Here is a 42887-nt window from a genome sequence, read left to right as displayed (position 1 = left end):
TGATTCATGATGTCGATCCTCCCGGCTTATGCACGATCTGCCACGCGCTCGCCGAGCAGACCGCTCGGACGGAACACTAGCACCACAATCAGCACGACAAACGCAAAGACGTCCTGATAGTTACTCCCGAAGACGCCACCGGTCAAATCGCCGATGTAGCCCGCGCCCAACGCTTCGATCAGGCCGAGCAGCACGCCGCCGACCATGGCGCCCTGCAAGTTGCCGATACCACCCAGCACCGCAGCGGTGAACGCTTTCATGCCGGGAATGAAGCCCATGTAGAAGTGCGCGTTGCCGTAGTTCGAGGCCATCATCACGCCCGCGAGGGCGGCGAGTGCGCCACCGAGGGCGAACGTCGCGGAGATCACGAAGTTCGGGTTCACGCCCATGAGACCGGCGACGTTGCGGTTTTCCGCCGTCGCACGCATCGCACGCCCCAACTTGGTGCGGTTCACGAGCTGGGTCAGACCGAACATGACGAGGAACGCCACGACCACGATCACAATACCGGTGCCGTTTGTAACCGCGCCGGGATGATCGCCGCGCGGCGGAATGACGTTCATGGCGTCGGTCGGCAGCAGTTGCGGGAACGAGAGGGGGTTACGCGACCAGATCAGCATGGCGATCGTCTGCAGCAGCAGGGAGACGCCGATGGCGGTGATCAGAGGGGCCAGGCGCGGCGCATTACGCAACGGCCGGTAGGCCACACGCTCGATCACGAAGTTGGCTATCGCACACACGGGCATACACACGAGCGTGGCAATGGCCAGCATGAGCGCCGGGTTCATGTCCGGCGCGATCTTCAGAAGCAGGTTGATGGTGGACAACGCGACCATCGCGCCGATCATCATCACATCGGCGTGGGCAAAGTTGATGATGCCCAGAATGCCGTAGACCATCGTATAGCCCAGTGCAATGATCGCGTAGACGCTGCCAAGCACGAGGCCGTTCAAGATTTGTTGGATAAAAATATCCATGAAGCTAACTCCTTGTCCCGGAAACGGGCTCTCGACACGCTTGCCCGATAGGGCGCGCGAGGGGGCCGAGAGAACTGCGGGTTATGAGGCGTAATCCTGTGTCAGGAGAAGAGCCGTGCCCGTCATGCAGGCACGGCCTCTTTCCGCAGATAGTGATACGGCACCGAACGGGTAGGCAGCGGTGCCGTTTCATGGCGCGAGCGCCCGGGACTTACATCTTCACCACGTCAAGCACGCTCTTCTTCTTATCCTTGTAGTTGTAGAGCGTGATCACCGGCTCCTTCATATCGCCCTTGCTGTCGAAGGCGATGTGGCCGATGACACCCTTGTAGTCCGTGGCCGGCATAGCCGCCAGGATCTTGGCCGGGTCTGTCGAGTTGGCACGCTTCATCGCGTCGACGATCACGTTCACAGCGTCATACGTGAACGGGGCGTAGATCTGGATCGGCTGCTTGAAGCGGTCTTCGTAACGCTTCGAGAAGTCCGCACCGCCTTCCATCTTCGACAGCGCCATACCCGCTTCCGAGCAGACGATGTTGTCGATGGCGTCGCCCGCGAGTTCGGCCACCTTGTCGGTACACACGCCGTCACCGGCCAGCACCTTGGCGCCAATACCCAGTTCCTTCGATTGCTTGGCGAACGGGCCACCGGTGGCATCCATACCGCCGTACATGATGATGTCCGGCTTCTCACCCTTGATCTTGGTCAGAATGGCGCGGAAGTCCGTGGCCTTGTCATTGGTCGCGTCGTGCGAGAGCACCTTCAGGCCGTTGGCCTTGGCGGTCTTCTCGAACTCATCAGCCAGACCCTTGCCGTATGCCGTGGCGTCGTCGACGATGGCGACCGACTTGGCGTTAAGCGACTTGGTCGCGTAGTTAGCCAGTGCCGGACCCTGTTGCGCGTCGGTAGCGACCACGCGATAGGTCGTCTTGAAGCCCTGCAGCGTGTAAGCCGGGTTGGTCGCCGACGGCGAGATCTGCACGATGCCCGCATCGCTGTAGATCTTCGACGCCGGAATTGTCGTGCCCGAATTCAAGTGGCCCACCACGGCGACAACCTTCTCGTCGACGAGCTTCTGAGCAACCTGCGTTGCGGTCTTCGGATCGGCGGCGTCGTCTTCCGCTACCAGCTCAAGCTTGACCGGCTTGCCATCGATGGTCAGACCCGCTTTGTTAGCCTCTTCAATGGCCAGGCGTGCACCATTTTCGTTATCTTTGCCCAAGTGAGCAATTTGGCCCGTCAACGGTGCAACGTGACCGATCTTAATGACAACCGCATCGCCGCCCCCGCTGGCGGCAGTCGTCGCGGCAGGTGCAGAAGCGGCACCCGAATCGGCCTGCTTTTCTTCCTTCTGGCCGCAAGCCGCCAGCAGCGTCACTGCGGCGACTACGGGCAGTACCTTCGCGAACTTGAGTTGCATGTGATTATCTCCAGATTGTCGGCGATTTAATAACGCCAAATCGATGTTTCGTATGCGAAACGCGCGCATTGTAACTCCATTCTTTGCGGCTGCGACGCCCGTAGCCACAGGGTTTTCCATAATGGAGGACTAAGGTTTTATACCGACTTGTGCAACCCTATCTTTTCAAAAGCGCAACCCCGAATTTGTGAATGACTTTACGCGCCCGCGCGCGACTCCCCGGGCGGCCTTATGGTGCAACCGGTGCACCATTCAAGGGCCCGGATGCCATATCAATCTAATAAGCAATTAGCATGCCCATTTGATTTGGAGGGTTCTTTCTAATTAAGCAAGCATATAAATAATTAGATTCTGGAAATCCGGACACCCTTGATGTTCTTTAATTCTATATTCGTTGAATTATCAATAACGTCATTCGGTTTTGGCTGACGAGACGTTAAAACTTCCAAATTCCGACGTGCGGCGGTTTTGCGAAATTTGAGGTGACGATGCGAGAACGCCGCAACGAGTTTTGGCGGTGGATGGCGGGCGGATGGACGAACGACGCTCGGCAACGTCAGGTGGCCTGATGCGACCGATAACGGCTGGGGAGCGGGAAATGGCGTGGGGGTGGGAGAGCCCGCGCGCGGGACAGGCGTAAAAAAAACGGGGCCGTGAGGTACGGCACCCGGTTGATCGACCATGCGGTGTGAGCGCCGGTCGTGATTCTTGCTGCTGGGTATGGTCAGTGCGCCGCGGGCGCGGCAAGCCAGCCCGGCGTGCTGCTTAGCTCGCCATTTGGGTCAAGCCCTTGGGCAGCGGGAACGCGATGTTCTCTTCCACGCCGTCGAGCACCCTGACCTGATTGACACCCAATTCGCGCAGACGCGACACGATCGACTGCGCCAGCACCTCGGGTGCCGATGCGCCAGCCGTCACACCGATGCGGCGCTTGCCGTCGAACCACTCCGGCTTGAGCTGATCAGGTGAATCCACCATATAGGCCGGCACGCCCATCTTCTCGGCCACTTCACGCAGACGGTTCGAATTGGAACTGTTCGGGCTGCCGACGACCACGACCACGTCGCACTGCGGCGCCATGAACTTCACGGCGTCCTGACGGTTCTGCGTGGCGTAGCAGATGTCCTGCTTCTTCGGCTCGGTAATCAGCGGGAAGCGCTTCTTGAGTGCGTTGATGACTTCGGCGGCGTCGTCGACCGACAACGTCGTCTGCGTCACAAAAGCCAGCTTGCTTTCGTCCGCCACTTGCAGCGCAAGCACGTCTTCGATCGTCTCGACGAGGAACATGCCCTCGCCCGACTGGCCCATCGTGCCTTCCACTTCGGGGTGCCCCTTGTGGCCGATCATGATGATTTCGAGACCTTGTCCGCGCATCTTGGCGACTTCGACGTGAACCTTCGTCACGAGCGGGCAAGTCGCATCGAAAATGCGCAGGCCGCGCGATTCCGCCTCCGCACGCACCGCTTGCGAGACACCGTGCGCGCTGAAGATCAGCGTGTTGCCCGAAGGCACATCGGACAATTCTTCGATGAAGATCGCCCCCTTCTTGCGAAGGTTCTCGACGACATATACGTTGTGCACGATTTCGTGACGCACGTAGATGGGTGCGCCGTACATCGCCAGGGCGCGCTCGACAATCTCGATCGCGCGGTCGACACCCGCGCAAAAGCCGCGCGGCTGAGCCAGCAGGATTTCTGCATCCGACAGCGTCGGTGCTACGACTTGGGTGGCGCTCATTTCGATTCCTACAGAATGCCGATAATCTGGACTTCGAACACGATCGGCTGACCAGCCAGCGGATGGTTGAAGTCAAACAATGCCCAGCCTTCGCCCAGTTCGCGCAGGATGCCCGCATAGCGGCCACCGCTCGGCGCGTTGAACTCGACCAGATCGCCAACGCTATATTCTTCCCCGAAGTTGCTGTTCTCCTGCAACGTCTTCATCGAGACGCGTTGCAGCAGATCCGGATTGCGCGGGCCAAAGGCCTGCTCCGGTGCCAACTCGATGCGGCGTCGCTCCCCCACTGTCATGCCCAGCATCGCCTGCTCCAGCGTCGGCGCCATCTGGCCGCCGCCCAGCTGCATCGTTGCAGGGGTGCCTTCGAAAGTGTTGACAATGTCCGCGCCGTCGGGCGCGCCAATCCGGTAGTGGAGCGTCAGATAGGAATTGTCTTGAACCACGGGGGTTGCAACAGAACTCATGGGGGTCTCACAGCAAGGTCAAGCTATTATTGTAAGCGACGACGCGTTGCGCGTCCGGCTCCCCATCAAAGCCGCCCCGAAATTTTCCCGTGGCGGCTTTCCGGTTTGTCTTTCCCCTGTCATTCGTGACACCCGCGATCATGCGCGTGGCCGTGTCCGATCATCGGTCCCCGATCCTGGAGTCGTCATGTCCATCGCCCACTGGCCGGTCGCTGAGCGCCCCCGTGAAAAAATGCTGGCCCACGGGCCGAATGCTCTGTCCGACGCCGAATTGCTCGCCATCCTGCTGCGCACCGGTTCGCAAGGCCGCAACGCCGTCGAACTCGGGCGCGAGCTGCTGACCCACACCGGCTCGCTTGCCCGCCTGCTTGCCACCCCGTTCGAGACGCTGCGTCAGATACCGGGGCTTGGTCAGGCGAAATCGCTTCAATTTCAGGCGGCCCTCGAAGTCGCGCGCCGCATGTTGCGCGAGGGGATGCAAACGGGCTGCCTGCTCGATTCGCCCACCCGCGTACGCGACTATCTGCGGCTCACATTGCAGGATATGTCTCGCGAGCGCTTCGTCTGCCTGTTTCTGGATGCAGCACACCGGCTGGTAGGCACGCGCATCATGTTTGAGGGCACACTCACCCAGACATGCGCCTACCCAAGGGAAATCGTGCGTGCAGCGCTGGACCTTCATGCGGCTGCCATCATCGTGGCCCACAATCACCCGTCAGGCATCCCGACGCCAAGTGCGGCCGATATTGCGCTCACGCGTCAGCTGGGCGATGCGCTGGCCCTGCTGGAGATCCGTCTGCTCGATCATTTCATCGTGGCGGGAGACACCACCTACTCAATGGCCGAGGGCGGTGAACTGTGATGGGAACAACACCCTGCACATAAATTTGGCAACCGGGTCGCATTCGGGCCCGGCTTACGCTATACTCCGTCCCTTCCCCGAATCTCCGACAGACGTTTCCCGCCAGGGACTCACGTCCTACATCGACTAAAGCGATTGATTTGTCTGGGATTTTTGTGGTATTATCGCGGTCTGTCTTTTCGACTCACCTTTTTTTACACAGAATTCTGGGTTAGGAGTGCTTCATGGCACGCGTATGTCAAGTGACCGGGAAAGCGCCGATGGTCGGCAACAACGTTTCCCACGCCAATAACAAAACCAAGCGTCGTTTCCTCCCGAACTTGCAAAATCGCCGGTTCTGGGTTGAGAGCGAAAACCGCTTTGTTCGTCTGCGTCTTTCGAACGCCGGCTTGCGCCTGATCGATAAGGTCGGCATCGATGTCGTTCTCGCGGACCTGCGTTCGCGTAACGCCATCTAAGTTTAGGAGCTCATCATGGCAAAAGGCGCTCGCGACAAGATCAAACTGGAATCGACCGCAGGTACGGGTCATTTCTACACGACCACCAAGAACAAGCGTACCCATCCGGAAAAGATGGCTATCAGCAAGTTCGACCCGGTGGCTCGTAAGCACGTCGAATACAAAGAAACCAAGATCAAATAAGATCAACAGGTTTCATCGCAGTAGCTTGCTACTGCGTTCGATACCCCGCCTCTGGCGGGGTATTTTCGTTTGGGCGTCCCGAAAATTGCACCGCTACGCTATGCGTAGTCTTTCAAGTCGCAATTTCCCCGATGTGCGCATAGGGTCATGTGCCACGCGCGTATTGACTCGCTATACTGGATCCTCTCCCATTACGAGGATCGCGCCAGTGTCGTCGCGTCGATCCCAGACACCGCGCGTATCATGAATTTCGATGTCGTCATCGTCGGCAGCGGGCTCGCCGGCCAGTCCGTCGCCCTGCATCTGGCCAATACCTGCCGCGTGGCGCTCGTCGCCAAACGTCCGATGCCCGAAGGTGCGAGCGACTGGGCACAGGGTGGCATCGCCGCCGTACTGGATTCAACCGACAGCGTCGACGAGCATGTCTCCGATACGCTGATCGCTGGCGCAGGACTCTGCGACGAAGCAGCCACGCGATTCATCGTCGAACACAGCCGCGGAGCCGTCGAATGGCTCATCGAACAGGGCGTACCTTTTACCCGTGACTCCGAGGCCGAACTCGGCTTTCACCTGACGCGCGAAGGCGGACATAGCCACCGACGCATCATCCACGCCGCCGACGCCACCGGGCATGCCGTCATCGCGACGCTCACCGAGCGCGTGCGCGAACATCCGAACATCACCCTCTTCGAGAACCACTTCGCCGTCGATCTGATCACCTCCGATCGCGCCGACGACGCGCCCACAGTCGGCCGTCACTGTCAGGGGTTGTACGTTCAGGATCTCGGCACCGGCGAGGTGCATGCTATTACGGCCCGGCATACGGTGCTGGCCACCGGCGGCGCGGGCAAGGTCTATCTCTACACAACGAACCCCGATACCGCGACCGGCGACGGCATTGCCATGGCGTCGCGCGCGGGGTGCCGCATTGCGAACATGGAGTTCATCCAGTTCCACCCGACGTGCCTCTATCATCCTTACGCCAAGTCGTTTCTGATCACGGAAGCGGTGCGCGGCGAAGGTGGCCGCCTGGTGCTGCCCGACGGTACCCGCTTCATGCTGCAACACGATCCGCGCGCCGAACTCGCGCCACGCGACATCGTGGCCCGCGCCATCGACTTCGAGATGAAAAAGCACGGTCTCGACTGCGTGTATCTCGACATCAGCCACCAAAGTCCCGAGTTCCTGCGCGAGCATTTCCCGACGATTCTGGCCCGCTGCGCAGAGCTGGGCATCGACATCACGAAGCAGCCGATTCCGGTAGTACCCGCAGCGCACTACACCTGCGGCGGGGTTGTGACCGATATGCGCGGCCGCACCGATCTGCCGGGGCTTTACGCCGTCGGCGAAGCGACATACACGGGCCTGCACGGCGCGAACCGGCTTGCCAGCAACTCCCTGCTGGAGTGCATTGTGCTGGGGAAGGCGGCGGCAGAAGATATCCAACGGGACGAAGCCACGTATCCGCCCACCATCGACGCGCCCGCGTGGGACGAAAGCCGCGTCTCGGATGCGGACGAAGAAGTCGTCGTCGCCCATAATTGGGACGAGCTGCGCCGCATGATGTGGAACTACGTCGGCATCGTGCGCACGACCAAGCGACTGGAGCGTGCGCAGCATCGCATTGCCCTGCTGCGCGAAGAGATCGCCGAGTACTACGCGAATTTCCGCGTCAGCCGGGATTTGCTTGAGTTGCGAAATCTGGTCGACGTCGCGTCGCTGATCGTCGACAGCGCGTTGTCGCGTCGCGAAAGCCGGGGGCTGCACTTCTCGCGCGACTTCCCCGATACGCTGCCGAAGGCGCTGCCGACAGTGATTTCGCCACCGCTGCCGCGCCGCAAGCGGTAAGCCGGGCGCTCGCGAGCAAGCAAACAGAAAGGCCGCAGGGTAAAACCTGCGGCCTTTCGTTTGCCACGCTATTTCAGCGCGGCGAATCGAATCGCGACGTTTACCCCACCGTCTCCAGAATCCGCATGGAGAAGTCGGTCGCGCGGACATCCTTCGTCAGCCCACCGATGGAAATACGGTCGACGCCCGTCTCCGCAATCGCACGCACCGTTTCAAGATTGATGCCGCCCGACGCTTCCAGCACAGCACGTCCATCCGAGATACGCGCCGCTTCGCGCATCATTTCCAACGTGAAGTTATCGAGCAGGATCGACGTTGCGCCGCATTCGAGCGCCGTCGCCAATTCTTCCAGCGACTCCACTTCGATCTGGACGGACGCTCCGTCAGCCAGACGATCGGCGTTTGCCAGCACCTGACGAATACCGCCAGCGGCCGCGATGTGATTCTCTTTGATGAGAATGCCGTCGTAGAGCGCGAGACGTTGATTCGCCCCACCCCCGACGAGCACCGCAAACTTCTGTGCGAGACGCAGGCCGGGCAACGTCTTGCGCGTATCGAGGACGCGTGCCTTGGTACCTTCCACGATATCCGCATACCGGCGCACGGAGGTCGCAACGCCAGAGAGCATCTGAAGGAAATTCATCGATGTGCGCTCACCCGTGAGCAACGCGCGCGCCGGGCCCTGGATATCGCACACCACCGAATCGGGTGCCATGCGCTCGCCTTCGCGGTAGTGCCACTGCACGCGTACGGACGGGTCCACGCCCTGCATGCAGCGCTCGAACCAGCGCACACCGCAGAGCACGGCCGACTCGCGCACGATGATGCGTGCATGCGCCATTTCGTCCTGCGGCACCAGCAGGCCCGTCAGGTCGCCGCTGCCGATGTCTTCCTCCAGCGCGTCACGCACATTGCGTGTCATCGCCGCTTCGATCGGCTCACCGAAAATGGCGAACTCAGGAGAGAGCGCCTCGGCAGTGCTCAGCGTTTTCGATTGCGTCATTATGCGGGGCCTACACCGGAAAAGAGTGCGCCGTCGCGCGCGAAATCACCGCTTGCGCGCACGTTCTGTTTGCGCGCTTCAGCGAACGTCAACATACGGTCGATACAGGTGTGGGCGCGACGGCCGATCTCCGGATCGACGTGAATCTCGTTCGCCCCGGTCTCAAGCACGTCGGCCAGATTTTGCAGGCTGTTCATCGCCATCCACGGGCAATGCGCACAGCTCTTGCACGTGGCGCTGTTGCCCGCCGTCGGCGCTTCGATAAAGCGCTTGCCCGGCGCTGCGGCACGCATCTTGTGCAGAATGCCGTTGTCGGTGGCCACGATGAACTCGGTGGCATCCATCGTCTGCGCCGCCGTGATCATCTGCGACGTCGAACCGACCACGTCCGCCAGCTCAACGACCGCCGCAGGCGACTCCGGGTGCACCAGCACCTTGGCATTCGGGTATTCACGGCGCAGCAGCTCAAGTTCGGTGCCCTTGAACTCGTCGTGCACGAGACAAGCGCCCTGCCAGAGCAACATGTCGGCACCCGTCTGCTTCTGGACGTAGCTGCCCAGATGGCGGTCCGGTGCCCAGAGAATCTTCTTACCCTGCGCGTGCAGATGCGCCACGATTTCGAGGCCGATGGACGACGTCACCATCCAGTCGGCACGCGCCTTCACGGCTGCACTCGTGTTCGCGTAGACGACGACCGTGCGATCCGGATGCGCATCGCAAAATGCGGCGAACTCGTCTGCCGGGCAGCCCAGATCGAGCGAACAGGTCGCGTCGAGATCGGGCATCAAAATGCGCTTTTCGGGACTCAGAATCTTCGACGTCTCGCCCATGAAACGCACGCCAGCCACCACGAGTGTCTTGGCAGCGTGATTCCGGCCGAAACGTGCCATTTCGAGCGAATCGGCCACGCAGCCGCCGGTCTCTTCGGCGAGATCCTGAAGGTCGGAATCGACGTAATAGTGCGCCACCAACACGGCGTCCCGCTCGACGAGCAAACGCTTAATCTTGGCCTTGAGCGCCGCGCGTTCCTCCTGCGACGGCGCCTCCGGGACACGTGCCCAGGCGTGGGCTACGCACGTGGCGCCACTCGATGCGGGGCGCTCGAATTCTACGGATTTAAGTGAGGCATTCATTTTCGCGTGGCCCGAGGGGGACCTGGAATGACAAAACCCCGCCGTGGCGGGGTTTCGATTATGCGTCAAAAACAGATTTCTGGCTGAACCCGTTCACGCGTAGCGGCGCAGACGCGTCGCGAATTCCTGCAATGCGTGAATGCCGCTCTGCTCGGCGCGATGGCACCAGTTCTGCAACTGACCCAGCAGCTGCTCGCGCGAAGCGTTCGAACGGTCCCAGATACCGGCCAGTTCGCGACGCAGTTCGTAGTACGTCTTCACGGCGTTGCTGTGCGCGAAGATCTCGCCCAGTTGCTGCTTCTGCGGCTCTTGCAGCGATGCTTCGTCGTGATGCAGCCACTTGCGCGCACCGCGGAACAACTGATATTCGCCATGCTGACGCTTGTCCTTGAAGCGCGCCAGCTCTTCGCCGTAGGCACGCTGGAAAGTCTTCGCGTAACGCGCCATCACTTCATAGCGGTTCGAAAGCACGGCCTGCAAGGTATCGTCGTCGCATGCCGCCTTGATCTTTGCGAGCTTCGGCGTCGGCGCAACCTTCTTCACCTTGGCCAGGCCCACAAACGACAGGGTACGGATGTACAGCCAGCCGATGTCGAATTCGTACCACTTGTTCGACAGCTTGGCCGACGTGGCGTACGTGTGGTGGTTGTTGTGCAGCTCTTCGCCGCCAATGATGATGCCCCACGGCAGCAGGTTCGTCGACGCGTCGGCGCAATTGAAGTTGCGATAGCCCCAGTAGTGGCCCAGACCGTTGATCACACCGGCGGCCCAGAACGGGATCCACACCATCTGCACAGCCCACACGGTCAGACCGAGGGCACCGAACAGTGCGATGTTGATGATCATCATCATGCTGATACCCAGAATCGGGTAACGCTTGTAGATGTTGTTCTCGATCCAGTCGTTCGGCGTGCCGTGGCTGAACTTGCGCAGCGTTTCTTCGTTCTTCGCTTCAGCGCGATAGAGTTCGGCACCTTCGGCCAGCACCTTCCACAGGCCGCGCGTTTGCGGGCTGTGCGGGTCTTCCGGCGTTTCGCACTTGGCGTGGTGCTTGCGGTGAATAGCAGCCCACTCGCTCGTGATCATGCCCGTGGTCATCCACAGCCAGAAACGGAAGAAATGGGCGACGATCGGATGCACGTCGAGCGCGCGGTGCGCCTGGCAACGATGCAGATAGATGGTCACACCGGCGATCGTCACATGGGTGACGGCCAACGTGTAGAAGAAGATCTTCCAGCCGCTCCAGTCGAGCAGGCCGGTCGAGAGAAATCCAAGGAGACTGTCCAGCAAAATATCACTCCAAACTAATCAATACGGTAGCCATCACGGCAAAGCATCGAAATGTGCCGTGTCTTGTCTTGTCGGGCCGATGCGGCCGATGTGGACATAGGCCGTCGCGTCAGGTCTCGTTCTTGCGCTCGCTTGACGCTTCGATTCGCTGGAGGACGGCAAGTTGCGGATGCCGGTGCGATATGGGCGGAAAACGTGCCAGTGAACGTCTGGTTTTATGGTTTGGGACGTATTTTACCCGACGGACCGTTGCCCGTGTGTCGCCTCGCAGCCACGCAATTTGTCGCAGGTCAACCCATCGGCTTAGGGAAAAAAGTCTATCGGGCCGTCTTTCCGTCGTCATCCGCCTGTGGCAAGAGCGTTTGCGGCGTCGCATTGGCCGAATTCGGCAATTCGCGCGCGCCGTCCGGTGAAACGGTGCCGTCGACCGGCAGATGGGGGGCTTGCGCAGGAATCCCGTCCGCCCAGTCGTTCAGGATACGTATTTCGCGCTGTGCATACGGAATTTCAATACCGTGTTCACGAAATGTGCGCCAAATCCGCAAATTGATGGTGGAACGTATCCCCCCGCTGCCTTGCGCCGGATCCTGGACCCAAAATCCCATTTCCAGATCCATCCCATCGGCACCAAAGTTCAGCAACAGCGCCGAGGGTGGCGGATCCGTCAGCACGCGGGGAATGTCTTCGGCCGCCTTTAGCATGAGCGACATCGCCAGTTCGACATCGGCGCTATAGGCCACCTGCACGTTGACTTTGGCGCGGCCACGGGTCTCGGTGAACGAATGGTTCTGCACGACGTTCGTCACCAGTTGCTCGTTCGGCACCAGCGCTTCGACACCGTCCAGGCCGCGCACGACCGAGTACCGCGTGTTGATTTGCGAGACGGTGCCGTGATACGTCGACACGGTAATCAGGTCGCCGATGCGCACGGAGCGGTCCAGCAGAATGATGAAGCCCGACACGAGGTTCGAGGCGATCTTCTGCAAGCCGAAACCCAACCCCACACCAAGCGCACCGCCGAACACGCCCAGCACGGTGATGTCGATGCCGACGAACGACAACGTCGCGAGCACGGCGATCAGTGTCAGCAGGCCCTTGACCACGCGTGAGAGCACCACCTTCAGGTTGCCGTCGAGCGTGGTCGTGCGCATGATCCGGTCTTCGATCAGCGAGCCGACCCACATCGCCAGCACCAGCGTCACGCCGATCCAGAGCAGGCCGGACAGCATCGAGAGCAGCGTCAGATGGCTTGAGCCGACAGCGAACTTCACGCTGGCAAGCCACTTGAGAATGTCGTCGTGCACGCCCAGCACGTAGGCGAGCATCGAGAACCAGGCGAGCGTCGTGAACACCCGCTCGAACACCTTGAGCAGGCCCGAGGCATGGGGCGACGAAGCAAACAGCCTCCGGGCGAAGTAGAACGCGAGATAGATGAGCGCGGTGCCGAACAGCGGGACTTCCGCGAGCATCAGCAGCGAGACATGCGTGTATTCCTGAAGCACCACGCGCGTGAGCGCCACGCACATCCAGCCGAACATCGGGAAGAACGAGCGGCGCAGGCTCGACGAGCCCGCGCGGCGTGCAGGTGCGACGCGCTCGAAATGGCGGTCGAGGCGTCCGATCATCCAGCGACGCAACACGAGGGCGACGGCGAGCGCGCCCACAAGTGCGACGATCTGCCAGATGATCTGCGGATCGCCGAAGTCGCGAACGACATCGCGCACCAACCTCGCGAAAGCCGGACTTTCCTGCATCGCCATATCCTTCTATCTGTTCTTGTTATTCGTCGATACTAGCTGACGACACGACTGAGGCCTTGGCAGCCGGACGACGCTCGAACACGGCGGCGAAAAAGCCGTCGGTCGCGTTGCGGTGCGGCAGCAGTTCGAGGTACTTGCCCGTGTCGAGTCCGATTTTCTGCGCCGCCAGCAATTCGTTCGCAGGCAACAGCACGAAGTCCGGATGCGCGGCGAGGAACGCCTCGGCAATCGCGCTGTTCTCCTCGGTCAGCACACTGCATGTCGCGTATACGAGGCGTCCGCCCGGCTTCACGAGGCGCGCGGCGCTCGCGAGGATGGACGTCTGCTTTTGCGTGAGTTCTTCGACCGACTGCGGCGACTGACGCCACTTCAGGTCTGGATTGCGACGCAGCGTGCCGAGCCCGCTGCACGGCGCGTCGACCAGCACGCGGTCGATCTTACCCGCCAGACGCTTGATCTTGCTGTCGTTCTCGCTGTCGATCATCACCGGATAGACGTTCGACAGGCCGCTGCGCGCCAGACGCGGCTTGAGCTTGGCCAGACGCTTCTCCGACACGTCGAATGCATACAGACGCCCGGTCGAGCGCATGGCCGCGCCGATGGCGAGCGTCTTGCCGCCAGCGCCTGCACAGAAGTCAACGATCATCTCACCCCGACGCGGTGCGACCAGTTGGCACAGCAACTGGCTGCCTTCGTCCTGGACTTCGATGGCACCGGACATGAATAGCGGGTGCTTCTGCAACGCCGGCTTGCCCGCCAGACGAATGCCGTTGGGTGCCATCGGCGTCGGCTCGGCCGAGAACCCGCTTTCACGCAGCCCAGCGAGCACGTCGTCGCGGTTCGCCTTGATCAGGTTTACGCGGCAATCGAGCGGCGCAGGCTGGTTCAGTGCAGCGGCAAGCGCTTCCAGTTCGGTGGCGTCGAAACGCGCGGCCAGACGGTCGTACAGCCACGCCGGCAAGTTAGTACGCACTCGCGGCGCGAGGCTGGCCGGATCGATCTGACCGACGTGTTCAAGCCACGTGGCTTCTTCTGGCGTCGCGACCAGTTCGACCGACGCGATGCCCCGAGTGAAGGCCAGTCCGAGCAGCGCCAGTCGGCGCTCCTGCGAGCCCGTGCCGCTCACGGCGTGCTGACCGAATTCGAGCTTGCGGCGCAGAATGGCAAAGACCGTCTCCGCCAGCACACCACGCTCGCGGTGACCCAGCTTGTCGTTGGCGCGGAAGTACGTGCTGACCAGCGTGTCGGCCGGGCCGGTGAACGTCAGCACGCTGCCGAGCAGGCGTTGCGTGTGTTCGAACAGCGCCGGGGGCAGACGCTCGCCACGCATGCCGGTGCCGCCGACCGGGGCGTCCGGACGGCGCTCGTAGCGCGAGCGGTCGTACTTGTCGGGACGGACGTAGCGCTCCTGGCGCTCGCCATTACCACCATTGCCGCCCTTGGACGACTGACGGTTATCGGAGGAACGGCCGCCGGAGCGGTGACCGGATTGATTGGCGCCATCGCGGCGCTGGGTCGGGCGGGTGCTCATGCGTCCTCACCAAAAAGCCATTGCGAATCTTGTGAATCGGAAGTGCCGTCAGCACGCGGGGTCAGCGTCACGCGCCCCTGCGCAATGACCAGACGGTCTTCCACGAACCAGCGCACGGCGCGCGGGTAAATGATGTGCTCCAGGGGCAGAATGCGCTCTGCGAGTGTCTCGGGCGTGTCGCCGTCGCGCACGGGCAAGGCGGTTTGCAGCACGTACGGACCGTGGTCCAGCTCGGCCGTCACGAAATGCACCGTTGCCCCGACGATCTTGCAGCCGGCTTCCAGTGCGCGGGCGTGCGTTTGCAGCCCCGGGAATGCAGGCAACAGCGACGGATGGATGTTGATGAGGCGTCCGGCGTAGCGGCCAGTGAATTCCGGCGTGAGAATACGCATGAACCCGGCAAGCACGACCAGATCGGGCTGGTGGCGGTCGATCTCGGCGGCCAGTTCGGCGTCGAAATCTTCGCGGGTCTTGCCGCGGCTCGGCACCACGGCCGTGGGGATGCCGTTTTCCTGGGCAAATGTCAGGCCTTCGGCGTCGGGACGATTAGCGATGATGGCGGCCACGCGGGCCGGCCAGCCTTCTGCGGTACAGGCCCGGACGATGGCCTGCATGTTGCTGCCTCGTCCGGAAATCAGGATGACAATGTTCTTCATCGCCGGATTTTATCATTGGCGCGGCGCACCAGACAGCGCGATCCGCGCCGCGATGGCCCCGAAGCGTTTATAATTCAACGTTCTGCGGCGCCGCAATGTCGGTTCGAGCGTCCTGTGTCGACCGGTTGTCCCCGGGCGCGACAGGCCGCCAGACCCTCCCGGCCACGCCGCGCGGCTATTTCATCACTCAACGTCCTGTAGACGCTTCCTTATCGTGCGAGTCTTCCGGGGTCTACCCAACGCGCAAAGCAAAGCGCCCTGCGTGCTGACGATCGGCAATTTCGACGGCGTGCATCTGGGCCACCAGGCACTGCTCGCGCGCGTGCGCGCGGCGGCGGCTGCGCGCGGCTTGCCGGTGTGCGTGATGACGTTCGAGCCGCATCCCCGCGAATACTTCATGCCCGACCGGGCGCCTGCCCGCATCTCCAATCTACGCGACAAGTTCGAAGCGCTGCGCTCGCACGGCGTCGACCGTCTCGTGGTGGAGCACTTCAACGCCCATTTCGCCGGCCAGTCGCCCGAAGACTTCGTGCGCAACATCATCGTCGACGGCCTGCACACGCGCTGGCTGCTGGTGGGCGACGATTTCCGCTTCGGCGCGAAGCGCGCGGGCGACATCGAATATTTGCGCGACGCCGGCCGTCGCTTCGACTTCGTCGTCGAGCAGATGCCGACCATCGCACACGACGGTGTGCGCATTTCCAGCTCGGAAGTGCGTGCGGCGCTCGCCGACGGCAACTTCGAGCGCGCCCACGCGCTGCTCGGCCGTCCGTACGCGATCACCGGTCACGTCGTGCACGGCATGAAGCTCGGCCGCAAGCTGGGCTTCCCGACGCTCAATCTGCGCATCGCGCACAAGCACCCGGCCCTCACGGGCATCTTCGTCGTTCAGGTGCACGGTCTGGCGGACAAACCGCTGCCCGCCGTGGCGAGCCTGGGCCTGCGCCCGACCGTGGACGATTCCGGTCGCGTGCTGCTCGAAGTGCATCTGCTCGACTTCGTGGGCGATTGCTACGGCAAGCTGGTGCGCGTGGAATTTTTGCAGAAACTGCGTGACGAAGCGAAATTCGACGGATTGGCCGAGCTCGAAGCTGCCATCGCGCAGGACACGCGCGAGGCCCGCGCCTATTTCGCCCATGCGCTCGACGCCAATGGTCCGAGTGCAAGACGCGACTTCGCCACCTCGGCGACCGACCGAATTAGTTGATCTTCGCCCGCGTGCGCCGGCGCCCAGCGCCTCGCGCGCGGCCCGCAGCCGTCTCTGGCACCTGCCCGGACGCCGCCCTTCACGGCCCACAAGGTCGATAAGGCCCCGGCAACGCCTCCGGCGCAAGCGCCCCACAACCGATACCCAAAATTCGATAGCGTTGCATCCATGAGCGAAAAGAAAGCCCCGAGCAAATACCCCGTCAACCTGCTGGACACGCCGTTCCCGATGCGTGGCGACCTGCCCAGGCGCGAGCCGCTGTGGGTCAAGCAATGGCAGGAAAAGAAGATCTACGACAAGATCCGCAAAGCCAGCAAAGGCCGTCCGAAGTTCATCCTGCACGACGGCCCGCCGTATGCCAACGGCGACATCCACATCGGTCACGCGGTCAACAAGATCCTCAAGGACATGATCGTCAAGGCGCGTAGCCTCGCGGGCTTCGACGCCGCCTACGTGCCGGGCTGGGACTGCCACGGCATGCCCATCGAAATCCAGATCGAAAAGCAGTTCGGCAAGCACCTGCCGGTGCGCGAAGTGCAGGAAAAGGCGCGCGCCTACGCTGGGGTGCAGATCGAGCGCCAGAAGGCCGACTTCGAGCGTCTGGGCGTGCTCGGCGACTGGGACAATCCGTACAAGACCATGAACTTCGCGAATGAAGCCGGTGAGCTTCGTGCGCTCGCGCAGATCCTGAAGAACGGCTATGTGTATCGTGGTCTGAAGCCGGTGAACTGGTGCTTCGACTGCGGCTCGGCGCTGGCCGAAGCGGAAGTCGAGTACAAGGACAAGACCGATCTGGCCATCGACGTGGGCTTCGCCTTCGCCGAACCGGAAAAGGTCGCCAAGGCCTTCGGTCTGCCGAAGCTGCCGCGCGAAGACGGGTTCATCGTCATCTGGACGACGACCCCGTGGACCATCCCGTCGAACCAGGCGCTCAACGTCCATCCGGAAGTCGAGTACGCTCTCGTTTCGACCGAGCGCGGCCTGCTGATCCTGGCGACCGATCGCGTCGAAGACTGCCTGAAGACGTACGGCCTGCACGGCGAGATCGTCGCGCGCACCAAAGGTGAAGCGCTCTCGCTGATCCGCTTCCGTCACCCGCTCGCCACCGCCGACGCTGGTTACGACCGCACCTCGCCGGTCTACCTCGGCGACTATGTGACGACAGATACCGGTACCGGTATCGTCCACTCGGCCCCCGCCTACGGTGTGGAAGACTTTGTGTCGTGCAAGGCGCACGACATGCCGGATTCGGAAATCCGCATGCCGGTGCTGGGCGATGGTCGTTATCAGGACAGCCTGCCGCTGTTCGGCGGCCAGTCGATCTGGGACGCCAACCCGCAGATCGTCGACACGCTGCGCGATGCGGGCACGCTGTTCCATTCGTTCAAGTACACGCACAGCTACATGCACTGCTGGCGTCACAAGTCGCCGATCATCTATCGCGCGACGAACCAGTGGTTTGCAGGCATGGACGTGAAGCCGGTCGACGGCGCACCGGGCAACGGCCAGACGCTGCGCGAGATCGCGCTCGCCGGTATCGAAGCGACGGAGTTCTTCCCGTCGTGGGGTAAGCAACGCCTGCACAACATGATCGCGCACCGCCCGGACTGGACGCTTTCGCGTCAGCGCCAATGGGGCGTGCCGATGGCGTTCTTCGTCCACAAGGAAACCGGCGCCCTGCACCCGCGCACGCCCGAGCTGCTCGAAGCCGTGGCCAAGCGCGTGGAAACAGAAGGCATCGAAGCCTGGCAAACGCTCGACCCGGTCGAGCTGCTCGGTGACGAGGCCAAGGATTACGTGAAGAATCGCGACACGCTCGACGTGTGGTTCGACTCGGGCACAACGCATTGGCACGTACTGCGCGGATCGCATGCGCATGAGTTGGGCTTCCCGGCCGATCTGTATCTGGAAGGCTCGGACCAGCATCGCGGCTGGTTCCATTCGTCGCTGCTGACTGCGTCGATGCTCGACGGCCGTCCGCCCTACAAGGCACTGCTCACGCACGGCTTCACCGTCGACGGCCAGGGCCGCAAGATGTCGAAGTCGATCGGCAACACCATCGTGCCGCAGGAAGTTGCCGACAAGCTTGGCGCGGAAATCATCCGACTGTGGGTGGCCTCGACCGACTACTCGGGCGAGTTGTCTATCTCGGACGAGATCCTCAAGCGCGTGACGGAAGGCTATCGCCGCATCCGCAACACGCTGCGCTTCCTGCTCGCGAACCTGGCCGACTACGACCACGCGAAGCACGCCATGTCGGCGGATCAGTGGCTGGAAATCGACCGTTACGCCGTGGCGTTGTCGCAATCGCTGCAAACCGAAGTGCTCGGCCATTACGACCGTTACGAGTTCCACCCGGTCGTGTCCAAGCTCCAGACGTTCTGCTCCGAAGACCTCGGCGGCTTCTACCTCGACATCCTCAAGGATCGTCTGTATACGAGCGCGCCGGACGCCCCGGCACGCCGCGCCGCGCAGAACGCGCTGTATCACATCACGCATGGCCTGCTGAAGCTGATGGCGCCGTTCCTGTCGTTCACGGCGGAAGAAGCGTGGCAGGTGTTCCAGCCGGGCAACGACACGATTTTCACGGAGACGTACTACGCCTATCCGGAAGTCGCGGAAGGTACGCGTTTGCTCGAGAAGTGGCATCTGCTGCGCACGGTGCGCGGCGACGTCACCAAGGCGCTGGAAGAAGCGCGCGCCGCCGAGCAGATCGGCTCGTCGCTGCAAGCTGAAGTGGACGTGCGCGTCTCGGGTCGCAAGTACGACGTGCTGGCCAGCCTCGGCGACGACCTGCGTTTCGTGCTGATCACGTCGGCCGCGAAGGTCTCGCAAGTCGCATCGGAAGGCGAGGAAGGCGTGGTCGTCACGCCGTCGACGCATCAGAAATGCGAGCGCTGCTGGCACTATCGCGAAGACGTGGGCGCAGACCCCGCTCACCCGACCCTTTGCGGACGTTGCGTGTCGAATCTGTTCGGCAGCGGCGAACACCGGAGCGCGGCATAATGGCAAGCAAAGCAGGCGCCCGTACGGGCGCGAAGCGTGGTGGTGGCAGCAATGCCCGTAGCGGCGCGTCCCTCGGACTGGCACCGTGGCTGGGCATCGCGGTCATTGCGATCCTGATCGATCAGGTCACCAAACTCACGATTCTGAAGACGTTTCAGTACGGCGAATTCCGTCCGCTGACCTCGTTCTTCAACCTCGTGCTGGTGTACAACAAGGGAGCAGCGTTCAACTTCCTGGCGGCCGCCGGGGGCTGGCAACGCTGGTTCTTCACGCTGCTCGGCATCGTGGCCGCGACGGTCATCGTGGTGTTGCTCAAGCGTCATAACGGTCAGAAGATGTTCTGCCTGTCGCTGTCGCTGATTCTCGGTGGCGCGCTGGGCAACGTGATCGATCGGGTGGTCTACGGCCATGTGATCGACTTTCTGGACTTTCACGTCGGCGGCTGGCACTGGCCGGCGTTCAACGTGGCCGACTCGGCCATTTGCGTGGGCGCGGTGCTGCTGGTGATCGACGAGTTGCGACGCGTGCGGCGCGGCAAGTAGCGCAGCAGAACGGGGCCGCAGCGATCTGCGGCATGATGCGTCCACGGCGTGCAGCCGGTGTGACGGATCGGTAAGCAGCAAACACCGTCGCGGCGCCCTGGAGGCGCCGCGCGGCACTTTGGAGGAGGCATTTCCTATGGAACGTGGTGAACTGGCTGGCAAGACCATCGTGCTCGGCCTGACGGGCGGCATCGCCTGCTACAAGTCAGCAGAACTCACGCGGCTGCTCATCAAGGCCGGTGCCACGGTGCAGGTCGTGATGACCGAAGCCGCCACGCAATTCATCACCCCGCTCACGATGCAGGCGCTCTCGGGCCGCCCGGTGTTTACCAGTCAATGGGACAACCGCATCGATAACAACATGGCGCACATCGACCTCTCGCGTGAGGCCGACGTCATTCTCATCGCCCCCGCCTCCACCGACTTCCTCGCCAAGCTCGCGCACGGCATGGCCGACGATCTGCTCTCCACGTTGTGTGTGGCGCGCGATTGCCCGTTGCTGGTAGCCCCCGCGATGAACCGTCAGATGTGGGCCAACCCGGCCACGCAACGCAACGCGGCAACGCTTCGCGGCGACGGCATCGCGATTCTCGGCCCGGGCAGCGGCGATCAGGCCTGCGGCGAAATCGGCGATGGGCGCATGCTCGAACCGGAAGACCTGTACGAAGCACTCGCTGGCTTTTTCCAGCCGAAGCGGCTCGCGGGACGTCGCGTACTCATCACCGCAGGCCCGACCTTCGAGCCGATCGATCCGGTGCGCGGACTCACGAATCGCTCCAGTGGCAAGATGGGGTTCGCCCTCGCGCGCGCCGCCGCGCAGGCGGGTGCGGATGTGCATCTCGTGGCCGGACCGACTTCGCTGGCGACGCCCTATGGCGTAACGCGCAGCAACGTCCAGACGGCGCAACAAATGTATGACGCCGTGATGGCCGACGTTTCGCGTAACGACATCTTCATTGCGGTGGCCGCCGTGGCCGACTGGCGCGTGCGCGACGTGGCGCACGACAAGATCAAGAAGACGGGGGATGCCGACGTCCCGACACTCGAATTCGTCCAGAACCCTGACATTCTCGCCGCGGTGGCGCAATTGCCGAAGCCGCCGTTTTGTGTGGGCTTTGCGGCCGAGTCGGGCGATCTCGAAAAGCACGGTGCGCAGAAGCGTCAGCGCAAACAGGTGCCATTGCTTGTGGGCAATCTCGGCCCGGCCACGTTCGGGCAAGATGACAACGAAGTCATTCTGTTCGACGAAGCGGGGCAGAAGCGCCTGCCGCGCGCCGACAAGCAAGCGCTTGCTCGCAGCCTGATCGTCGAAATCGCCGCACGGCTGCCGTCGCCGCAGTAACCCCCGTCCCCAATACCCCTACAGCCAGTCCGTCTGTCATTGTCGTTGTCCGGCGACGCTGACAGACTGGCAGGCGCGGCGGCAACCAGCAGCAACCAGCGGCAACCGGCGACGACATTTCGCGCCCCACGACCTGCCGCCATCAGTACCCGGGCCTTCGGGCCATCGCAGACGATAACCACCAGATGACGCAACCTCCTACCTCCACGCGGCCACGCGTCAGTGTCTACGGGACACTGAGCATGCTCGCCGCGATCATGTTCTTCGGCTTCATGACCATCGGCATGCCGTTGCCCGTGCTGCCGGTGTACGTCCACGAAACGCTGGGCTTCGGCTCGTTCGTTGTCGGGGTGACGATCGGTATCCAGTCGGTCGTCACGCTCCTGCTGCGCTCTTACGCCGGTCGCACCGTCGACACGCGCGGCCCGCGCAATGCTGTGCTGACCGGCCTGTGCGGCTGCGCGGCAGCCGGTGTGCTGTACCTCGTCGCCTCGATAGTGCCGAACCCCTCACTGGCGCTGGGTGTGCTGCTGGCGGGACGCGTCGTGCTCGGCTTCGGCGAAAGCCTGCTGCTCACGGGCGGCATGTCGTGGGGTATCGGCCTGCTCGGTGCAACACATGCGAGCAAGGCGATTTCGTGGCAAGGCGTGTCGATGTACACCGCGCTCGCCGTGGGTGCGCCGTTTGGCGCGTATTTGCTGCAAGCGTCGGGCTTCACCGTAGTTTCGCTGGTCAACATCGGCCTGCCAGCCGTGGCGTTCGCCATTGCGCTGCGTCTGCCTGCCGCGGCTCCGGTCGGTGGGACCCGTCTGTCGTTCTTCAAGGTGGTCGGGCTGGTGTGGCGTCCGGGTCTCGCGATGACGCTCGGCAGCATCGGGTATGCCGTCATTGCTGCCTTCATTACGCTGTTCTACGCGAGCCACGGCTGGTCGGGCGCAGCGTTCGCACTCACGCTCTACAGCGGCACATTCATCGCGATGCGGATTCTGCTCTCGCACGCAGTCGATCGTTTCGGCGGACGCCGTGTCGCCATGTGCTCGCTCGTCTTCAGCGCCATCGGTCAGTTCTTGCTGTGGGGCGCGGTGAATCCGCATATGGCGCTCGCGGGCGCAGCACTCACGGGGATGGGCTTCTCGCTGGTGTTTCCGGCACTCGGTGTGGAGGCATTGCGTTCGGTACCGCCGCAGAATCGTGGTGCGGCGCTGGCCGCGTACTCGGCGTTCTTCGATCTCGCGCTCGGCCTGATCGGACCGATGGCCGGTCTCGTCGCCAACTTCTTCGGCTACGCCTCGATCTTCCTATGCGGTGCCGTTGGCGGCATCGTCGCCATTCTGATGATTGCGCGCCTGCCGCATGCAGGCCCCGGTGCCGCCCCGGTGGATTCGTCCGCCGGCAGCGGTCACTGATCGGGAGCGACCCACTCATGACGCAACCCGCTGCACGTATCAAACTGTCGGTGCTCGATCAGACACCGGTCATCCACGGCCACAGCGTCGCCGACGCCATCGCCGCCACCGTCGAACTGGCGCAAGCCGCCGACGATCTCGGCTACACGCGCTACTGGTGCGCTGAGCACCACGGACTGCGCGGCGTGGCCAACCCCGCGCCGGAAGTCATGATCGCCCGGCTGGCGAGCGTGACGAAGCGACTGCGCGTGGGCTCGGGTGGCGTGATGCTGCCCTACTACAGCCCATTTAAGCTGGCCGAGCAATTTCTGATGCTCGAAGCGCTGTTTCCGAATCGCATCGACCTCGGGGTGGGACGCGCGCCGGGTGGCGACATGCGCACTGCACGTGCCGTCGCCAAGGGGCCGTACGACGCAGGCGAGCACTTCCCGCAACAAGTCGCCGAACTGGCGGGACTCTTCGGCGACACGCTGGCCGACGATCACCCGTACCGTGGCGTGCTCCTGCAACCGGCCGTGCAAACGCGCCCCGAATTGTGGGTACTCGGGTCCAGCGAGTTCGGCGGATTGCTCGCCGCACAACTCGGCCTGCGCTACTGCTTCGCGCACTTCATCAATGCGCATTACGGCCATCGCGTGACGCAAGCCTATCGCGAGCGCTTCACGCCGGGCCAGCTCGACAAGCCCTACTGCTCGGTCGCGCTGTTCATCATCTGCGCGGATACGGATGCGCAAGCCGAGGCGCTGGAAGCGGGCGTGGATTTGCGTCGCGTGCAGATGGCGTACGGCATGAACGAACCCATCCCGAGCCTCGATCAGGGCGCGCAGGCCAAGTTGCAATATCGGGAACGAGAACTGTCCGTGATCGCCCGGGAGAAGCCGCGTAGTATCATCGGCACCCCGGAGCGCGTGACCGAGCGCGTGCTGGAATTGCAAGAGCAGTTCGAAGCCGACGAGATCACCGTGCTGACGGTTGCTGGCAGCTATCGCGCCCGCCTGCGTTCGCATGAGCTGCTGGCGCAGGCGTTTTCGCTGCGTGCCGATGACTGATCGGATCTGACGATTTGCGCCATTCTCGCCCGAAAAATTTTTGATTCACTCGCACTAATTCACCGCCATACGCCATGAAACTCGACGTCAAGATCCTCGACGAACGCCTGCGCACGCAGTTGCCCGCCTATGCCACGCCGGGCAGCGCCGGCCTCGATTTGCGTGCGTGCCTCGACGCACCCATGACCATCGCCCCGGGGCAGACCGTGCTCGTGCCGACGGGTCTGGCCGTCCATCTGGCCGATCCGGGCTACGCCGCCCTGATTCTGCCGCGCTCCGGTCTCGGCCATAAGCACGGCATCGTGCTAGGCAATCTGGTCGGCCTGATCGACTCGGACTACCAGGGGCAGTTGATGGTCTCGACTTGGAATCGCGGCAATGAGCCGTTTGTGCTGAACCCGTTCGAGCGCCTGGCACAACTTGTGATCGTGCCGGTCGTGCAAGCAGAGTTCAATATCGTCGACGAATTCCCGGAAAGCGATCGCGGCGCTGGCGGCTTCGGCAGTACCGGCAAGCAGTAAGGACGGCTGTAGCTCGCCCGCACATCATGCAGTGGACGGACAAAAGAAAAGCGCCGCATTTCGCGGCGCTTTTTCTTTGCGACAGCGTCGAGTCGATTACTCGACTTCGGCAGCTTCCGGCTGAGCCTTGGTGTTGCCGTCTTCCGGGAAGGAGAGCTGCACCTGATCGTTCTCGTCGAGATCGACGGTCACACGGCCTCCGCTGGTCAGACGCCCGAACAGCAGCTCGTCCGCCAGCGCACGACGGATCGTGTCCTGAATCAGACGCTGCATCGGCCGCGCGCCCATGAGCGGATCAAAGCCCTTCTTCGACAGATACGCGCGCAGCTTATCGGTGAAGACAACCTCGACCTTCTTCTCGTGCAACTGATCTTCCAGCTGAATGAGGAACTTGTCGACAACGCGCAGGATGATCTGCTCGTCGAGCGGCTTGAAGCTGATGATCGAGTCGAGACGGTTGCGGAACTCCGGCGTGAACATACGCTTGATGTCGGCCATCTCGTCACCGGCCTGACGCTCGTTCGTGAAGCCGATGCTCGCACGATTGATCGTTTCGGCCCCCGCGTTCGTCGTCATGATGATGATGACGTTGCGGAAGTCGGCCTTGCGGCCGTTGTTGTCCGTCAGCGTGCCGTGGTCCATGACCTGAAGCAGCACGTTAAAGATATCCGGATGCGCCTTCTCGATTTCGTCGAGCAACAGCACGCAATGCGGCTTCTTCGTGATGGCTTCCGTCAGCAAACCACCTTGATCGAAGCCCACGTATCCCGGCGGCGCGCCAATCAGACGGCTCACCGCGTGGCGTTCCATGTACTCCGACATGTCGAAGCGGATCAGCTCGATGCCCAGCGTGAACGCGAGTTGCTTGGCAACTTCGGTCTTGCCGACACCTGTCGGGCCCGAGAACAGAAACGCGCCGATCGGCTTGTCCGTCTTGCCCAGCCCGGCGCGCGACATCTTGATCGCAGCGGACAGCGCATCGATCGCCGGGTCTTGCCCGAACACCACGCTCTTCAGATCGCGATCGAGCGTCTGGAGCTTGCCGCGGTCGTCTGCCGACACGCTTTGGGCCGGAATGCGCGCAATCTTCGAGACGATTTCCTCGATCTCACCCTTGCCGATGGTCTTCTTCTGCTTCGACTTCGGTAGGATCCGCTGCGCAGCGCCTGCTTCGTCGATCACGTCGATGGCCTTGTCCGGCAAGTGACGGTCGGTAATGAACTTGGCCGACAATTCAGCCGCAGCCGACAGTGCGCTCGACGAATACTTCACGCCGTGGTGCTCTTCGAAACGCGACTTCAGGCCGCGCAGAATCTGCACCGTCTGCTCGACGGTCGGCTCGTTCACGTCGATCTTCTGGAAACGACGCGACAGCGCAGCGTCCTTTTCGAAGATGCCGCGATACTCGGTAAAGGTCGTCGCACCAATGCACTTCAGTTGGCCCGAAGAGAGCGCCGGCTTGAGCAGGTTCGAAGCGTCGAGCGTGCCGCCCGACGCAGCACCTGCGCCGATCAGCGTGTGAATTTCGTCGATGAACAGGATCGCGTTGTTGCGCTCCTTGAGTTCCTTGAGCACCGCCTTCAGACGTTGCTCGAAGTCGCCGCGATACTTGGTCCCGGCGAGCAGCGCGCCCATGTCCAGCGAGTAGACGGTGGCGTCCTGCAGAATCTCGGGCACTTCGCCACGCGTGACGCGCCAGGCGAGGCCTTCGGCAATCGCCGTCTTGCCCACACCGGCTTCACCCACGAGCAGCGGATTGTTCTTGCGACGGCGGCACAGCACCTGCACCACGCGCTCGACTTCCGATTCCCGGCCGATGAGCGGATCGATCTTGCCGTCGCGCGCCATCTGGTTCAGGTTCTGGGTGTACTGAGCGAGCGGGCTTTCCTTGGCGTTGGCGCCCTCTTCCCCTTCGGCACTGCCTTCGCCAGCCTTGGCCGACTCGCCGGACGCGCCGGTCTTGGTAATGCCGTGAGAGATAAAGTTGACGACGTCCAGACGCGTCACCCCCTGCTGTTGCAGGTAGTAGACCGCGTGGGAGTCCTTCTCACCGAAAATGGCGACCAGCACATTCGCGCCCGTGACTTCCTTCTTGCCGTTGGAAGTGGACTGAACGTGCATGATGGCGCGTTGAATCACGCGCTGAAAACCGAGCGTGGGCTGTGTGTCGACCTCGTCGCTGCCCGGCACCGTCGGCGTGTTATCTGCGATGAAGTTGCGCAGGTTCTGTCGCAAATCGTCGAGATTGGCCGCGCAGGCGCGCAAAACTTCGGCTGCAGTCGGGTTATCCAACAGGGCGAGCAACAGGTGCTCGACCGTGATGAATTCGTGTCGTGCCTGGCGCGCTTCCATAAACGCCATGTGCAGGCTGACTTCCAATTCCTGGGCAATCATGCTTCCTCCATCACGCACTGCAGCGGGTGCCCGGACTGCCTTGCATGGCTAACAACTTGCTCAACTTTGGTCGCCGCGACGTCGCGCGTAAAGACCCCACAAACTCCCCTGCCCTCGCGGTGAACCTTGAGCATGATCTGCGTGGCAGATTCCCGGTCCTTATTAAAATATTCCTGAATGACCATCACCACGAACTCCATCGGGGTGAAATCGTCGTTCAACAGTACCACCTTGTACATGGACGGCGGCTTGAGCTGTTGCTCTTGCCGCTCCTGTACGGTGTCGTCATGCGTTGTCGGTAAGGTTGCCATACGTGGATTCTAAACAACTCTCGGGTGCAGGAAGCCATCGGAGCCCCAATGCCGCCTGCCGTCCGGTCGTCCACCGGCATGCCAACACTCGTCGATCAGCGCGTGCGTTGTCCAGCAAGGCGCTGCAGCCCCGACCACCGGGGGTGCCACACCCATATGAGTCAGCTTAACCCAAATTTCAAGGGCGTGTCTCCGCACGCCTTATACCCTCCAAGATATAAGGGTAAAACCTGATCGAACGTAACTTCTATCGTTCAAAAAGGGCTTGACACTGTTGGTAGTTAGCGAAAACAATCGAACTGGCGCTTTTCCTCTATAAGTGGTTTAAAAGAAAAGATGCCTGGGTGAGCCTAAGAAGCCGCCGCCAGCCGGCGGGTTTTTCAGATGTGCTCGTTGTTGCGGTGATATGTAGTAGTCGTAATTGTTTAGGGGAAGTTTGTATGGCAACCGGTACGGTCAAATGGTTTAACGATGCCAAGGGTTTTGGTTTCATCACGCCGGATGAAGGTGGCGAAGATCTGTTCGCTCACTTCTCGGCGATCCAGATGAATGGATTCAAGACCCTGAAGGAAGGTCAGAAGGTACAGTTCGAGGTCGTCCAAGGCCCGAAGGGCAAGCAGGCTTCGAACATCACGGCTCCGAACTAAGCCAGGCAGTTCGCAGCATTAGAAACCCGGCTTCGGCCGGGTTTTTTATTGCGCCGCAACAATGCATGCGAAACGTTCACATATTTTGGATCCGTTTTTGCATGCAAATCGCGCGCAACTTTCCGCTCAATCGACGAATCTTTACGGTATTTAACTGCGTTTAATCCCTTATAAAACTATATTCATCGCAACATTCCACTCCGTTATTAAAATACTCCTTACCGATCTCGAATTGCGGAAATCAATTACGCAATTACCTGAATTGACTAAGTAATCCTACGCAGTCGTCTGCGCCTCCGATGCACAGAAATGACGCACGTTAAGTGTCGGAAACAAATAATCTTTTAACGAATTCCAAAGCGCCGCTTGCGACGAAAGGACTGTTCATCCGGTGCACCACCCGACACATCGTTGAGTTTTTCGAATCGACCGGTTCGTTTCGTTCGTAGATCTGCCTGAGGCAGGCCAACACCTTCCAATGCCCACCGATCAAGGCGATACCCGTCCCACAAATGCCACGGGCCGCCCGGTAGGCGGCCCGTTTGGACACTTTCCCCTAAAGTCGGCCCCCGAAGCGACCGGATACCGGGAACGTCACCCCAGATCGACGTAGACCTTTCCGGCCTCGATGCGAATCGGGTAGGTTCTGAGCGCTTCGGTCAGCGGCGCGCACTTGGCGGCTCCGGTACGCACGTCGAATTTTCCCTGATGCAACGGGCACTCGATCTCATGTCCTTCGAGGAACCCGTCGCACAATCTTGCATTGCCGTGCGTGCATACGTTGTCCGTGGCGAACACGTCGCCGTCCACGCCATACAGCGCGATGTCCCGTCCGCCGACGACCACGCCGACGACATCGTCCTCGGGAATCGCGTCGCGCGATGCCGCCTCAATCCAGTTGCCGCTCATGATGTCCTCGTGTCAGATCGGGTAAATCAGCGAGTTGGGAATCATCTCGCTGTCGAAAATGCATTGCCGCGACGCAAACTTCCAGCCGTCGTCCGTGCGCTTCACGATGTCCAGATACCGCCCAACCGACAGGATGTCCGTGAGCTGGTCGGGCTTTGTGCGGAACACGGCATAGTTCGCCTCGACGTGCAGCGTGTCGACGTCCTGCGCACGAATCGAGGGCAGCCCGATCACGTGACGCTGGTAGTACGGGTCGTGAAACAGCGTGTCGCGAATGCCGTAGATGCGGTCGCGCAGCATGCCTTTGCTCTCGAAGGAGAGCGTGGCGAGCGGCAGGCCCATGTCGAAGTTCTCGCGCGGCTGAATGCGATAGATGCACTCATCCAGAAAGAACTCGGGCCACGCATCCCACTGCTGCGCATCGAGCGCCGCCGCGTAGGCCGCATTGAGTTCGACCACGGCCTGAAACGTTGCAAAATCCACCATCGAATCGTCTCCCCAGATACCGTTCAGACGCCCATCACGCGACGCCAGTAGGCGTACATGCCGCGAATCAGCGTTTCCGTAACCATATGCTCGGTGTTTTCCACGCCCGTGCCGCCCAACTCCGCCAGCACCCGGTGCCATGGCTTTTGCGTGAACCCCTCCTGCGAGCATTCGACGGCCTCGCCGTCGTCGGCAGAGACAAACCCCGCCGGGCCGAACAGATTGGCCTGACGCAGACGCCGTTGGGTCATTTCCTCGGTGTCGTCTTCGAATCCAAAGTGCGTCCACACAAAGTCGAACGCATTGTGGCCGCGCGGCTGGATATGCCGCGTGGACACCGAATTGACCTGTTGCTGAAGAATGACGCTGGGGAACAATGTCATGAGAACCGCCGTCGGCCCCTTCCACCAGTCTTCCTGCACGATGTCGAGAAAGCGCATGTCGTTGAGCGCCATCGACTCCTTGAAGCTCGACACCCCTGACGTCACCTCGCCGCCCCCACCCTGTCCGCGCGTGGAAACCATCGCCGCGTGACGTCCATGCGCGTCCATCACCAGCCGCGACTTGTTGTCGGCGCGCCAGAGGCCGAAGGTGACGAACCACGTATGCAGCAACCCCGGGTGATACGGATCCTTGATGTTCTCCTGCATCAGCTTCCAGTTACCCGGAATGCGTTGCTTGTTGTAGCCGAGAATTTTGAGCTTGCGTCCGTCGAACAGCCGGTCGAAGTACGCGCAGATGTCCGGCCCCAGGAAGTCCTCCAGCGATTCGACATCGTGATCGAACGACGCGAAGATCACACCGCCGCGCGTGGCAACCTTCAGTTTTGTGAGTCCGTGATCCTCCGGCCGGAAATCCTTCGGCATGCCGCCGTTGACCTTGCCGTCCTGCTTCACTCCGCGCCGGAACGGCACGCCTTGCAGATTGCCCTTCAGGTCGTAGTTCCACTGGTGGTACGGGCAGTGGAAATCGGTGCGGTTACCGCGCTTCTCCCGGCAGAACTTCATGCCTCGGTGCGCACATACGTTTTCAACCACATTGATCTCACCGCCCGCGTCGCGCGTCACGATGACGGAGCGCTCGCCGATCACCGTGCGCTTGAAGTCGCCCGGATTCGGCACTTCGGCTTCCAGTCCGACGTAGTTCCAGTGATGACGGTAGAAGCACTGCTCCAATTCTTGTCGGTGCAGTTGCTCGTCCGTGTAGACACGAAACGGGATGCGGCTGGAGCCCTCTGCGGGCCAGATATCCGAGATCGCCGACGTGTGCCCGGCGGCATCATGATCGGCACAGGGCGCCGGATCGCATCCGGTCTGGGGTGTTGTCGTCACGTTTGTCTCCTGAGAAATGCGGGGAATGCAGAGAAGCGGTGAAAGCAGAAATCACGCGGCCTTTGCGTAAAACGCGTCGGCGTAGATGTGGGCGCTAGCGATGCCACGCTGGCGAAGCAGGCGCGTCGCCGCGTCGACCATCGGCGGGGCACCGCACAGATAGGCGCGCCAGCCGACAAGGGATTCCGGGGCAGCAAAATCGGCGGCAAGCGCGTCGGTCACGTGGCCGGTGCGGTATTGCGGCGCGGCGCTCACGTGCGCGTCGGACGCAGATGAGGCCGCCACCGTCGTCACGACATGCAGCCGAATGCCGTCGTGACGCGCCGCGAGTTCCCGCAACCACGCGAGCCCATACACATCCTCGGCAGAACGCGCGCCGACATAGATCTCGATGGGATTGGTCATGCCGCTGGCCAACGCGCCCCGCACGATCGACAACACGGGTGCAAGACCGGTGCCGCCCGCGACGCAGAGCATCGGGCCGTCGTGACGCGTACGCAAATACGACGTACCCAGCGGGCCGGACACGCGCACCGCGTCGCCCACCTTCAATTGCTCGTCGACGTAACCGGTGACAGCGCCGCCGGGCACACGGCGGATGTGGAATTCGAGCGTGTCGTCGGCATCGAGCCCAGCCATCGAATACGGACGGATGTGCGCCGGTGTGAATTGCAGCGTGGCGTATTGCCCCGGCGAGAAGCTGAGCGGTTTGGATGGCTTGAGCACTAGTCGCTTGATGTCGTGCGTCAGCGACTCGATGGCCAGCACCGTCGCCTTGAGAATTTTCGCGGGATGCACCACGACTTCGTCCATCGCGGGCAACTCGATTTCGCAATCGCCGTGGAGGGTCGACTGGCAGGCGAGTACGTAGCGCTCGTCTGAATGCCCTTCGTCATGGTGACGGTACTCAACGCCCTCCGCCTCACGCACATCCCCCGACACCACACGGCACCGACATGTCCCGCAACGGCCGGACAGGCAGCTGTACGACACCGGAATGTTGTGATCGGTCAGGACTTTGAGAAGGTTGTCGCCCGAGGCGACGTCAAGTCGCTCGCCGAGCGGTTGCACGTGAACTTGCATGGGGATTTGTCTCCGTTCTGACGGTGCCTTCCGGGCACCGCTGATGGCGTTAAAACGCCGTTTGCAAGAAGCATCGCGCAACGATCGATATAAACCAATAGAATCTCGTTTATATGCCCTATAAATTTCAGTGATTTTGCTGACGTCAGCGCCTCGCGTCGAGAAGACGCTCCTGGACTCGCTATGGACTTGCATGCCGTCGATCTGAACCTGCTGGTGGTTTTCCAGCACCTCTACAACGCACGACGTGTGTCCCGCGTCGCCGAAGCCCTCGGCGTGACGCAACCGGCCGTCAGCAATTCGCTTGCCCGTCTGCGTAAGTTGTTCAATGACGAGCTTTTCATCCGCACATCGCGTGGCATGTTGCCCACGCCGATGGCCACCGAGCTGGCCGAACCGGTAGCGGCGGCTCTCGACGCGCTGCACGGCGTGTTCAACCGGCAACTGGCATTCGATCCCGCCACGAGCCAGCGTGCGTTTCGGATTGCGATGACGGACATCGGCGAGGTGCATTTCCTGCCGAAGCTGATGCACGCTTTAGGGGAGCGCGCCCCGGGCATTACGGTCAGCACGGTGCGCAATACTGCGGTGAACCTGCGCGAGGAGATGGCGGCGGGTCAGGTGGATCTGGCCGTCGGGCATCTGCCGGATCTCTCGGCGGAGTTCTTTCAGCGGCGTCTGTTCCGGCAGAAGTATGTGTGCATGTTTCGCCCCGGGCATCCTCTCGATCGCGTAACGATGTCTGCACGATCGAAGAAAACGTCGCCGGCACGCATGACGCGCGAAGACTTCGAGCGCTCCGAACAAGTGATGGTGGTGGCCGCAGGCACCGGCCACGGACAGGTCGACGAGTTCATGGCACGCGCTCACGTGCAACGCAACATACGGTTACGCGTGCCCCACTTCGTCGCGCTTGCCGACATTCTTCATGCCACGGATCTCATCGCCACCGTAACGGAGAAGTTTGCGCAGCGCAGCGCCCAGCACTTCGGCTTGCGTTACGTCGACCATCCCCTCGACATTCCCGACGTGCAGATCAATCTGTTCTGGCACGCGCGATATCACCGCGAGCCAGCGAGTCAGTGGATGCGTACGCTGCTGTTCGAATTGTTCTCGGAGTAACGAAGTAGCGGCAAAGAAGCGACGAAGCAGCCGTCAGTTACCGCTCAGCGCCCACGCCACGTTTCCCACAGCCCGCGCCAGAACGCATTGGCATTGCGACGCGCGCGCCAGCGCAGATTCGGCAGTGCGACGCCGAGCCATTGCGCAGCATCGTCGATACGGCGCTCCCCGAAGCGCCCGGGGGCTTCGAACAGATCGAGATAGGCCTGACGGTAGTGCCCGACCAGGGTGGCGTCGTGATAGTAGGTTTCCATCCATTTGCGCGACGCCGCACCGATCTCCGCCCGCAACGCCGCGTTCGTCAGCAACTCCACCAGCGGTGCCTCGGCCGCTTCGAGCGGCACGTCGACCCAGGGCAAATCGCATGCGCCCGTGAGACGCCGCAATTGCGATTGCACGCGATTGTCGAGATGCCCCAGCGTCGGCTTGCCTTGCGATAACGCTTCGAGCCCGGAGAGGTGATAGTTGCCCGTCACGCATTCGTCGAGCGCAATCGCAGCATGTTGCTTGAGTCGCAGACACTCGTCGTGCGGCGTGCCGGTGATTAGTCGGACTTCACACAACCCGCGGCGTTCGAGTTTTCGCAGCAGACGCAGCGTCTGTGGTGCCCCCTTCGTCTCCCAGCGCTTGCGCCAACCGGACGAGCGCCCGCTTGGCGAGAACACGATCACCGGCCGTCCCGTCTCGCCCGGACATTCGGGATGCGGCAGATAGCGCGCATCGTCAAGCGGCACGATGTTGGGAACGACACGAGCGAAGGGATAGAAGCGCTCCGGCCCCTGCGCAATCACGAGTTGAGGGAGCGGGTCGTTGACGATGCGCTCGCGCATCGCAGCGTCGTCGCGAGACCAGAGTTCGGGCGCAGAGTGAAACTGACGGATCAGCTTCTTATTACCGAAACGCGTGAGCAGATCCGCGCCGAATGTCGTTTCCATCGGAAAAATCTGATGGATGTGAATGACGTCCGCCTCGGCAATGACATCGAGCGCCTCCTCACGCTGACGCTGCCAGTCGAGATCGACGGCGAACGTGCGCGACGCATACGCCGCTGCGTTATAGACGACATGCCGCGCCGCGATGTCGGTGTGCCGGTTCAGCGCTGCGACGATATTGCCCGGACTGCCCGCCACCGGCGTGTGGGAGAGGTGAACGACCTTCATGCGCGCAGTCTAGATCGTCGTTCGGCGCGTGAGTGTGCGTCGGACGCTGCGCCAGCTTACGCGGCGTTACGGCGGTAATACATCGGCCTCGACATTCCAACGATGGCCGACCAGCGGGTGACGCTCGCTGAAGCCCGCAGTGACGCGGCGTTCGACGCGACCTCCCCTCGGGACAACGTGTCTTCGCAGCCCTTACGAGCGCCTCCGAAGCCCCAAAGTCCGTTGCATTTCTTACGCTTACAGCGCGCCGACGGGAGACGTGAAAATCCGACGTCTCCCACGTCTCCCAATTGGCGTACCTCGCGTGTCCCGATCTTCAGGCGTTGAAACCGCCGTCGATGGTCAGGCTCGCGCCCGTCACGAAACCGGCGTCTTCGCTGGCCACATACGCCACCATCGCCGCGATTTCCGCCGGGTGCGCATGACGCTTGATCGCCATCACGTCGTGCATGCTGCCAGCATGTTCGCCAGCGGCCGGGTTCATGTCGGTGTTGGTGGGTCCCGGCTGTACGTTATTGACGGTAATCCCACGCGGACCGAGGTCACGCGCCATGCCCTTCACGAGACCGACCAGCGCCGACTTGCTCATCGCGTACGTGGCGAAACCGGGGAACGGAATGCGCTCGGCATTGCACGAGCCGATGTTAATGATGCGGCCGCCGTCGCCCATGTGGGCGAGCGCCGCCTTCGACGCGACGAAGACGGCGCGCACGTTGATGTTGAGCATGCGATCGAACTCGTCCAGCGCCAGGTCGGCGATGTTGCCCGCCGAGAAGACACCGGCGTTGTTCACCAGAATGTCGATCTTGCCAAATTGACGTGCCGCTTCGCTCACCGCGCGCGCGAGCGCTTCGGGGTTTGCGACGTCCGCCTGCAGGGCAATCGCCCGGCCGCCAGCCGCCTGAATACGGGCGGCCAGCACTTCGGCGGCCCCCTTCGAGCCGTGATAAGTAAAGGCGACCGCAGCGCCGTCGTCGGCAAGTCGCTGCACGACGGCCGCGCCAATACCGCGCGAGCCGCCCGTCACGAATGCCACTTTGCCTTGAAAGTTCGTTGCCATGATGTTGCTCCACTGGGTTAGGAAGTGAACGCAGTATCGGCTTCGAATTACCTGCAAACTAGACCATAATGCCTATCATCACTTTCAACCCGATGGAACAGGTGAGAGATGGACGCGCTGCATCTGATCGAATCGTTCGTGCTTAGCGCACGCGCCGGAAGCTTCTCGGCGGCCGCGCGTCGACTGGGTATGACGCCTGCCGCCGTCAGCAAGAACGTGGCGCGTCTTGAAGCGCAGCTTGGCCTGCGACTGTTCCATCGCAGCACTCGCAGTCTGACGCTGACAGCGGGCGGAGAACGGTTCCTGCTGGATGTCGACAGCCCGTTCGCGGCGCTGACCGACGCGTTTTCACGTGCAGCCGAGCGCGAGAGCGCACCGTCGGGAACACTCAAGGTGAGCATGGCGCATTCGTTCGGGCGTGAGTATCTCGTCCCAATGCTCGGCGACTTCCTCGCTCGTTATCCGGACATCGTGCCCGACTGGCGTTTCGACAATCGCAGCGTGGACGTTGTCGGCGAAGGGTTCGACGCGGCCATTGGCGGCGGCATCGAACTGACACCGGGCGTTATCGCGCGGCGTCTCGCGCCCACCTATGCGGTGATGTGCGCATCCGCTGCGTATATGACCGGGCGCAAGGTGCCGACGCACCCGTCCGAGCTGACCACGCTCGATGCGGTGATCCGGCGTTCCGGCATGACGGGACGTTTGCGCGCGTGGGACTTGCGCAACGTCGACGGTGAGCGCGTCACCGTCGAAGCCCGAACGCGGATGATCTTCGACGATCCCGAAGCAATGGCGCATGCCGTTGCGCTGGGCTATGGCGTGGCGCTCCTGCCCATGCCGCACGCCGCCCCGATGCTCGCTGACGGCCGTATTCAGCATCTGCTGCCAGGATGGTTCGACGAATACGGCGGCGTGTCCATCTACTACTCGAACAAGAAGCTGCTGCCGTTGCGCACGCGCGTGTTCGTCGATCATGTGGCGCAGGCGTTCGAAGCGCAACAACTCGCAGCACGCTTTGACTGGCGATGGACCGGGACGGCGGGACAGTCAAAGTCGCGGCGACGTGAGCCGTGAGCGACGCCAACGCATCATGCGTCCAGCGTCCCCGGCGATGCGAGCGCCTGTTAGCGATGCGCGAGGATGTTGAGCAGACGACCGAGCGGATCGCGAACGTAGAAACGCCGCACGCCCCACGGTTCGTCGGCGGGACCATATTCGATGGCGACATCCGCTTCGCGCATACGGGCGAGCGCCTCGTCGAGGTCATCCACTTCGATAGACAGATCCGGCACCGGCGTGCCGTTGCCGCCTTCGGTGGCGACGCTCATCTGCACGGCCATCTTCGACGCATTCCCGTACGTCGCAATCCAGCCGTGGTCCATCAGCAAGTCGAGCCCGAGCAGTTCGCCGTAAAAGCGCTGCGCCGCTTGCAGCGCCTGTGGCGATGGCGCGGCGAGATTCGCAACAATGCGGTTGACCTTCATCTTCATCCTCTCCGAGATAGTGCAGATATCGGTGCCCGTCTTCGTCGGGCCAATGCCTGGGCGCTTGTCTTTGACAACGCTAAAAGCGTAGCACGCGACCTAGGATTGACCGCACCTTGCGTTGTCGCCGTCTGTGCACTGTAATGAAAGCGTCTGCCGACGCGGTTTTCGGGGAGGAGAACGCCCCTGCACCGGCTGCCACAGGGGGTGGGAGAGCCATTATGGACACCACCGGAAGGGCATTGGGTACGTCGCGTGCGTCGCACATATCGCGCATTCCGCATGTTCAAGCTATGCGGCGCGGGCTGCGCTGGCTGTGGAAAGCCGTGTGGGTGACGTGTGCCCTCGGGGCGAGTGCGGCGAGCGCAGAACCACCGAATTCCCCCTTTCCGCCGCCAACGCTGGAGGTGGAAGCTGCCGTCGGCCAGAAGGTCATGATCTGGGAACAGACCAATCACAGCGTGCTATGCCGCGACCTTGGCTCTCCGACCTTCGAACTCGACTCACGTCCCACGCTCGGCGAGGTCGCGCCCGAGTGGATCAGTTACATCGTCCCAAAGGGGCAGCGATGCGAGGACATGAAGTTCTCGGGCATGATCGTGTGGTATCAGGCAGGCAACGTGCCGGGCACCGATGTCGTGACATGGCGCGTCGGCTTCCCCCGAGAGTTCGGCAGCCACACGCCCAACACGGGCGACCACCTCGTCACAACGCACATCGTCATACGGTGACGCAGTCACCCACTTCGGGATTATTCGGATTTCCCCGGCGATTTATGACGAATCGCTTGCACTCGACGTATTGGGCCGAAATAGAATTTCCTCCGTGCCCCCTGCGCTGTACTCGTCCAGAAATCCCGATGATCAGACTCCCCTCCGAAACCCGAAAGAAACTCCGACATGTCGCTAACTTTGCGCTGATTGGTGCCACGCTGACCGGCGTCGCCGTTGGCCGAACAGATCTTCCCTACGACCCGCGCGATGTCGTCGGCCTCATGACTGCGGCACTCGCCGCAATCTGGATTTTTCGTCGACAGTGACGCGAATGTGGCTGGAAATTAAATTCGACGCCAACTGGGTCGATTGCGGGGCCGCAATCAGTGGTATTTCTTACGTTGCGTGGCAAACATGGCGAACTCGGCGACAAGGCGGTCGCAGGCCGATTGCGATTTCCCATGATTTCGCTTTCGGCGTCGCGTTTTTCCCGCAATGGTTACTGCTGATTTGTGTGGCGTCGTCAACCATCGTCGACGAACTCGCCAACGCGAGTCGTATCAGTTTGTGCGTCGCGGGGAGTTATGCGCTCGGTGCAATGTGGGACGCCCAACTTGCTGGCCGATCTTGCCACGATAGAAAAAGTGGCTAGCCACGCTTCCATCCTCCGGCCACCCCGACTTCGTTATAAGAAACCCCGACGCGCCTCGCTGCGCCGGGGTTTGCGTAAGTCGTTGCAGGGCGACTCGCCCCGCGATGGCGTCCTTACATGTTCTCGATCATCACGTCGCCGAAGCCGGAGCACGACACCTGTGTGGCGCCTTCCATCAGACGCGCAAAGTCGTAAGTCACCTTCTTCGACAGAATCGATTTTTCCATCGATGCGATGATGCGATCCGCAGCCTCCGTCCAGCCCATATGACGCAGCATCATCTCCGCCGACAGAATCTCCGAGCCCGGATTCACGTAGTCCTTGCCCGCATACTTCGGCGCGGTGCCGTGCGTCGCTTCGAACATCGCAACCGAATCGGACAGGTTTGCGCCCGGCGCAATACCGATGCCACCGACCTGTGCGGCGAGTGCGTCGGAAACGTAATCGCCATTCAGATTCAGCGTGGCAATCACGTCGTACTCGGCGGGACGCAGCAGGATCTGTTGCAGGAAGGCGTCCGCAATCGAGTCCTTGATGGTGATCTCCTTGCCCGTCTTCGGATTCTTCACCTTGCACCACGGACCGCCGTCGATCTCCGTCGCCGCAAACTCCTTCTTCGCAAGTTCGTACCCCCAGTCGCGGAACGCGCCCTCGGTGAACTTCATGATGTTGCCCTTGTGCACGAGCGTCACCGTATCGCGGTTATTGTCGATCGCATACTGAATCGCCTTGCGTACCAGCCGCTCGGTGCCCTCGCGCGACACCGGCTTCACACCAATGCCCGACGTCTCCGGAAAGCGAATCTTGCTCACGCCCATCTCGTTCTGCAAAAAAGCGATCAACTTCTTCGCGCCCGCCGATTCGGCTTCCCACTCGATGCCCGCATAGATGTCTTCCGAATTCTCGCGGAAGATCACCATGTTGATCTTCTCCGGCTGACGCACCGGCGACGGCACGCCCTTGAAGTACTGCACCGGACGCAAACACACGTACAGATCGAGTTGCTGACGCAGCGCCACATTGAGCGAGCGAATGCCGCCACCCACCGGCGTCGTCAATGGCCCCTTGATCGACACGACGTAGTCCTTCACGACCTGAAGCGTTTCGTCGGGCAGCCACACGTCCGGACCATAGATGCGCGTCGACTTCTCGCCCGCGTAGATCTCCATCCAGCTGATCTTGCGCTTGCCGCCATAGGCCTTTTCCACCGCCGCGTCGACGACTTTGAGCATCACCGGCGTAATGTCCACGCCCGTGCCGTCACCTTCGATGTACGGGATGATCGGATTGTCCGGCACGTTCAGGGAGAAATCCTTGTTGACGGTGATCTTCTCGCCTGCCGGGACCTTGATGTGCTGATACGACATGGTGGGGCTCCAATTGGATGGATCGGAATGCGTGCATCAGATGGCTTGCGTCGGACAGCATGAGCGGCCGGTACGTGCGCACCACGAACTGCATTGTGGTCGATACATGAGCGCCCTGCGCAGCGCTGCCTTATTTTAGTCATAGCGCTTCGAAATGCGTGTGACACAATCATAGTCTTATATAAGACATAAGAGTGACGTTTTCGATTATGCATTAACATGTCGCCGCTGACCAGCTTCCTCGGGCATCCCCCTCGCCATCACCCGGTATGACACTTCTCGCTCTCAATAAGCCTTTCGGTACGATCTGCCAGTTTTCGCCGCATCCGACGCGCCCGACGCTCGCCGAGTGCATCGATCTCCCGGACGTCTATCCGGCGGGCCGTCTCGACGCCGACAGCGAAGGCTTGCTGCTGCTCACCGACGACGGCCGCTTGCAGGCGCGCATCGCGGAGCCCGAGCGAAAGCTGCCCAAGACCTATTGGGCGCAGGTCGAAGGTGCGTACGACGAAGCGGCCGTGGCCCGTCTTCGTAGCGGCCTCGATCTGGGCGACTTCGTCACGCTGCCGTGCGAGGCGCGCGAAATCCCCGAGCCCGAGCATCTCTGGGCACGCAATCCGCCGATCCGCTACCGCGCCAGCATTCCGACCCACTGGCTCGAAATCAAACTCGTCGAAGGCAAGAATCGCCAGGTCAGACGCATGACGGCGGCCGTCGGCAAACCGACGCTTCGGCTCGTGCGCGTGGCTATCGGCCCGGTCGACGTCTTTTCGTTAAACCTCGCACCCAGTCAGTGGTGCGAACTGCCGCAACAAATACTTACACTTTCCGGTCAACGCAGCCGTCGTCCATCTCGTTGAGGGAACAGGTGCGCAACATACGCACCACTACCGAAACGAGGAAACCACATCATGAACAAACTGCTGCTCGCCCTGACCGCCGGCCTGATCGTGTCCGGCGCCGCGATGGCCCAACAATCGGCGCCTGCGACGGCGCCTGTCGCTCCGGCGGCGCCCGCAGCAGCAACGCCTGCGATGGCGGCTCCGGCGGGTGACCATGCCATGTCGGCGCAGAAGACGACCAAGCACAAAAAGCATCATCACAAGAAGCACGCGAAGAAGCCGATGAGCCAACCGTCGACCGGTAACAAGCCGTAATACTTGTCGTCGAAAAAATCCGCGAGTGGGTTGTCAACCGATGTCCCGGCGGGACGTTAAAGGAGATGACTCAGTTCGCGGGTCAACGAGTACACCATCCAAACATCGAGCTCCAACGAGGAATCTCATGAAAAAACTGATCGCTGCCCTGGTCGCTGGCCTGTTCGCAACGGGCGTGTTCGCCCAAGCTGCTGCTCCGGCTGCTGCCGACACGGCTGCTCCGGCTGCTGCTGCTAGCAAGCCGGCTGCCAAGAAGAAGTCGTCGACCCACAAGAAGCACGCCAAGAAGTCGTCGAAGAAGGCTGCTGCCGCCGAAGCTCCGGCCGCTGCAAGCAAGTAAGTACCGCGTCGCGCAGCACGCCTGCGCAACCGACGGTAACAAGCAGGTTGCTCGTGCAACCTGCTTTTTTTTCGTCCGGCAGATACAATGACCCGCTATCCGCTTGAGACAAATTCGCCGGATTCCCGACGAAATTGCTGCGGAATTTCCACTGTCGTCCGACCGTATTCTTGACGTCCCCCGATCTTCTCAGGAGTCTTTTGTGAGCCGGATTTCGCGTCAACTGGCCGCGCTCGCCGCCAGCGCCACATTCACCAGCATCGCCGCCGTCATGGCGCTAGCCCCGGCCAGCGCCGCTGCACAAATCAAGCAGCCCGGTGAATTCCCGACCGTGCAACTCTCTGCGGGCATGTATCTCATCAAGGCCGAAGTCGCCGCGAACGAGAAAGACCGCGAGCAGGGCCTGATGTATCGCAAAGCCATGGCCGACAATGCAGGCATGCTCTTCGTGTTCGAGCAAAGCGCCGGTCACTGCTTCTGGATGAAGAACACCGATCTGCCGCTGTCCATCGCGTTTCTTGCGGACGATGGCACGATCGTGAACATCGAAGACATGGAGCCGCAGACGGAAGACAACCATTGCCCGCGTGCTGCTGTGCGATACGCGCTCGAGATGAACAAGGGCTGGTTCGCGAAAAAGAAGATCAAAGCGGGTTCTAAGATTTCCAACCTGCCGCGCTGATCGCTTCCTTGCGCATCCTTCATGCAGCGCGCCGGTAGTCGCTATCGCGCGCGGCTCGATATTTCAAGCGCCGCGCCGAGCGATTGCTCGAGAAATCGATCCAGCAGCCACGGATCGAAGTGACGTCCACGCTCGGCGAGCATCGCGCCGACGATCTGCGCCGGACTTAACGCCGCACGATACGGACGATGACTGGCGAGTGCATCGAAGACGTCGACCAGTGCCACAATGCGCCCGGCCAACGGAATGCGGTTGCCGGAAAGCCCATAGGGATAGCCGGTGCCGTCGTAACGTTCGTGATGCGTGCGCGCCACCGTGGACGCCAACTCGCATGCGGCACCGCCGATGGCACTCAGCATCTCGGCCCCCAACTGCGGATGCATACGCATCGTCAATATCTCGTCGGGCGACAATCTGCCCGGCTTCTCCAGAATCAAATTCGGAATGCAAAGCTTGCCGGTGTCATGCAGCGCCGCCGCAAGCCCCAACGCCTGCGCCTTGACGGCGGACATCCCTAACGCCTGCGCAAATCGCCATGCCAGCGCGCCGACGCGCCACATGTGTGTGGCCGTCCCGCCGCGTTTGTATTCGGCCAGACGAAACAACGTCCAGGCGGCGGGAGGCAGGCTGCGCATCAGTCGCGCATCGGCGAGCCAGAAGCGGGGCGGTGTGTCTTGGACCGCGTCGGCACATCGAGTGTCGATCGCGAAATGCGCTATGGCCGTGGCGGCCTCGCGCGATGGCGCAGGGTCTGGCATACGTTGTCCGTTCGGATTGAGGGGTTCACTCTAACGAGGCGCCCGCGTACGAACGTTGACTTCGATCAAGCGCAGTGCAAAAACCTGCAATCCGGTGACCGTTGAAAACGAAGGGAGACATCGCGCCTGAGGTGCGAAGGTCAGCACATCGGCAAGGCGATCGGAGCGTAACTGCGGGAGGGAGGTGCTGCGGCGATACGGCGGCGGATGCGGTGAAACAAGCGCCGAAGTCGTGCGGCGATGTCGCGGATAGCTTGCTGAGTTTTGCCGGCGACGCCAGACGCTCGGGTTGGGCGTCTGACGTGCCCTTCAGCGAAGGCTCACTGAAGTCGACTCTGTGTCGGCCGGCAAATTCCGGGAACGTCGATTACGCGAAGTTCTTCGCGGCGAATTCCCAGTTGACGAGGTTCCAGAATGCCTCGACGAACTTCGGACGAGCATTGCGGTAGTCGATGTAGTAGGCGTGTTCCCACACGTCGATCGTGATCAGCGGCTTGTCGGCGCCGGTCAGCGGCGTGGCAGCGTTGCTGGTGCTCACGATGTCGACCGAACCGTCGGCCTTCTTCACGAGCCACGTCCAGCCCGAACCGAAGTTGCCCACGGCCGACTTCGAGAACGTTTCCTTGAATGCGTCGAACGAGCCGAACTTGGCGTCGATGGCCTTGGCCAGATCGCCGGCCGGTGCACCGCCGCCCTTCGGCGACAGCGTGTTCCAGAAGAAGGTGTGGTTCCACACCTGTGCTGCGTTGTTGAACACGCCGCCCGACGACTTCTTGATGATGTCTTCGAGGCTGGCGTTTTCGAATTCGGTGCCCTTGATCAGGTTGTTCAAG

The 42887-nt window shown here is 61.8% G+C and carries 42 protein-coding genes (1 of these 42 cut by a window edge); 20 read left to right on the top strand and 22 right to left on the bottom strand.

The window, feature by feature from the left end:
- Positions 1 to 26: 26 nt before the first annotated feature.
- From PAN31117_RS08220 to PAN31117_RS08205, 4 genes are all read right to left on the bottom strand, one after another.
- On the bottom strand, positions 27 to 977 hold the full coding sequence (locus PAN31117_RS08220; RefSeq protein ID WP_039400819.1) for a branched-chain amino acid ABC transporter permease: 951 nt from the start codon (positions 975 to 977) through the stop codon (positions 27 to 29).
- Between the two features lie 211 nt (positions 978 to 1188).
- Positions 1189 to 2397: a branched-chain amino acid ABC transporter substrate-binding protein gene (locus PAN31117_RS08215; protein WP_150737719.1), complete on the bottom strand. Its 1209-nt coding sequence runs from the start codon at positions 2395 to 2397 to the stop codon at positions 1189 to 1191.
- A 765-nt stretch (positions 2398 to 3162) separates the two neighbouring features.
- A complete protein-coding gene (gene ispH / locus PAN31117_RS08210; RefSeq protein ID WP_150737718.1) occupies positions 3163 to 4134 on the bottom strand; it encodes a 4-hydroxy-3-methylbut-2-enyl diphosphate reductase in 972 nt (323 codons plus the stop codon).
- 8 nt (positions 4135 to 4142) lie between these two features.
- Entirely contained in the window at positions 4143 to 4598 is a 456-nt protein-coding gene (locus PAN31117_RS08205; RefSeq protein ID WP_150737717.1) for an FKBP-type peptidyl-prolyl cis-trans isomerase, read from the bottom strand.
- A 187-nt stretch (positions 4599 to 4785) separates the two neighbouring features.
- On the opposite strand from PAN31117_RS08205, the gene radC reads away from it, so the two are divergent.
- The 4 genes from radC (at position 4786) to nadB (ending at position 7949) form a co-directional block, all read left to right on the top strand.
- Complete coding sequence (gene radC, locus PAN31117_RS08200) at positions 4786 to 5460, top strand: RadC family protein (protein ID WP_150737716.1); 675 nt, start codon at positions 4786 to 4788, stop codon at positions 5458 to 5460.
- 224 nt (positions 5461 to 5684) lie between these two features.
- Positions 5685 to 5918 (top strand): 50S ribosomal protein L28, encoded by a 234-nt coding sequence (gene rpmB, locus PAN31117_RS08195; RefSeq protein WP_150664350.1) that lies wholly within the window; start codon positions 5685 to 5687, stop codon positions 5916 to 5918.
- Positions 5919 to 5933: 15 nt separating this feature from the next.
- Entirely contained in the window at positions 5934 to 6101 is a 168-nt protein-coding gene (gene rpmG, locus PAN31117_RS08190) for a 50S ribosomal protein L33 (RefSeq protein ID WP_039400834.1), read from the top strand.
- 243 nt (positions 6102 to 6344) lie between these two features.
- Entirely contained in the window at positions 6345 to 7949 is a 1605-nt protein-coding gene (gene nadB, locus PAN31117_RS08185) for an L-aspartate oxidase (protein ID WP_150737715.1), read from the top strand.
- A 100-nt stretch (positions 7950 to 8049) separates the two neighbouring features.
- Here the strand turns inward: nadB and nadC are convergent, their stop codons facing one another.
- The 6 genes from nadC to purN form a co-directional block, all read right to left on the bottom strand.
- The gene (gene nadC, locus PAN31117_RS08180; protein WP_370855735.1) at positions 8050 to 8952 is read right to left on the bottom strand and encodes a carboxylating nicotinate-nucleotide diphosphorylase; all 903 of its coding nucleotides are present in this window, start codon (positions 8950 to 8952) and stop codon (positions 8050 to 8052) included.
- Positions 8952 to 10085: a quinolinate synthase NadA gene (gene nadA, locus PAN31117_RS08175; protein WP_150737714.1), complete on the bottom strand. Its 1134-nt coding sequence runs from the start codon at positions 10083 to 10085 to the stop codon at positions 8952 to 8954. The genes nadC and nadA overlap by 1 nt, the downstream gene beginning before the upstream one ends.
- A gap of 93 nt (positions 10086 to 10178) precedes the next feature.
- Positions 10179 to 11375, bottom strand: a complete 1197-nt coding sequence (locus PAN31117_RS08170; protein WP_150664353.1) for a DesA family fatty acid desaturase — start codon at positions 11373 to 11375, stop codon at positions 10179 to 10181.
- Positions 11376 to 11692: 317 nt separating this feature from the next.
- Positions 11693 to 13129 (bottom strand): mechanosensitive ion channel family protein, encoded by a 1437-nt coding sequence (locus PAN31117_RS08165; RefSeq protein ID WP_150737713.1) that lies wholly within the window; start codon positions 13127 to 13129, stop codon positions 11693 to 11695.
- A 25-nt stretch (positions 13130 to 13154) separates the two neighbouring features.
- Positions 13155 to 14465, bottom strand: a complete 1311-nt coding sequence (locus tag PAN31117_RS08160) for an RsmB/NOP family class I SAM-dependent RNA methyltransferase (RefSeq protein ID WP_150737763.1) — start codon at positions 14463 to 14465, stop codon at positions 13155 to 13157.
- 197 nt (positions 14466 to 14662) lie between these two features.
- A complete protein-coding gene (gene purN / locus PAN31117_RS08155; RefSeq protein ID WP_150737712.1) occupies positions 14663 to 15322 on the bottom strand; it encodes a phosphoribosylglycinamide formyltransferase in 660 nt (219 codons plus the stop codon).
- Between the two features lie 214 nt (positions 15323 to 15536).
- Here purN and PAN31117_RS08150 point away from each other — a divergent pair, with 214 nt between their 5' ends.
- The 7 genes from PAN31117_RS08150 (at position 15537) to dut (ending at position 24395) form a co-directional block, all read left to right on the top strand.
- A complete protein-coding gene (locus tag PAN31117_RS08150) occupies positions 15537 to 16529 on the top strand; it encodes a bifunctional riboflavin kinase/FAD synthetase (protein WP_150737711.1) in 993 nt (330 codons plus the stop codon).
- Positions 16530 to 16697: 168 nt separating this feature from the next.
- Entirely contained in the window at positions 16698 to 19535 is a 2838-nt protein-coding gene (ileS, locus tag PAN31117_RS08145) for an isoleucine--tRNA ligase (protein WP_150737710.1), read from the top strand.
- On the top strand, positions 19535 to 20077 hold the full coding sequence (gene lspA / locus PAN31117_RS08140) for a signal peptidase II (RefSeq protein ID WP_039400857.1): 543 nt from the start codon (positions 19535 to 19537) through the stop codon (positions 20075 to 20077). Before ileS ends, lspA begins: the two co-directional genes overlap by 1 nt.
- 136 nt (positions 20078 to 20213) lie before the next feature.
- Positions 20214 to 21419: a bifunctional phosphopantothenoylcysteine decarboxylase/phosphopantothenate--cysteine ligase CoaBC gene (gene coaBC, locus PAN31117_RS08135; RefSeq protein ID WP_150737709.1), complete on the top strand. Its 1206-nt coding sequence runs from the start codon at positions 20214 to 20216 to the stop codon at positions 21417 to 21419.
- Between the two features lie 185 nt (positions 21420 to 21604).
- Positions 21605 to 22825, top strand: coding sequence for an MFS transporter (locus tag PAN31117_RS08130; protein WP_150737708.1), 1221 nt, complete (start codon positions 21605 to 21607; stop codon positions 22823 to 22825).
- A gap of 17 nt (positions 22826 to 22842) precedes the next feature.
- On the top strand, positions 22843 to 23874 hold the full coding sequence (locus tag PAN31117_RS08125) for an LLM class flavin-dependent oxidoreductase (protein WP_150737707.1): 1032 nt from the start codon (positions 22843 to 22845) through the stop codon (positions 23872 to 23874).
- Positions 23875 to 23948: 74 nt separating this feature from the next.
- A complete protein-coding gene (gene dut / locus PAN31117_RS08120) occupies positions 23949 to 24395 on the top strand; it encodes a dUTP diphosphatase (RefSeq protein WP_150576255.1) in 447 nt (148 codons plus the stop codon).
- A gap of 96 nt (positions 24396 to 24491) precedes the next feature.
- Here dut and clpA read toward each other — a convergent pair whose 3' ends face one another.
- On the bottom strand, positions 24492 to 26789 hold the full coding sequence (clpA, locus tag PAN31117_RS08115) for an ATP-dependent Clp protease ATP-binding subunit ClpA (protein ID WP_150737706.1): 2298 nt from the start codon (positions 26787 to 26789) through the stop codon (positions 24492 to 24494).
- Entirely contained in the window at positions 26786 to 27100 is a 315-nt protein-coding gene (gene clpS, locus PAN31117_RS08110) for an ATP-dependent Clp protease adapter ClpS (protein ID WP_010807118.1), read from the bottom strand. Before clpS ends, clpA begins: the two co-directional genes overlap by 4 nt.
- A 440-nt stretch (positions 27101 to 27540) precedes the next feature.
- Between clpS and cspD the strand changes: the two genes are divergently transcribed.
- Positions 27541 to 27747: a cold shock domain-containing protein CspD gene (gene cspD / locus PAN31117_RS08105; protein WP_039400870.1), complete on the top strand. Its 207-nt coding sequence runs from the start codon at positions 27541 to 27543 to the stop codon at positions 27745 to 27747.
- A gap of 594 nt (positions 27748 to 28341) precedes the next feature.
- Here the strand turns inward: cspD and PAN31117_RS08100 are convergent.
- The 4 genes from PAN31117_RS08100 to PAN31117_RS08085 form a co-directional block, all read right to left on the bottom strand.
- Positions 28342 to 28656 (bottom strand): non-heme iron oxygenase ferredoxin subunit, encoded by a 315-nt coding sequence (locus PAN31117_RS08100; RefSeq protein ID WP_150737705.1) that lies wholly within the window; start codon positions 28654 to 28656, stop codon positions 28342 to 28344.
- Positions 28657 to 28668: 12 nt separating this feature from the next.
- Positions 28669 to 29142, bottom strand: a complete 474-nt coding sequence (locus tag PAN31117_RS08095) for an aromatic-ring-hydroxylating dioxygenase subunit beta (RefSeq protein WP_150737704.1) — start codon at positions 29140 to 29142, stop codon at positions 28669 to 28671.
- Positions 29143 to 29165: 23 nt separating this feature from the next.
- Positions 29166 to 30398, bottom strand: a complete 1233-nt coding sequence (locus PAN31117_RS08090) for an aromatic ring-hydroxylating dioxygenase subunit alpha (protein WP_150737762.1) — start codon at positions 30396 to 30398, stop codon at positions 29166 to 29168.
- Positions 30399 to 30524: 126 nt separating this feature from the next.
- On the bottom strand, positions 30525 to 31556 hold the full coding sequence (locus PAN31117_RS08085; RefSeq protein ID WP_150737703.1) for a 2Fe-2S iron-sulfur cluster-binding protein: 1032 nt from the start codon (positions 31554 to 31556) through the stop codon (positions 30525 to 30527).
- A gap of 183 nt (positions 31557 to 31739) precedes the next feature.
- On the opposite strand from PAN31117_RS08085, the gene PAN31117_RS08080 reads away from it, so the two are divergent.
- Positions 31740 to 32678, top strand: a complete 939-nt coding sequence (locus PAN31117_RS08080) for a LysR family transcriptional regulator (protein ID WP_150737702.1) — start codon at positions 31740 to 31742, stop codon at positions 32676 to 32678.
- 44 nt (positions 32679 to 32722) lie between these two features.
- Here the strand turns inward: PAN31117_RS08080 and PAN31117_RS08075 are convergent, their stop codons facing one another.
- A complete protein-coding gene (locus tag PAN31117_RS08075; protein ID WP_150737701.1) occupies positions 32723 to 33838 on the bottom strand; it encodes a glycosyltransferase family protein in 1116 nt (371 codons plus the stop codon).
- A gap of 316 nt (positions 33839 to 34154) precedes the next feature.
- The gene (locus PAN31117_RS08070) at positions 34155 to 34898 is read right to left on the bottom strand and encodes an SDR family oxidoreductase (RefSeq protein ID WP_150737700.1); all 744 of its coding nucleotides are present in this window, start codon (positions 34896 to 34898) and stop codon (positions 34155 to 34157) included.
- 108 nt (positions 34899 to 35006) lie between these two features.
- Between PAN31117_RS08070 and PAN31117_RS08065 the strand changes: the two genes are divergently transcribed.
- Entirely contained in the window at positions 35007 to 35975 is a 969-nt protein-coding gene (locus PAN31117_RS08065) for a LysR family transcriptional regulator (RefSeq protein WP_150737699.1), read from the top strand.
- A gap of 50 nt (positions 35976 to 36025) precedes the next feature.
- Here PAN31117_RS08065 and PAN31117_RS08060 read toward each other — a convergent pair whose 3' ends face one another.
- Positions 36026 to 36385 carry a VOC family protein gene (locus PAN31117_RS08060; protein ID WP_150737698.1) on the bottom strand — a complete coding sequence of 120 codons (360 nt, stop codon included), beginning with the start codon at positions 36383 to 36385 and terminating at the stop codon, positions 36026 to 36028.
- A gap of 221 nt (positions 36386 to 36606) precedes the next feature.
- On the opposite strand from PAN31117_RS08060, the gene PAN31117_RS08055 reads away from it, so the two are divergent.
- Together PAN31117_RS08055 and PAN31117_RS08050 are read left to right on the top strand one after the other, a co-directional pair.
- Positions 36607 to 37116 carry a hypothetical protein gene (locus PAN31117_RS08055; RefSeq protein WP_150737697.1) on the top strand — a complete coding sequence of 170 codons (510 nt, stop codon included), beginning with the start codon at positions 36607 to 36609 and terminating at the stop codon, positions 37114 to 37116.
- A 313-nt stretch (positions 37117 to 37429) separates the two neighbouring features.
- The gene (locus PAN31117_RS08050; RefSeq protein WP_150737696.1) at positions 37430 to 37750 is read left to right on the top strand and encodes a hypothetical protein; all 321 of its coding nucleotides are present in this window, start codon (positions 37430 to 37432) and stop codon (positions 37748 to 37750) included.
- 113 nt (positions 37751 to 37863) lie between these two features.
- On the opposite strand, the gene icd is transcribed toward PAN31117_RS08050, so the two are convergent.
- A complete protein-coding gene (gene icd, locus PAN31117_RS08045) occupies positions 37864 to 39117 on the bottom strand; it encodes an NADP-dependent isocitrate dehydrogenase (RefSeq protein ID WP_150576245.1) in 1254 nt (417 codons plus the stop codon).
- 269 nt (positions 39118 to 39386) lie between these two features.
- On the opposite strand from icd, the gene PAN31117_RS08040 reads away from it, so the two are divergent.
- From PAN31117_RS08040 to PAN31117_RS08025, 4 genes are all read left to right on the top strand, one after another.
- Positions 39387 to 39977 carry a pseudouridine synthase gene (locus PAN31117_RS08040; protein WP_150737695.1) on the top strand — a complete coding sequence of 197 codons (591 nt, stop codon included), beginning with the start codon at positions 39387 to 39389 and terminating at the stop codon, positions 39975 to 39977.
- Positions 39978 to 40028: 51 nt separating this feature from the next.
- Positions 40029 to 40274 carry a hypothetical protein gene (locus PAN31117_RS08035; protein ID WP_150737694.1) on the top strand — a complete coding sequence of 82 codons (246 nt, stop codon included), beginning with the start codon at positions 40029 to 40031 and terminating at the stop codon, positions 40272 to 40274.
- Between the two features lie 127 nt (positions 40275 to 40401).
- Positions 40402 to 40614 (top strand): hypothetical protein, encoded by a 213-nt coding sequence (locus tag PAN31117_RS08030; protein WP_150737693.1) that lies wholly within the window; start codon positions 40402 to 40404, stop codon positions 40612 to 40614.
- A gap of 202 nt (positions 40615 to 40816) precedes the next feature.
- Complete coding sequence (locus PAN31117_RS08025; protein ID WP_370855734.1) at positions 40817 to 41296, top strand: DUF192 domain-containing protein; 480 nt, start codon at positions 40817 to 40819, stop codon at positions 41294 to 41296.
- 41 nt (positions 41297 to 41337) lie between these two features.
- Here PAN31117_RS08025 and PAN31117_RS08020 read toward each other — a convergent pair whose 3' ends face one another.
- Positions 41338 to 42054 carry an HD-GYP domain-containing protein gene (locus PAN31117_RS08020; RefSeq protein ID WP_150737692.1) on the bottom strand — a complete coding sequence of 239 codons (717 nt, stop codon included), beginning with the start codon at positions 42052 to 42054 and terminating at the stop codon, positions 41338 to 41340.
- Between the two features lie 367 nt (positions 42055 to 42421).
- A protein-coding gene (gene sodB / locus PAN31117_RS08015) for a superoxide dismutase [Fe] (protein ID WP_150737691.1) crosses the window boundary here: on the bottom strand, positions 42422 to 42887 show its 3' portion. 113 nt of this gene lie beyond the right edge of the window; only the last 466 of its 579 coding nucleotides appear in the window; its start codon lies off the right edge, out of view; the stop codon is at positions 42422 to 42424.

The organism is Pandoraea anapnoica (assembly GCF_902459765.1).
GTDB lineage: Bacteria > Pseudomonadota > Gammaproteobacteria > Burkholderiales > Burkholderiaceae > Pandoraea > Pandoraea anapnoica.
This window is presented reverse-complemented; position numbering and strand designations above follow the sequence as displayed.

Bases quoted from the DNA above. Each gene is read 5' to 3' on its own strand.
- PAN31117_RS08220 (WP_039400819.1), bottom strand. From the start codon at position 977: ATGGATATTTTTATCCAACAAATCTTGAACGGCCTCGTGCTTGGCAGC.
- PAN31117_RS08215 (WP_150737719.1), bottom strand. From the start codon at position 2,397: ATGCAACTCAAGTTCGCGAAGGTACTGCCCGTAGTCGCCGCAGTGACG.
- ispH (WP_150737718.1), bottom strand. From the start codon at position 4,134: ATGAGCGCCACCCAAGTCGTAGCACCGACGCTGTCGGATGCAGAAATC.
- PAN31117_RS08205 (WP_150737717.1), bottom strand. From the start codon at position 4,598: ATGAGTTCTGTTGCAACCCCCGTGGTTCAAGACAATTCCTATCTGACG.
- radC (WP_150737716.1), top strand. From the start codon at position 4,786: ATGTCCATCGCCCACTGGCCGGTCGCTGAGCGCCCCCGTGAAAAAATG.
- rpmB (WP_150664350.1), top strand. From the start codon at position 5,685: ATGGCACGCGTATGTCAAGTGACCGGGAAAGCGCCGATGGTCGGCAAC.
- rpmG (WP_039400834.1), top strand. From the start codon at position 5,934: ATGGCAAAAGGCGCTCGCGACAAGATCAAACTGGAATCGACCGCAGGT.
- nadB (WP_150737715.1), top strand. From the start codon at position 6,345: ATGAATTTCGATGTCGTCATCGTCGGCAGCGGGCTCGCCGGCCAGTCC.
- nadC (WP_370855735.1), bottom strand. From the start codon at position 8,952: ATGACGCAATCGAAAACGCTGAGCACTGCCGAGGCGCTCTCTCCTGAG.
- nadA (WP_150737714.1), bottom strand. From the start codon at position 10,085: ATGAATGCCTCACTTAAATCCGTAGAATTCGAGCGCCCCGCATCGAGT.
- PAN31117_RS08165 (WP_150737713.1), bottom strand. From the start codon at position 13,129: ATGCAGGAAAGTCCGGCTTTCGCGAGGTTGGTGCGCGATGTCGTTCGC.
- PAN31117_RS08160 (WP_150737763.1), bottom strand. From the start codon at position 14,465: ATGCGTGGCGAGCGTCTGCCCCCGGCGCTGTTCGAACACACGCAACGC.
- purN (WP_150737712.1), bottom strand. From the start codon at position 15,322: ATGAAGAACATTGTCATCCTGATTTCCGGACGAGGCAGCAACATGCAG.
- ileS (WP_150737710.1), top strand. From the start codon at position 16,698: ATGAGCGAAAAGAAAGCCCCGAGCAAATACCCCGTCAACCTGCTGGAC.
- lspA (WP_039400857.1), top strand. From the start codon at position 19,535: ATGGCAAGCAAAGCAGGCGCCCGTACGGGCGCGAAGCGTGGTGGTGGC.
- coaBC (WP_150737709.1), top strand. From the start codon at position 20,214: ATGGAACGTGGTGAACTGGCTGGCAAGACCATCGTGCTCGGCCTGACG.
- PAN31117_RS08130 (WP_150737708.1), top strand. From the start codon at position 21,605: ATGACGCAACCTCCTACCTCCACGCGGCCACGCGTCAGTGTCTACGGG.
- PAN31117_RS08125 (WP_150737707.1), top strand. From the start codon at position 22,843: ATGACGCAACCCGCTGCACGTATCAAACTGTCGGTGCTCGATCAGACA.
- dut (WP_150576255.1), top strand. From the start codon at position 23,949: ATGAAACTCGACGTCAAGATCCTCGACGAACGCCTGCGCACGCAGTTG.
- clpA (WP_150737706.1), bottom strand. From the start codon at position 26,789: ATGATTGCCCAGGAATTGGAAGTCAGCCTGCACATGGCGTTTATGGAA.
- clpS (WP_010807118.1), bottom strand. From the start codon at position 27,100: ATGGCAACCTTACCGACAACGCATGACGACACCGTACAGGAGCGGCAA.
- cspD (WP_039400870.1), top strand. From the start codon at position 27,541: ATGGCAACCGGTACGGTCAAATGGTTTAACGATGCCAAGGGTTTTGGT.
- PAN31117_RS08100 (WP_150737705.1), bottom strand. From the start codon at position 28,656: ATGAGCGGCAACTGGATTGAGGCGGCATCGCGCGACGCGATTCCCGAG.
- PAN31117_RS08095 (WP_150737704.1), bottom strand. From the start codon at position 29,142: ATGGTGGATTTTGCAACGTTTCAGGCCGTGGTCGAACTCAATGCGGCC.
- PAN31117_RS08085 (WP_150737703.1), bottom strand. From the start codon at position 31,556: ATGCAAGTTCACGTGCAACCGCTCGGCGAGCGACTTGACGTCGCCTCG.
- PAN31117_RS08080 (WP_150737702.1), top strand. From the start codon at position 31,740: ATGGACTTGCATGCCGTCGATCTGAACCTGCTGGTGGTTTTCCAGCAC.
- PAN31117_RS08075 (WP_150737701.1), bottom strand. From the start codon at position 33,838: ATGAAGGTCGTTCACCTCTCCCACACGCCGGTGGCGGGCAGTCCGGGC.
- PAN31117_RS08070 (WP_150737700.1), bottom strand. From the start codon at position 34,898: ATGGCAACGAACTTTCAAGGCAAAGTGGCATTCGTGACGGGCGGCTCG.
- PAN31117_RS08065 (WP_150737699.1), top strand. From the start codon at position 35,007: ATGGACGCGCTGCATCTGATCGAATCGTTCGTGCTTAGCGCACGCGCC.
- PAN31117_RS08060 (WP_150737698.1), bottom strand. From the start codon at position 36,385: ATGAAGGTCAACCGCATTGTTGCGAATCTCGCCGCGCCATCGCCACAG.
- PAN31117_RS08055 (WP_150737697.1), top strand. From the start codon at position 36,607: ATGGACACCACCGGAAGGGCATTGGGTACGTCGCGTGCGTCGCACATA.
- PAN31117_RS08050 (WP_150737696.1), top strand. From the start codon at position 37,430: ATGTGGCTGGAAATTAAATTCGACGCCAACTGGGTCGATTGCGGGGCC.
- icd (WP_150576245.1), bottom strand. From the start codon at position 39,117: ATGTCGTATCAGCACATCAAGGTCCCGGCAGGCGAGAAGATCACCGTC.
- PAN31117_RS08040 (WP_150737695.1), top strand. From the start codon at position 39,387: ATGACACTTCTCGCTCTCAATAAGCCTTTCGGTACGATCTGCCAGTTT.
- PAN31117_RS08035 (WP_150737694.1), top strand. From the start codon at position 40,029: ATGAACAAACTGCTGCTCGCCCTGACCGCCGGCCTGATCGTGTCCGGC.
- PAN31117_RS08030 (WP_150737693.1), top strand. From the start codon at position 40,402: ATGAAAAAACTGATCGCTGCCCTGGTCGCTGGCCTGTTCGCAACGGGC.
- PAN31117_RS08020 (WP_150737692.1), bottom strand. From the start codon at position 42,054: ATGCCAGACCCTGCGCCATCGCGCGAGGCCGCCACGGCCATAGCGCAT.